The 57,671-nt window shown below is 34.4% G+C and carries 50 protein-coding genes, 1 pseudogene and 1 other annotated feature (2 of these 52 cut by a window edge); of the genes and pseudogenes, 42 read left to right on the top strand and 9 right to left on the bottom strand.

All coding sequences use genetic code 11. From position 1 onward, the window contains the following. The 3 genes and pseudogenes from COE53_RS15395 to COE53_RS15390 form a co-directional block, all read left to right on the top strand. On the top strand, positions 1-451 hold the 3' end of the coding sequence (locus COE53_RS15395) for an amino acid permease (RefSeq protein ID WP_091023074.1). 902 nt of this gene lie to the left of the window's left edge; only the last 451 of its 1,353 coding nucleotides appear in the window; its start codon lies beyond the left edge, outside the window; it ends in the stop codon at positions 449-451. Between the two features lie 15 nt (positions 452-466). After that, positions 467-640 (top strand): annotated as a pseudogene (locus tag COE53_RS24395) (ABC transporter permease); the annotation flags it as partial. A gap of 333 nt (positions 641-973) precedes the next feature. Further along, complete coding sequence (locus COE53_RS15390) at positions 974-1,414, top strand: hypothetical protein (protein ID WP_069035358.1); 441 nt, start codon at positions 974-976, stop codon at positions 1,412-1,414. A 166-nt stretch (positions 1,415-1,580) separates the two neighbouring features. Here COE53_RS15390 and COE53_RS15385 read toward each other — a convergent pair whose 3' ends face one another. Next, complete coding sequence (locus tag COE53_RS15385; RefSeq protein WP_069035357.1) at positions 1,581-2,021, bottom strand: cupredoxin domain-containing protein; 441 nt, start codon at positions 2,019-2,021, stop codon at positions 1,581-1,583. Between the two features lie 420 nt (positions 2,022-2,441). Between COE53_RS15385 and COE53_RS24035 the strand changes: the two genes are divergently transcribed. Beyond that, positions 2,442-2,615: a hypothetical protein gene (locus COE53_RS24035; protein WP_175403535.1), complete on the top strand. Its 174-nt coding sequence runs from the start codon at positions 2,442-2,444 to the stop codon at positions 2,613-2,615. Between the two features lie 235 nt (positions 2,616-2,850). Next, positions 2,851-3,051, top strand: coding sequence for a hypothetical protein (locus COE53_RS23725; RefSeq protein ID WP_139116382.1), 201 nt, complete (start codon positions 2,851-2,853; stop codon positions 3,049-3,051). 479 nt (positions 3,052-3,530) lie between these two features. On the opposite strand, the gene COE53_RS15380 is transcribed toward COE53_RS23725, so the two are convergent. Further along, a complete protein-coding gene (locus COE53_RS15380) occupies positions 3,531-4,244 on the bottom strand; it encodes a response regulator (RefSeq protein WP_091023076.1) in 714 nt (237 codons plus the stop codon). Continuing rightward, the gene (dcuS, locus tag COE53_RS15375; RefSeq protein ID WP_069035355.1) at positions 4,237-5,847 is read right to left on the bottom strand and encodes a DcuS/MalK family sensor histidine kinase; all 1,611 of its coding nucleotides are present in this window, start codon (positions 5,845-5,847) and stop codon (positions 4,237-4,239) included. Before dcuS ends, COE53_RS15380 begins: the two co-directional genes overlap by 8 nt. 239 nt (positions 5,848-6,086) lie before the next feature. Between dcuS and COE53_RS15370 the strand changes: the two genes are divergently transcribed. The 9 genes from COE53_RS15370 to COE53_RS15330 all read left to right on the top strand — a co-directional run bounded on the left by COE53_RS15370 (position 6,087) and on the right by COE53_RS15330 (position 17,942). Then, the gene (locus tag COE53_RS15370) at positions 6,087-7,337 is read left to right on the top strand and encodes a dicarboxylate/amino acid:cation symporter (RefSeq protein WP_069035354.1); all 1,251 of its coding nucleotides are present in this window, start codon (positions 6,087-6,089) and stop codon (positions 7,335-7,337) included. A 430-nt stretch (positions 7,338-7,767) separates the two neighbouring features. Then, a complete protein-coding gene (locus COE53_RS15365) occupies positions 7,768-8,760 on the top strand; it encodes a sugar-binding protein (protein WP_069035353.1) in 993 nt (330 codons plus the stop codon). After that, positions 8,750-10,171: a sensor histidine kinase gene (locus COE53_RS15360; protein ID WP_069035352.1), complete on the top strand. Its 1,422-nt coding sequence runs from the start codon at positions 8,750-8,752 to the stop codon at positions 10,169-10,171. Before COE53_RS15365 ends, COE53_RS15360 begins: the two co-directional genes overlap by 11 nt. 18 nt (positions 10,172-10,189) lie before the next feature. Further along, the gene (locus tag COE53_RS15355; protein ID WP_069035351.1) at positions 10,190-11,731 is read left to right on the top strand and encodes a response regulator; all 1,542 of its coding nucleotides are present in this window, start codon (positions 10,190-10,192) and stop codon (positions 11,729-11,731) included. A 374-nt stretch (positions 11,732-12,105) separates the two neighbouring features. Beyond that, on the top strand, positions 12,106-13,254 hold the full coding sequence (locus tag COE53_RS15350) for a sugar ABC transporter substrate-binding protein (RefSeq protein ID WP_254664640.1): 1,149 nt from the start codon (positions 12,106-12,108) through the stop codon (positions 13,252-13,254). A gap of 108 nt (positions 13,255-13,362) precedes the next feature. Continuing rightward, positions 13,363-14,877, top strand: a complete 1,515-nt coding sequence (locus tag COE53_RS15345) for a sugar ABC transporter ATP-binding protein (protein ID WP_098948368.1) — start codon at positions 13,363-13,365, stop codon at positions 14,875-14,877. Positions 14,878-14,892: 15 nt separating this feature from the next. Beyond that, positions 14,893-16,065, top strand: coding sequence for a sugar ABC transporter permease (locus COE53_RS15340; protein ID WP_091023082.1), 1,173 nt, complete (start codon positions 14,893-14,895; stop codon positions 16,063-16,065). Between the two features lie 166 nt (positions 16,066-16,231). After that, positions 16,232-17,179, top strand: a complete 948-nt coding sequence (locus COE53_RS15335; protein ID WP_091023084.1) for a helix-turn-helix transcriptional regulator — start codon at positions 16,232-16,234, stop codon at positions 17,177-17,179. 352 nt (positions 17,180-17,531) lie between these two features. After that, positions 17,532-17,942 (top strand): VOC family protein, encoded by a 411-nt coding sequence (locus COE53_RS15330; protein WP_069035347.1) that lies wholly within the window; start codon positions 17,532-17,534, stop codon positions 17,940-17,942. Between the two features lie 672 nt (positions 17,943-18,614). Here COE53_RS15330 and COE53_RS15325 read toward each other — a convergent pair. Then, the gene (locus COE53_RS15325; RefSeq protein WP_091023087.1) at positions 18,615-19,448 is read right to left on the bottom strand and encodes a carbonic anhydrase; all 834 of its coding nucleotides are present in this window, start codon (positions 19,446-19,448) and stop codon (positions 18,615-18,617) included. Positions 19,449-19,911: 463 nt separating this feature from the next. After that, positions 19,912-20,172: a binding site (T-box leader), on the top strand. A gap of 69 nt (positions 20,173-20,241) precedes the next feature. On the opposite strand from COE53_RS15325, the gene asnA reads away from it, so the two are divergent. The 4 genes from asnA (at position 20,242) to COE53_RS15300 (ending at position 25,660) form a co-directional block, all read left to right on the top strand. Then, positions 20,242-21,225 (top strand): aspartate--ammonia ligase, encoded by a 984-nt coding sequence (gene asnA, locus COE53_RS15315; RefSeq protein WP_091023089.1) that lies wholly within the window; start codon positions 20,242-20,244, stop codon positions 21,223-21,225. A gap of 435 nt (positions 21,226-21,660) precedes the next feature. After that, the gene (locus COE53_RS15310) at positions 21,661-23,001 is read left to right on the top strand and encodes an erythromycin esterase family protein (protein WP_069035344.1); all 1,341 of its coding nucleotides are present in this window, start codon (positions 21,661-21,663) and stop codon (positions 22,999-23,001) included. 197 nt (positions 23,002-23,198) lie between these two features. Further along, positions 23,199-23,777 (top strand): sensor domain-containing protein, encoded by a 579-nt coding sequence (locus tag COE53_RS15305; RefSeq protein WP_069035343.1) that lies wholly within the window; start codon positions 23,199-23,201, stop codon positions 23,775-23,777. Between the two features lie 95 nt (positions 23,778-23,872). Next, entirely contained in the window at positions 23,873-25,660 is a 1,788-nt protein-coding gene (locus COE53_RS15300; protein ID WP_069035342.1) for a helix-turn-helix transcriptional regulator, read from the top strand. Positions 25,661-25,792: 132 nt separating this feature from the next. On the opposite strand, the gene COE53_RS15295 is transcribed toward COE53_RS15300, so the two are convergent. Further along, positions 25,793-26,470, bottom strand: coding sequence for a M6 family metallopeptidase (locus tag COE53_RS15295; protein ID WP_098948367.1), 678 nt, complete (start codon positions 26,468-26,470; stop codon positions 25,793-25,795). A 487-nt stretch (positions 26,471-26,957) separates the two neighbouring features. Here COE53_RS15295 and COE53_RS15290 point away from each other — a divergent pair, with 487 nt between their 5' ends. Both COE53_RS15290 and COE53_RS15285 read left to right on the top strand, forming a co-directional pair. Further along, on the top strand, positions 26,958-28,289 hold the full coding sequence (locus COE53_RS15290) for a cytochrome P450 (protein WP_098948366.1): 1,332 nt from the start codon (positions 26,958-26,960) through the stop codon (positions 28,287-28,289). Positions 28,290-28,389: 100 nt separating this feature from the next. Beyond that, complete coding sequence (locus COE53_RS15285; protein ID WP_098948365.1) at positions 28,390-29,739, top strand: FAD-binding oxidoreductase; 1,350 nt, start codon at positions 28,390-28,392, stop codon at positions 29,737-29,739. Between the two features lie 95 nt (positions 29,740-29,834). On the opposite strand, the gene COE53_RS23720 is transcribed toward COE53_RS15285, so the two are convergent. Next, on the bottom strand, positions 29,835-30,032 hold the full coding sequence (locus tag COE53_RS23720; protein WP_069035338.1) for a hypothetical protein: 198 nt from the start codon (positions 30,030-30,032) through the stop codon (positions 29,835-29,837). A 169-nt stretch (positions 30,033-30,201) separates the two neighbouring features. Here COE53_RS23720 and rpiA point away from each other — a divergent pair, with 169 nt between their 5' ends. The 4 genes from rpiA to COE53_RS15265 all read left to right on the top strand — a co-directional run bounded on the left by rpiA (position 30,202) and on the right by COE53_RS15265 (position 33,237). Continuing rightward, entirely contained in the window at positions 30,202-30,876 is a 675-nt protein-coding gene (gene rpiA / locus COE53_RS15280) for a ribose-5-phosphate isomerase RpiA (protein WP_098948364.1), read from the top strand. A 113-nt stretch (positions 30,877-30,989) separates the two neighbouring features. Further along, positions 30,990-31,844 carry a carbon-nitrogen hydrolase family protein gene (locus COE53_RS15275; RefSeq protein WP_098948363.1) on the top strand — a complete coding sequence of 285 codons (855 nt, stop codon included), beginning with the start codon at positions 30,990-30,992 and terminating at the stop codon, positions 31,842-31,844. A 34-nt stretch (positions 31,845-31,878) separates the two neighbouring features. Beyond that, a complete protein-coding gene (locus tag COE53_RS15270; protein ID WP_098948362.1) occupies positions 31,879-32,550 on the top strand; it encodes a GNAT family N-acetyltransferase in 672 nt (223 codons plus the stop codon). A gap of 15 nt (positions 32,551-32,565) precedes the next feature. Continuing rightward, the gene (locus COE53_RS15265; RefSeq protein WP_098948361.1) at positions 32,566-33,237 is read left to right on the top strand and encodes a GNAT family acetyltransferase; all 672 of its coding nucleotides are present in this window, start codon (positions 32,566-32,568) and stop codon (positions 33,235-33,237) included. 125 nt (positions 33,238-33,362) lie between these two features. On the opposite strand, the gene COE53_RS15260 is transcribed toward COE53_RS15265, so the two are convergent. Then, positions 33,363-34,094 carry a hypothetical protein gene (locus tag COE53_RS15260; protein WP_091023099.1) on the bottom strand — a complete coding sequence of 244 codons (732 nt, stop codon included), beginning with the start codon at positions 34,092-34,094 and terminating at the stop codon, positions 33,363-33,365. 368 nt (positions 34,095-34,462) lie between these two features. On the opposite strand from COE53_RS15260, the gene COE53_RS15255 reads away from it, so the two are divergent. The 4 genes from COE53_RS15255 to COE53_RS15240 all read left to right on the top strand — a co-directional run bounded on the left by COE53_RS15255 (position 34,463) and on the right by COE53_RS15240 (position 38,704). Further along, complete coding sequence (locus tag COE53_RS15255) at positions 34,463-34,759, top strand: hypothetical protein (RefSeq protein ID WP_069035332.1); 297 nt, start codon at positions 34,463-34,465, stop codon at positions 34,757-34,759. Positions 34,760-34,971: 212 nt separating this feature from the next. Beyond that, a complete protein-coding gene (locus COE53_RS15250; RefSeq protein ID WP_084007030.1) occupies positions 34,972-36,699 on the top strand; it encodes an AAA family ATPase in 1,728 nt (575 codons plus the stop codon). A gap of 286 nt (positions 36,700-36,985) precedes the next feature. Beyond that, positions 36,986-37,801, top strand: a complete 816-nt coding sequence (locus COE53_RS15245) for a DUF5995 family protein (RefSeq protein WP_098948360.1) — start codon at positions 36,986-36,988, stop codon at positions 37,799-37,801. A gap of 195 nt (positions 37,802-37,996) precedes the next feature. After that, a complete protein-coding gene (locus tag COE53_RS15240; protein ID WP_098948359.1) occupies positions 37,997-38,704 on the top strand; it encodes a M48 family metallopeptidase in 708 nt (235 codons plus the stop codon). Positions 38,705-38,739: 35 nt separating this feature from the next. On the opposite strand, the gene COE53_RS15235 is transcribed toward COE53_RS15240, so the two are convergent. Continuing rightward, entirely contained in the window at positions 38,740-39,234 is a 495-nt protein-coding gene (locus COE53_RS15235; protein ID WP_069035329.1) for an acyl-CoA thioesterase, read from the bottom strand. A gap of 365 nt (positions 39,235-39,599) precedes the next feature. On the opposite strand from COE53_RS15235, the gene COE53_RS15230 reads away from it, so the two are divergent. Next, complete coding sequence (locus tag COE53_RS15230) at positions 39,600-42,131, top strand: vitamin B12-dependent ribonucleotide reductase (protein WP_098948358.1); 2,532 nt, start codon at positions 39,600-39,602, stop codon at positions 42,129-42,131. Positions 42,132-42,385: 254 nt separating this feature from the next. On the opposite strand, the gene COE53_RS15225 is transcribed toward COE53_RS15230, so the two are convergent. Then, on the bottom strand, positions 42,386-42,814 hold the full coding sequence (locus COE53_RS15225; RefSeq protein ID WP_069035328.1) for a MarR family winged helix-turn-helix transcriptional regulator: 429 nt from the start codon (positions 42,812-42,814) through the stop codon (positions 42,386-42,388). Positions 42,815-42,933: 119 nt separating this feature from the next. Here COE53_RS15225 and COE53_RS15220 point away from each other — a divergent pair, with 119 nt between their 5' ends. The 13 genes from COE53_RS15220 to COE53_RS15160 form a co-directional block, all read left to right on the top strand. Beyond that, positions 42,934-43,539 carry an NAD(P)H-dependent oxidoreductase gene (locus COE53_RS15220; protein WP_069035327.1) on the top strand — a complete coding sequence of 202 codons (606 nt, stop codon included), beginning with the start codon at positions 42,934-42,936 and terminating at the stop codon, positions 43,537-43,539. A 337-nt stretch (positions 43,540-43,876) separates the two neighbouring features. Further along, positions 43,877-44,575, top strand: a complete 699-nt coding sequence (gene vanR / locus COE53_RS15215) for a vancomycin resistance response regulator transcription factor, VanR-F/VanR-M family (protein ID WP_069035326.1) — start codon at positions 43,877-43,879, stop codon at positions 44,573-44,575. Beyond that, on the top strand, positions 44,568-45,680 hold the full coding sequence (locus COE53_RS15210) for a HAMP domain-containing sensor histidine kinase (protein WP_098948357.1): 1,113 nt from the start codon (positions 44,568-44,570) through the stop codon (positions 45,678-45,680). Before vanR ends, COE53_RS15210 begins: the two co-directional genes overlap by 8 nt. A gap of 102 nt (positions 45,681-45,782) precedes the next feature. After that, the gene (gene vanY, locus COE53_RS15205; protein WP_098948356.1) at positions 45,783-46,685 is read left to right on the top strand and encodes a VanY-A/VanY-F/VanY-M family D-Ala-D-Ala carboxypeptidase; all 903 of its coding nucleotides are present in this window, start codon (positions 45,783-45,785) and stop codon (positions 46,683-46,685) included. 8 nt (positions 46,686-46,693) lie between these two features. After that, the gene (locus COE53_RS15200) at positions 46,694-47,245 is read left to right on the top strand and encodes a VanZ family protein (RefSeq protein ID WP_098948355.1); all 552 of its coding nucleotides are present in this window, start codon (positions 46,694-46,696) and stop codon (positions 47,243-47,245) included. A gap of 233 nt (positions 47,246-47,478) precedes the next feature. Further along, a complete protein-coding gene (locus COE53_RS15195) occupies positions 47,479-48,957 on the top strand; it encodes a protein adenylyltransferase SelO (RefSeq protein WP_069035322.1) in 1,479 nt (492 codons plus the stop codon). 361 nt (positions 48,958-49,318) lie between these two features. After that, complete coding sequence (locus COE53_RS15190; RefSeq protein ID WP_091023120.1) at positions 49,319-50,239, top strand: DMT family transporter; 921 nt, start codon at positions 49,319-49,321, stop codon at positions 50,237-50,239. A gap of 156 nt (positions 50,240-50,395) precedes the next feature. Further along, positions 50,396-50,734 (top strand): hypothetical protein, encoded by a 339-nt coding sequence (locus COE53_RS15185; protein ID WP_091023122.1) that lies wholly within the window; start codon positions 50,396-50,398, stop codon positions 50,732-50,734. Between the two features lie 7 nt (positions 50,735-50,741). Next, positions 50,742-52,994 carry a glycosyltransferase gene (locus tag COE53_RS15180; protein ID WP_091023124.1) on the top strand — a complete coding sequence of 751 codons (2,253 nt, stop codon included), beginning with the start codon at positions 50,742-50,744 and terminating at the stop codon, positions 52,992-52,994. A 52-nt stretch (positions 52,995-53,046) separates the two neighbouring features. Continuing rightward, positions 53,047-54,813, top strand: coding sequence for an LTA synthase family protein (locus COE53_RS15175; protein ID WP_084007029.1), 1,767 nt, complete (start codon positions 53,047-53,049; stop codon positions 54,811-54,813). A gap of 129 nt (positions 54,814-54,942) precedes the next feature. After that, a complete protein-coding gene (sleB, locus tag COE53_RS15170) occupies positions 54,943-55,659 on the top strand; it encodes a spore cortex-lytic enzyme (protein WP_084007028.1) in 717 nt (238 codons plus the stop codon). Between the two features lie 16 nt (positions 55,660-55,675). After that, positions 55,676-57,016, top strand: coding sequence for a germination protein YpeB (gene ypeB / locus COE53_RS15165; protein ID WP_069035317.1), 1,341 nt, complete (start codon positions 55,676-55,678; stop codon positions 57,014-57,016). Positions 57,017-57,511: 495 nt separating this feature from the next. After that, positions 57,512-57,671, top strand: partial view of a PTS sugar transporter subunit IIB gene (locus COE53_RS15160; protein ID WP_069035316.1) — the 5' portion only. It continues 146 nt past the right edge of the window; only the first 160 of its 306 coding nucleotides appear in the window; it begins with the start codon at positions 57,512-57,514; its stop codon lies off the right edge, out of view.

Genomic DNA, 57,671 nt, shown 5'->3' with positions numbered 1-57,671 from the left:
TGGCTTATATGGTTCATCCCGCGTTCTGTATACGCAATCTGCGGACGGTCGCATTCCAAAGATCTTTTCAAGATTATCTAAAAGGAAAGTTCCAGTATACGCAATATTAATGTGTACTTCCACTTTACTTGGCGGTGTTCTAATTTCTTTATTTGCAGGAAGCAAGACCTTTGATTTCTTGATGGGATCGCTAGGATATACCGTATTATTCATCTGGTTAATCATTGCTATTGCCCATTTGAAATCACGTAAACAGTCACCTATTAAGTCAAGTGACTATGCAGTTAAATGGTTTCCATATACGACTTGGGCTGTGATCATCGCTTTAATGATGATTCTAATCGGAATCATCTTCACGACACCTATTATCGTAACGATTATTACACTTTGCATCTATCTCTTTATTACGATAACGTATTTATGGAAAAGTCGCCTTAATAAAAACTTGTAAATGAGATAGTATTCCTTTGGTCCAATAAACTTCGGGAATGCTGTTAATGTTTCGACGATACAGAAACTTAATGCTTTAGATAAGATTGAGATTTTTGCCGAGAGTAGTATTGCTGGTGTAATCGGAGCAAATGTAGATGGCGATGTTAGTACTCATTTTGAAGCTGCGAGATTTCAGTCTCCGTCCTAAAATAACAAAAAACTAGTATTGAAAAAGGCACTGACCATCAAAGTCAGTGCCTTTTTTATTTTTTTCTAATTTAATTTGCAGAAGTAATTCTTTTCTTTGGCTGAATTGCAGCCTCTGCTAGAGCTTTTGCCACTACTTTGGAGTATAGCTGTATTACTGCTTCTTTCAGGTTACTCTTCATTTCAACCTACCCCTTTTCAACGTTTTAAAATTAGGCTCTGTTAATGAAGATTGTTGATTTTCTTATTCATCTATCAGACAGTTTAGTTGAATAAGGAATTTGTAAATTTATAGTGTAAAATACATATAACATACACGAATTGGAGAAGAGAAATGGACATTGGGATTGAGCGAATTTATAGTAAGTCATTTTCTGAAAAGGGAATGAGCGACGTTATTAAATGGGAAGTACAACCAATAGTAGATCAACAATTAATAAAAATTAAATTTATTAATAAAGGATCATTACATAGGCAAGGTATTTGGTTAAGAACAGATAAGGGGATTGAAATACCAGCTCTTAATGAAGAAATCTACCCGAGTATTAATTTATGGGAAGACACTTCTCCCAAGGAGATTATTTGCAAATGTCATTCAAAAAATGGATATCTAAGTTTATACAATATCTGGGATGAAGGCGATGGAAGGGAATCACAGTCATACTCATCGGGTATGATAGTTGAAGAGAAAGACGGTATATTTATTTATTACTGCAATGACTTTGGTTTTGAAACGAATTTTGATGACTTGGTTTTTTCAATTGAAAAACTTTAAGTATCTTATTTAACTAAAGCATGCTTTAGTTGAAGAAAACACAAGTATATTATTACTAAAATATTGGCTCAGTTAAAGTAAAATGTTGATTTTTTAAATCAAAAACGACTGTCTATGATTGACAGTCGTTTAACATTCAATTTGAACTCTCTTTTTAGTTTATAGACTATTCTACGATTAATTTTCCTGTCATTTGAGTATGTCCTGATCCACAGAATATAGAACAGTGGTATTCAAAAGTGCCTGTTTTATTTGCTATAAATTCAGCACTCTTATTACCTTGAATGTTTACATTAAATGCTGGAAGAGTAAAACCATGTCCCCCATCATCACTATGAAGAGTGATTCTTACCTTATCTCCTTTTTTAACATGAATTTCTTTTTTATCATATGCAAAATCCTTCGCCATAACCTTAATATCAACTACATTTCCTGTTGTTGAATTTTTAGATGATGGATTTGCAGTTTTTGATGTTTGTACTGTGGTATCCGACTTTTTGTTAGATGTTGCATCTTTGGAAGTATTTTTAGAAGCACTTCCACAAGCACTTAACATTATTACCATCAAAGCTATTGCAGTAAATATTAATCCCATTCTCTTTTTCATAAGTAGATTACTCCTCCTAAATTTGATAACTACTAAAACTTACAATATAAAAATGAAATGAAAATCTAATGAAAATTTTCTTCTTCATCTAAATTCTACTTTAGTTCATTAAAGCGACTCGAGATCTAGTTCAAGATAATTTGAAATGAATTGGCTATTCTTTAAAATGGATAAGCAACTGAAACATCAGTCTAAATTGCGAGATATGAATTTACCATAACTATGATGTAGTTGAACAACATGATCGGCTTTATAGTCGATTTTTTTATCACGCTAAATGGCAGATTAGTAGAATAAGGAATGATAATGATGAGAATTTTATTTTGAATTAGAAGGTTATTTTTAGTCAAAGAGATAAATAGACTTTTGAGTAGAATTTATTAGATAATCAATGTTATGTAATTATATGGAGGACTTATAATGATTACCTTTTCTTTTGAAGAAATTCGGACTCAAGATAAGTTTTTATGGCTTGATTACAACCATCAATATCTAAAAGAACTTCGTGAGAGGTATAAATTAAGAAGCCTAATTAATGATGATATGGACGATTTGGCAAAAGTGAAAGCTGTAATGAATTGGGTAAATAGTTAATGGGAGCATAATGGTGAAAACGTACCCAATCACTCTGATCCTTTATATATTTTAGAGCAAGTTTGTGAATATGCAGTAGTTCTAAATGGGTGTTTAAATGCTTTGGGACTTCGCTCGAGAATATTATCATTAAAAACACAGGATTGTGAGACCAGACAATATGGTGCAGGTCACGTCGTCGTAGAAATATATATTTCTAAAATAAGAAAATGGATAATGGCAGATCCTCAGTTCAATGGTAGTTACCTATAAAAATAACCAACCATTAAATGCTGTTGAATTAGCCCTGAGCAGTAAGAGTACAGTAGTTATAAAAGAATCATTTAATGATGGCTTTTCTTACTACGATTGGATCTTACCATACCTTTTCTTTTTTACAATCAATTTCGATAACAGAGTAAACGCTGATCGTTCCTATAAAGATAAAAACAATTAATGTTAGTTCCGTTAGGTTCTCATTCTCCAAAAGTCTTTCAGCAGGTGCACTCAATTGGAGATGTTGAATACACAAATGCAGTGAGTAGAATTTATTATAATCCTACAAAATGACAGATTATCTTCATAAATATGAACCGATATTTTATGTAAAAAAGGTTAAATTCCTTCAAGTTATCTAAGTCGTATGAAGTATACAATTAATTAAGAATTATAAAATGGGTTTTTCTTGCTTCCATTGCCATCCTCATATAATTTTACTGCCTTTAGTTTTAGTTCAATTGAATAGTGTTTAAATTTTGTTCCTTTTAAAGCCATAATAGATCCCCCTATAGTAGACTGCCTATCCATTTTATCAGATAGGCTTTTTCACGTGTCTACTATAAGGGGATCATATCAGAAAATAGGCTTTTTTAGTACGCAAAAATCAACATTATAGTTTAACAGAGCCTAAAATTAAAAAAAGTGGCAAGGCCACTTTTAAAGTAATGTATTCACTTGATTGAGTTTATCTAATTTTAGAGTGTACAAATAGACTGGTCTTCCAATTCCATATGTTAATGACTCTTCAAGAGCACCAAGACTGGTTAGAAACTTCAAATATTTTCGTATCGACACTCGTGATATAAGGGTAGTCTCAGAGATATCATCAGTTGTAAACTGATTGTTTCCTTTTGACTTGATCACATTTAGGACTACCTGTAAAGTACTGCTAGTTAAGCCTTTAGGCAAATTACTCATTGCGTCTCCAATAGGTTTTTGATCGATACTAAAGAACTGTTCATCTAAATCTTCCTGACTAAACAAATTTTTAGTTGCAAAAAAATTATATTTATCTTTATATCTCATCAAGGCCTGATTAAATCTTTCAAACTCAAACGGTTTAATTAGATAATCTATTGCACCATATCTTATAGCTGTATGGATTTTTTCTTTGTCTGCAGCTGCAGTTATTAGAATGACATCTACTGCCATATTTTGTTCTCTAATAAAGCTAAGTAATTCAAGTCCAGTCGAACCAGGCATGTAAACATCTAGTAAAATAAGGTCTACCTGTTCATTTTTAAGGAATTTAATGGCATCTTTCACGGAATGAGTAATTCCTAATAAACTGAAACCTTTAATCTCTTTAAGATAACGTTTGTTGAATTCAGCAACCATCGGATCATCTTCTACAATTAAGACCTTAATCATGATCATACCTCTTTTCTTCATATGGAATTTGTATATGGAATTCAGTCCCTAACTGTAATTTTGAGTCGATAATTAATCCCCCATTTAGGTTTTGAATGCTATTTGCAACCAAATAAAGGCCATAGCCACGATTTTCTCCTTTTGTGGAAAAACCTTTTTCAAATACTTTCTTTTGTAGTTCATCAGACATTCCAGGTCCTGAATCTAAAACTTCGATTGTTAAAAATTTCTCAGTGTAATTAAAATTTACTTCCAATGTTTTTTCATCAGTATCAGACATTGCTTCTATCGAATTATCAATCAAATTCCCAAGAATGGTTATTAATTCTTGAGTGAACTGAGGGTCTTTTGGCTCTGGTATGACATTATTACATTCAAAAGATAGCTCTACATTTTCTTCCCTGGCATAACTTAATTTTCCCATAATAAATCCGGCCAGAGCAGGGTCTTTAATATGTTGAGTAATATTTCCAAATTCTTGATTTTGATAGTTTACTAAAGTCCGGATAAAATCTGATAATTCATCATAGGATTTCATTTGGACCATCCCAAGAATGACGTGAAGTCGGTTCATAAATTCATGGGACTGGGCGCGAAGGGATTCCGCATACATTTTTACCCCAGTTAATTGTTCGGCTAACTGATTTACTTCGGTCTTATCTCGGAAAGTGGAAATCGCCCCTACGACTTCACCATTTACTAGAAGAGGAACTCGGTTAACGAGGATGGAGATACCGTTTATGTTTTGTTCTTCATCTAATTCAGGTTTACCTGTTTCCAAAACATAATCCAATCTTGTTGATGGCATATATTCATCTATTTTCATGCCAACAGGTTTTTGAGAAAGCCCAGCCTTTTGAAAGATTTGTAATGCTGATTTATTTACCAAGGTAATGATTGATTGATTATCGACTGCGATAATTCCCTCATGAACGGATTGGAGCATTGTACTCCTCTCCTCAAGAATCCTTGCAATGGCAAAGGGTTCGAGTCCCAGCAATATCCTTTTAATATACCTTGCAAGTAAAATGGCACCAATAATGCCTATTATTAAACCAAGAACAGTAACGATCAGAATGTTCCAATGACTTTTGCCAAGTACGGACTCTACACTCTTAAGTGATATTCCGACTGCTACTACGCCGATTTGTTCATTTCTTCCATTGTATATAGGGGTAAAAGCACGAACTGATTCACCTAATGTACCATGTGAAATCGATATATATTCTTTACCCTTTAGTGCTGCTTTTTCATCACCACCAACAAAATGTTTGCCAATTTTTTCTGGGTTTGGATGGGATTTACGGATTCCGTTCATATCCATTACAACAATAAATAATACATTTGTGGCGGTTTGAATGTCCTTTGTATAATCTTGAATTGCAGTAGTGGGCTGTTTGTCACTTATTTCATCAATTACAAGTTGTGATTTAGCAACAGTTCTGGCTACAATTATGGCCTTTTCTTCTTGATTTTTTATAAGTTTATTACTGACATTGTTACTTATTAATAAATCAGTAATCATTAAAGAGAGTAGAACAACTAAACAAACAAAAAAAATGATAATTGTACTTAATTTAAATCTAAATCGCTGATCGCGCACATTTACCTCCGTAAAATTACTAGTAATTATTAAAAGTTAGCATGATTTTATTCATACTTTTCCAATTTACTATAAAATATAGCCCAATTGAACGAAACATCGTGATTTTGTTACTTACTTTAATTACAAAACAATTTAAAAAGTTAATTTAACTATTTATAATGTTCACAAAATTGTAACATGTAAATAATTCGAAAAAATGTAATCGTTTTCAAAAAAGTGATTGGAGGATAAGGGCATTGAGGATTAATTTTAAAAGTCTTACAACTCAAGTTATTCTTGGTATTTTTCTAGGTGTTTTGGTAGGGTTCGCATTTCCAGATTTCGGTTCACAGTTAAAGGTTATTGCTGATATTTTTATAAAACTAGTAAAAGTTGTAATTGCACCGATTATTTTCTTAACCATTGTGATTGGAATTGCGGGTATGGGGGATATAAAGAAAGTTGGCAAAATTGGTGGAAAGGCCTTACTTTATTTTGAAATCGTTTCGACAATCTCTTTAGTGATTGGTATCATTGTTGCAAATATATTAAAGCCGGGTAAAGGGATTGATGCAACTTCAGGAAAAGGAGATATTACGCAATTTACTAAGGCAGCTGCGGAAACAAGCCATGGTTTTATGGACTTTATCGCCTCAATTATACCTGATAGCTTTATTGGAGCATTTGCAAATGGTCAGCTTCTACCAGTGCTTCTACTAGCCATAATGTTTGGCATTTCTCTTGCCCATTTAGGCAATAAAGGCAAACCGGTTATAGAGCTTTTTGAAAAATTGACTGAAGTGTTCTTCGGAATTGTAAATATTATCATGAAAGTCTCTCCATTAGCCGCATTCGGTGCGATGGCATATACAATTGGAGAATTCGGTATCGGCTCTCTGTTATATCTTGGAAAACTAATGGGTTCTGTTTACTTAACAATGGCTTTATTCATTGTTCTAGTTCTTGGCGGAATTGCTAAAATGTTCGGTTTTAATATCTTTAAATTTATTGCTTATATAAAAGAAGAAATCCTCCTTGTTGTTGGAACTTCATCATCTGAGGCAGCGTTGCCGAAAATGATGGAAAAGCTTGAGAAATATGGATGTTCAAAATCAGTAGTAGGGCTAGTTATTCCAACAGGTTATTCTTTTAATCTTGATGGAACATCTATCTATCTCTCAATGGCAGCATTGTTTATAGCACAAGCTTATGGAGCTGATTTAAGCATTTTGCAGCAGATTACGTTACTAGGAGTATTAATGCTGACTTCTAAAGGCGCTGCGGGAGTTACTGGTTCCGGATTTGTGACATTAGCCGCAACATTAGCGGTATTTCCATCCATCCCAGTAGAGGGAATGGCACTCATTCTTGGTGTTGACCGTTTCATGTCGGAAGCACGCGCAGTTACTAATCTTATTGGAAACGGTGTTGCTACTGTTGTAGTATCAAAGTCTGAAGGGGAATATCATCCGATCTACGAGTTTGAGGAAACAAAAATGACAGTTTAAGTTAGAAAATGTGATCCAACATTTTTAATTCTGGACAAATTAAGTGAAAGAAAAAAATTATAGAAACCATATTGTAAAAGTGCACAGATATTTTGTGCACTTTTTTGAGTCAACCAATGGTTATTGAGATTGGTTAAAATTCTTGGGTTTGTAAGAGGAATAAAATACATAGATACAATAAAATTTATGAAAATGATCTCCTATTTATAGAAAGGAGATCATTTTTTTTTGAAAAAATTTCAATATATCGATTTAAAATTTTATGAGAGATGTTTGACTAACAAATAAAGTGTAGTAAAACGTCAAACTTATTTATAAAACAATTGGGAAAATTAGTAATTAACATAAAAGGGAAAAAATTGTAAAGTCTAATAGTCTTGTAAACTGTATAATCAAAATGTACTATTTTAATATAGGACTGGAGGGCGTTATGGAAGAGAAAAAATGGTCGATTATTTTAAGCGTGCTTTTTTTATTGTTTGTTTATGTACTTATTCATTTTGAAATAAATGCTAGAAATATTGAAAATTCAGTTCAAAAATTACAGGATCGGGAAGTAGAACCGAAGAAAAAACTCCATTTTGTCCTTATTTCGCAGGAGTTTGATAATCCTTATTGGAGGAAAGTACAAGAAGGGGCAGATGTTGCTGCAGAAAAATATGGAGTAAATGTTGAATATATTGGTCCTTTACGTACAAGTCCGGAAGAACAAATTAAGTTATTAGAAAAGGCAATTGCTTCTCAGGTGGATGGTATTATCGTACAAAGTCTTGATGAGAATACTTTTTCGCCCGTAATTAATAAAGCGGTTACACAACATATTCCTGTTATCACAATTGATACAGATGCGCCAAAAAGTAAGCGTATAGCTTATGTAGGTACAAATAATTTTAGCGCGGGAGAGCAGTTAGGTAGAGTTGTTGTAGAGGAAACGAATGGTGTTGGAAAAATTGGCGTTATTATAGGGAGTGAAAAATCAGAAAGTCAGCAGGCGAGATTAAATGGCTTTTTAAGTATTGTTAAAAAGCATCCGAAACTAGTAGTAAAGGATATCGAGTCCTCTAATATATCGATTATTCAAGCAAAACTTCAAACTGAAAGTATGCTACGTAATAATAAAGACATTTCAGTTATGGTTGGTACGAGTGCATTAGATGCAATTGGTATTTTGAATGCATCAAAAAATTTAAAGTTAAATCAAGTTGAGATATTTGGATTTGATAACATTGAAGGCACACTCCAAGCAGTTCAAGATGATTCCATCAAAGCAACTGTGATTCAAAAGCCATATGAAATGGGCTTTCAATCTGTAGGATTATTAATCGACTGGTTACATGGAAAAGTAATTAATAAAGAAAATTTTACACCAACCGAGGTGGTGACGAAAGAAACGTTGATCAGGAGGAGAAACGTTGAAAATTAGGACAAAGTTGTTTATTTTTATTCCTATTCTAGTTATTTTATTAAATCTAGTTTCATTTTTTATTTTTGAAAATGGTAAGAAAGTTCAAGAGAGTTATAATTTAATGATTAATAAAATATTTTTATATAAACAAATCTCTTCTGAAACTCAGGAGAATTTAAGCTTGGTGAGTAGTTATATTATTAATCCACAGCCAAAAAACTATCGGTCGATTTTGCAGCATAAAAGCAATTTACAAAAATTAAAAAAGGAATTGTTAACACATAATGCTACTAAAAATAATCAGCTTGTGTTAGAAAACTTTACCCATATGATTGATTCTTTTCTAGAGTTAGAAACATCGATTACAGATAATTTAGTCTCTCAAAATTTTTCAAGCTATACAGATCAATACCGAGATATAGAGAAAATCTCAGGGTTTATTAGAGAAGATAGTCAAAACTTAGTTGATTTAGAGCTTAGTAATTATCAGCCTATTTTTCGAAAGATTATTGCAAATACTCAGTCAATGAATCAATTAGGTGTCCAGTTGTTCGTTATAACGACTATCATTAGTATTGTTTTTGCAATATGGTTGTCTAGAAGTATTGTCATTCCAATCAATCGATTAGTTTATATGGCTAAACAAATTGGTAAAGGTAATTTTAATGTGGATCCTCCTACACTGTATCGAAATAATGAAATCGGTATTCTTGGTAAAATCCTCAATGAAATGTCCAAAAATTTAAGTAATTTAATGATGAAAAATATTGAAATAGTAGAGAAGGATCGCCTTGTTAAGGAACTTGAGTTAAAAGCTTTACAAAGTCAGATAAACCCGCATTTTCTGTTCAATACGTTAAACGTTATATCTAAGTTAGCTTATATTGAAGGGGCTGAGCAGACGAGTGATCTAACTGTATCGACCTCGAATTTGCTACGTTATAATTTACGAAAATTAGACGAGCCTGTAACGCTTTTGGAAGAAGTTAGAAATGCTGAGGAATATTTTTCGATTCAAAAGGCGAGGTTTAGAGATCGTGTACGCTTCGAATTGAATATAGAGGAGTCTTGTTTAGGAAATAAAGTTCCTTGTTTAACATTGCAACCACTTCTTGAAAACGCATTTATACACGGTATTGAAGGGATGGAACAAGGAGCTGTAATTGGGATTACGATAAAGAATCATGATAACTATATTTACATTGAAATTTATGATAATGGTGCTGGTATGAAAGAGGAGACTAGAGAGGCTCTTTTAACATCGTCTATGCCGATCATCTCTCAAAAAAGCTCAACTGGATTAGGTACAACAAATGTGTTTAAACGCTGGCGCCTCTTTTATGGAGAAGAAGATATTGTTGATATCAAAAGTGAAAGAAATAAAGGGACAACCATTATTTTAAAGCTTCCTGTCTCATCAAAATTTTAAAATTGAAGGAGGAAACCTATGTATCGTTTATTAATTGTTGATGATGAACCATTAGAGCGTGAGGGACTGGAATTGATGATTAACCGTTCAATGCCTAATCAATTTCAATTTGAACAAGCTGAAAATGGACGAGTTGCGATTGAAAAATCAATAGAATACCAGCCTCATATTATCTTTATGGATATAAAAATGCCTGGTATTCAAGGACTTGAAGCTGTTTCAGTTATAAAACAAAAACTACCTGATACGAAAATATTTATTGTCACGGCATATGACTATTTTACGTATGCACAAGAGGCTATTTCATTAGGTGTTAAAGATTATATATTAAAGCCAGCTAAAAAGGATCATATTATCTCTTTGCTTCAAAAAATGATCGATGAAATAGAAGAAGATCATAAGAAAAGATTACAAGAATTAGAGGCTATTGAAAATTTATCGATTATACGTCCTCTCACTGAAAATGAATATACGTTAATGTTAATGTTTAATACTGTTCAGGAACTAAATGTGTCTCAACTATCTAGTATTCTCGGTTTTGAAATCGAATTAGGTTATGCGAACGTCATTAAATTGCCAAAAGAAATTAGTCAAAATGACAAGGAGCAGAGGAGAATTTATGAATGCGTAAGGCATTTTATGAAATCTTGGAGGAATTGTTTAATCAGTCCTGTTGTAGATGGCCAATTAGCCATATTTATTCCAGTACAGCCAAACCGAGAAGCTGATCTACAATCGCTTGTACTCTATCAAGATGCTTTAAAAACCATTGAATATATAGAAAATCAAACTGGTTATCAAACAGTGATTGGTATTGGGTCTTTAAAGCAAGGGATTGAAGGATTACGACAATCTTATAATGAGGCATTTCATGCAAGTTTAGAATGTGATGAGTTAACACGTGTTAATCTGCATTCAGTAAATCTTTCTTTAAGTATACCGGACGAGGAAAAACAAGTTTTAATTGATACTTTTAGAAAAGCTGATTTAGAAGAGGTTATGAACCAATTTAATTATTTGTATGAAAGATTTGTTAATTATAATGTTAAGCAAGTTAGAAGGGAATTAAATTCATTATTTAATCAAGTTTTCCAATCTCTCCGTAGTTCATCGATTGAAGTTGAGAAATTTCATATTCCAGAAATTAACGAAATCAGTGAATTGAAGATGTTTGTGGAGCAACAAATCATTCATTTAATTACTAAGATCGATCGAGAAAAAGAAATCAAAACGAATCATCTCATGATATTGGCTAGGGAATATATCGCTCATCACTTCATAGAGGATCTCTCACTTGAGCAAGTGGCCAACTATTTAAAATTGAATCCGGTCTACTTTAGTAAACTATTTAAAAAACAAACAGGTGAGACTTTCAGTGATTATTTAATGAATTTAAGAATCAATAAAGCAAAACAATTAATGGAAAAAAGAGAATTGAATTTAAAAGAAATTTGTTACCAAGTGGGCTATAATGATCCAAATTACTTTAGTCGAGTATTTAAAAAATGTACGAATGAGTCTCCTAAGGAATATAGGAAGAAAGTTTTAATGAATATTTAAAGAGAATTAGAGGAAAATTTGGAAACTTAAATTTGAACTAATAAATGATTAATTACTTTATTTGAATAATTATTGTTAAAAGAGTCTAACGACGTACTTAATGATCGTATTTACGAATTGTTTTTAAATTTGTACATACTTTTATTGAGTTTCTGTTTGACTCTTTTTTGTATTAAATCGAAATTAACTGCACTAATATGTCTCAAAGTTAAGATAATGCTAGTTTTAATATTCTGAATGTAAACGTTTTCTGAGGTGGGGTAAATTAGTACAGGTAATAGACAAAAGAGTGAAGGAAATGGGTAAGCGTTTCCAATAAAAATCGTGATAACCTTATTTATGAAAGCGTAACCAGAAAAAAAGGGGGAAACACTTTGAAAAAGTTATCAAAGATTTTTGCAATAATTTCAGTATTTTTAGTAATGACTCTTGTCGCAGCTGGATGTGGATCATCAGCAACATCAAGTGATAGCACTTCTGCTGGTAAGAAAAGTAAGGATGGTAAAGTTGATATTGGTATCGTTTTACCTACGAAAGATGAGCCACGTTGGACTCAAGATGAAACTCGCTTTAAAAATGCTTTAAAAGATACAGATTATTCAGTTGAAATTTTATTCTCACAAGGTGACTCTGCTAAAGAAAAAGCAAACGTTGATTCTTTAATTGCAAAAGGCATTAAAGTTTTAATTATTTGTCCTCAAGACGGTGCTGCTGCTGCTGCTTCAGCTGAAGCTGCAAAAGCTGCTGGTGTTAAAGTAATTTCTTACGACCGTTTAATTACAGGTACTGACGCAGTTGATTACTATGTATCATTTGATAGCGTTGCTGTAGGTGCTGCACAAGCACAATATCTTGTAGACCATGCTTCAGGTAAAACAGGCCAACCTTTATACCTATACGCAGGTGCTGCATCTGATAACAATGCATTCTTATTCTTCCAAGGTGCTTGGAAAGTTCTTCAACCAAAAATTGCTGATGGAACATTCAAAGTTGAGAATTCAGCAGCTGCAAATAGCTTAAAAGCTAAAGCTGATTTAACTCGTGATGAGCAAGCAAAAATTATTGGTCAAGTTACAACTAACTGGGATTTCAATGTAGCTAAAAACTTAACTTCATCTAACTTAACAAAGGCTACTAAAGCTGACAAAGGTGATGTATTAGTTCTTGCTCCAAATGATGGAACAGCTCGTTCAATCGCTGATACATTTAAATCAGATAAAGACGTAACTTCATATGTAATTTCTGGTCAAGATGCTGAAAAAGCTTCTGTACAATACATTATCGATGGCAAACAATCTATGACTGTTTTCAAAGATGTTCGTACTTTAGTTAAAGATGCAATCGCTACTGCAACTTCAATCTTAAAAAATGAAACTCCTGATGCTTCAGGCGTTACAAACAACGGTAAAGCTGATATCAAAACAAAACAAACAGATATTATTGTTGTTGATCAAAGCACAGTGAAGAAAGACTTAGTTGATTCTGGATACTATAGTGCTTCAGACTTCACTGGATTGAAGTAATTAATAGAAGAAAAAACTTGCAAAATAGTGATGGTCTAACCGTCACTATTTTGTTAATTATTCAATTTTAATGACTCAAGTAGATGGCAAATTCGGGAGACGGATCATATGAGTGAATTTATTTTAGAAATGAGAAATATCACAAAAGAGTTTCCAGGGGTGAAAGCATTAAGCGATGTTAACTTCAAGGTTAGAAAAGGTGAAATTCATTGCTTAGTTGGTGAAAACGGTGCTGGAAAATCGACCTTAATGAAAGTATTAAGTGGTATTTATCCATTTGGAACTTATACAGGTGATATTGTTTTTGGAGATGAGGTTCAAAAGTTTTCAAAAATTAGTGATAGTGAAAAAAAGGGTATTGGAATTATCTATCAGGAATTATCACTTTTTCCTGAACTGTCCGTATATGAAAATATTTTTATCGGGCATGAAATTAAAAAGGGAATGACGGTTGATTTCAATGAAACGATTGTAAAAGCGATCGAAATGTTAAAAAAGGTAAAGTTGGATGTAAATCCGGACGTGCAAATTAAGGAATTAGGTGTTGGGAAACAGCAGCTTGTTGAAATTGCTAAAGCACTTAGTAAAGATGTTAAATTGCTTATTCTTGATGAGCCTACAGCTGCTTTAAATGAAGATGATAGTGAAAATCTACTATTCTTAATGGAAGAATTAAAGAACCAAGGCATTTCTTGTATTATGATTTCGCACAAACTTAAAGAAGTAATTGCTGTTGCAGATACGGTTACTGTACTTCGTGACGGGAAAACAATTTGCTCTTTAAATAAAGAAGAAATCACCGAAAACACAATTATCAAACATATGGTTGGGCGTGAAATTGATGATATTTATCCGAAGCGTCCAAATCAAAAGTTTGGTGAAGTTTCATTAGAATTAAAAGACTGGGATGTATACGATCCAAAATTAGGTCGAAAAATTCTTCATCATATCAATCTAAATGTTCGAAAAGGCGAAATTATCGGTATTGCTGGATTGATGGGATCGGGTCGAACAGAACTAGCAAAAAGTATTTTTGGTAATCCAACAAATTTTAAACTTGATGGTTCCGTTTTAGTGCATGGTGAACAAAAGCGTTTTAAACATCCAAAAGATGCAATAAAAGCTGGTATAGCCTATGTAACAGAGGATCGTAAAGGCGACGGATTAATCCTTGAACAAGATATTAAAAATAATATTTCGATTACGAACTTATTTGAAATTTCCAAGTCAAGTGTGATTAATCAACATGAAGAAATTGTCGTTGCAAATGATTATTTAAACAAGTTAAACATAAAAGCTCCTTCAATTACTTCAATTGTTGGGAAATTGAGTGGGGGAAATCAGCAAAAAGTATCGTTAAGTAAATGGTTATTTACAAATCCGAATGTACTTATTCTTGATGAACCTACACGTGGAATAGACGTAGGTGCAAAATTTGAAATCTATAGTTTTATGAATCTACTGGTTGAACAAGGCATGAGCATTATCATGATTTCCTCTGAACTTCCAGAAGTCCTTGGTATGAGTGACCGAATTTATGTAATGGCAGAAGGTAAAATAACCGGAGAATTATCAAGAGAAGAAGCAACTCAAGAGAGCGTTATGGCTCTAGCTACCGTTTAAGAGAGGTTGAATAAAATGAACTTTTTTCAAGAAGCAGGCATGTTATTAAGGAAAAACATCCGTGAATATGGAATGTATATAGCTCTTGCAGTAATAATGTTAGTATTTACTTTAAATACAGATGGATTATTTATGTCATCTCGTAACTTAAGTGATTTAATCAATATGACAGGTTATGTTGCAGTCCTTGCAGTTGGGATGACATTAGTAATTGTCATTAGACATATTGACCTATCAGTTGGTTTCGTTGCTGGTTTTCTAGGAGCAGTAGTTGCTCTATTTCTAACACACGGTTTGCCAGTCTGGATTTCTATCATTGCAGTTCTAGTATTTGGCGCTATTATTGGTCTAATTAATGGATTCTTTGTTGCTAATTTAGGAATCCCTTCATTCGTAGTTTCATTAGCAGGAATGTTAATATTCAAGGGATTACTACTAATGTCTCTTGTTAAAACTGGTACAATCATCGTTGCTAACGAAAGCTTTAAGGCAATTGGAAATGGCTATATTCCTAGTTTAGGAAATTTAAATGGTTTACACATATCAACACTATTAATCGGTGCGATCTCTATCATTCTTTTTATCTGGAGTGATTTTAAAAAGAGAAGCGTAAACATAAAATACGGTTTTGAAGTACTTTCAATGCCAATGCAAATTATTAAATTATTATTTATTTCTGGTATCATTGGTTACATTTGCTATATTCTAGCGGGCTATCAAGGAATTTCTTGGACTGCTGTGATCATGTTTATTGTAGTAGTAGTCTACCACTTCATTACAACAAGAACTCCTTTAGGGCGTCACATTTATGCAGTTGGTGGAAACCCTGAAGCAGCACAGTTAAGTGGTATTAGCGTAAAGAAAATCACTTACATTGTATTCGGTTCAATGAGTATGCTTGCAGCCCTTTCAGGCGTATTGTTTACAGCTCGACTTGCATCTGCTTCTCCCCAAGCAGGTACAATGTTTGAGTTAGATGCAATTGCTGCAGCTTATGTAGGTGGTGTTTCTGCTGCTGGTGGTGTTGGTAAAGTAACAGGTACAATTATCGGTGCATTCGTAATGGCTTCATTAACAAGTGGGATGAACTTAATGGGTATTGATATTTCATACCAATACATCATTCGAGGAGCAGTACTTGTTCTTGCGGTTGTGTTTGACGTAATGACACGTAATAAAGGGAAATAATATTTAAAAACAGAAACAGTCGATTGTGGTGGCTTGTTTCTGTTTTTTTATTTTTAAAATTTGAATTTGTTAAAGTGGATTGAGGTTATCTTATTCGATTAAATGGCAGGTTAGTTGAAGAACATGTGGTATATTATTTTGTAATAAACATTCAAGGGGGGAACCAATGAACAAAACAGACCGATTGTTAGCCGTTGTGCTGGAGTTGCAACGTAAAGAAGTTGTACGTGCCGAAGATTTGGCAACCCTATTTGAAACTAGCGTGCGAACCATCTACCGCGACATTCAGGCGCTGAGTGAAGCTGGTGTGCCAATCATAGGAGCCCCTGGGACAGGATATTCCTTAATGGAAGGCTATTTCCTTCCCCCTATCAGTTTTACGGTACCAGAAGCCGTGAGCCTACTGATTGGAACAGACTTTATCGAACAACAATTTGATGATGATTATCGTGTCAGGGCTCAAGCGGCTGGTGCCAAAATCGAGGCCATTCTTCCGTCGAGCGTTCGCAATGAAACTTCTCAAGTACTCAAAACTATGCGTTTGCTCATTTCCGATAAACAGGTTACGCCGTCAAAAGAAAAGAAATATCTAGAAAAGATCCGTCGAGCGATATTAGACGAGCGAAAGATAAACTTTCATTATGCAAAAAGACTTGCAGATTCCGAGGGGAAGCACCATAGTGTTCGTACCGTTGCTCCCTATGGATTGGTGCTCATTCAAGGATCGTGGATGCTCGTAGCTCGATGTGATCTGCGCCAAGAGATTCGCCACTTCCGCTTGTCCCGAATGACGGAACTTATCGATCTGGAAGAACGATTCGAACTGGCGTCGCATTTTAACTTAAGGGAGTATACCCCTCCGGATGATAGGAACTTGCGAGTACGCCTTCGATTTAACCATGACATCGTAGATAAAGTGAGGGAGTCGAACCATCAATATATGGAGGATATGGAAGAGCATCGAGATGGATTGCATGTGGTCTTACGCGTTCGTCAACTAGACGAATTGCTACAATGGGTGCTTGGCTGGGGAGCGGGAGTGATTGTATTGGAGCCTGAATCATTCCGAAATCGGATTCGTGAGGAAGTCAAAAAAATGTTAAAACACTACTGACATACTGTTGTCAGTAGTGTTTTTTTATAATGGGAGTAAGCAAACGTAAAGGAGTGGGAGATAAATGCGAAGTATGTCTTGCAAAGGATAATTCATATTACTATGGACCAATTGCACAGTAGGCAGACATGGAAGGATGGGTCCTAAAACCAAAAATGGAATAATTATTGATTAAATCTAGCCTTTACAGTTTTAAACCTGGGTAGAACCAACGAATGTCCGTTAAATCGCAAATTAGGTTACTTAAAATGGAAAAAACAGGACTTCGTAACCTTTTGCAATTTACGATAGCATCGCTGGTTCTGGCCAAAAATGATATGATACGATATTTTATTAGGAAGGGTGTTATCTAGTGAATTTTGCTTCTGTTCGCATTATTACCGACGACTTGGATCGTCTTGTCAAGTTTTATGAAAAAGTCTTGAGTGTTTCAGCGGAACGCCCCGCGCCTGTTTTTGCCGAACTTGTTTTGAAATCGTGCACCCTGGCAATCGGCCACTCGCAGACGGTACCACTGTTTGGCACTGGTTCCGCAATAGCGGCCAGTAATCACACTGTTATCATCGAATTTCAAATCCACAACATCGATGCTGAATACGAACGTTTAAAGCCTTTTATTGACGAGTGGGTGAAGGAACCGACCACGATGCCGTGGGGGAACCGTGCTATGTTGTTCCGTGATCCCGACGGCAACCTTGTAAACCTCTTCGAGCCGGTGACCGAGGAAGCGATCAAACGGTTCAGCGGTAGGGTTGACGGATAGTTGAAGCGAGTGTGGCCACAATTTTGAGAGTGGCCACGATTTGTAAAATATATGACCATTTTGGGCCGAATGTGCCGATATCATTTCTCTGGTGGCTACATCGTCTTCCAGGTTTGAAAATGAACCATTAAGAAAATGGACCTCTATATTCATCGAATAAAACAATTTGATGAAATTGTTGCCAATAAAATAAAAGATAGATTTCTATCGAGCTTTATTAATAAAAAAGAATAATGATTAGATGATGATGAAATCACTACTTTCTGGTTAACATTTGCGTGTATTCAATGGAAATTAGGTAGACTCCAAGACGAAGTAAAAGATATAGCCATTCAAATTATTGATAGTGGTGATGATCTTGAATATTGGGCAGATGACGAACAATTAAAAAAGAAGCGGCAAGCAGTATTACTAAAACTAAAAGAACAAATAAATTCCTAACAACCACAAGCTAAAAAAATACCAAAGAGGTTCATTGCTAATACTGATCTAAAAGATGGTGATGTAATTAGTTATCAATTATTGTCAGGAGACTACATTCTAATTTCCCTCATTTCAATCATGATAAGACTATTAATTATTCCCTATATAAGTAAGGTCAACAAAATAGAGTATTAATCTCTCTTTGATCAACGCTCCCGTTGGGTATAACAATCTATTAACGTGGATATTTTAGCTTTTTATGACTTTACGATTATTTAGAGATTGAACTGGACGATGATCATCGGGGAAAATCTTTCGAAATGCTTCAATTTGTTCTTTTGACATTTCAATCGGCATTTCAAAAATGGTCCATTTTACCTCTTCTGTACAAGGAGGGGTCGTTAATGAACCCTCATAATGAAATGCAGTTTGATCTTCAGGAAGCAAAGCCTTTAAATCAACTGTCTCATTCAAGGGAATATCTTTATCTGTTTCTTCTTTCGGTAGAATATCCCAGACCGCTGCCAGATTTTTATTTTCTTCACCTTCCTGAATCATCACTCCAAGGACAGCAATCTTTCCATTTGAATCTTTATGTACAAGGTGAAGCTCCATTACATAATTTTTGCCGTTGAATTGATGCTCACTTGGGGTATGGAAATGAAATTGTGCAAGCTTGTACTCCTTCCCCTCAATGAGTATGCTGTTACTACCACCCGCAGCATTTGCCTGTACAGTATGACCATTGTTCATGAGTGAAAATAACATCGGTTCATAATTAATTTGAAGGTCTTCTGCATCTTGTTCATTCTCAACTTGCGAAAATTCAATGTTAATTGGCGATTGTTCACTACCATTTACACAGGCTGAGTTAGCAGGATCTAATTCCCCCCAGTGCTCGGGGCTTGTTTCCCCTTTATAGGACCAATGGGAAGTATTTATTTTAGTTACTTCTGTTCCTGCATTCTTTTCAGTTGCCTGTTCTTCTTTTAGTTTGGGAGTTTGTGCATTTTGTGATGTACAAGCTCCTAATACAGAACTTAACATCACAGCTAAAATTGGATAAACGAGTATCTTCTTCATGTCAGTGTCTTTCCCCATTTCCTGTTTTTATATATGACTACTTTCCGTTTTATCATAATTTAAAATTCTCCTTATAAAAAATGATATCCAAATATATCCATTTCTATATAAAGGAAAATTTTTCCTTCTTTTGTAGATTATTTAACTAAATTTCTAATCCTTTCTTATTGCACTAACCTGCCATTTACTTGAATAAGAAAAAAGCTAAAAAAGCAGCTTTAAGGTTGTTGAATTGGGCTAGTTGAGCGTTAGCCATCCGTGAAAATAGTTGACAACAATGAATGAAACCTTCGAGTTCAAAAGATCTATTACTGGCTACAAAATAACGCAAAAGAGAACAGTTTAAAGATAGATCATTAACATGTTTATTTGTTTAGAATAAAATAAAAATTGAAAAAAACATTGACTTTCTCATTTTTATCTATAAAATAATCATTAATAAAATGTTTCAGAGATGTGACAACAAACGACTGTGAAAGGACGAGTAGTAGTAGGACGTAGACAAAGCGAGTCAGGGGTGGTGTGAGCCTGATACGAAGCCTGTTATGAAGAACCTCCTGGAGTCGCTAACCGAAATCCTTTTTTAGGAAAGTAGACTTAGCCGTGAACTTCGCCGTTAAAGAAGAACAGTATCGAGATCTCTCTAATCTCCGTACTGAATAAGTGAGCAACCTCTGTTGCTAATTTGGGTGGTACCGCGGAACCAAAGTCTTTCGTCCCAGTTTTTTGGGAAAGAAGGGCTTTTTTTGTTGGCTTCTTTTACTACATCCAAACATTTTAGGAGGAAATAGGCATGTATCAATCATTAATGACAGTAAGAGAGACACAAATCGCAATTAAGGAAGTTAAAACATTTTTTGAGGAACAATTAGCAAAACGTCTTGAACTGTTCCGCGTATCTGCACCATTATTCGTAACGAAAAAATCGGGTTTAAACGATCACTTAAACGGTGTAGAACGCCCCATTGAATTTGATATGCTACATTCAGGAGAAGAGTTAGAAATTGTTCACTCACTAGCTAAATGGAAACGATTTGCACTGCATGAATATGGTTATGAAGCTGGTGAAGGTTTATATACAAACATGAACGCGATTCGCCGTGATGAGGAACTTGATGCTACTCATTCAATTTATGTTGACCAATGGGATTGGGAAAAAATTATTCAAAATCAATGGCGTACAATAGATTATTTACAAGAAACCGTACAAACAATTTATGGAATCTTCAAAGATTTGGAAAATTATTTATTTGAAAAATATCCGTATCTTGGGAAGTATTTACCAGAAAATATTATATTTATTACAGCCCAAGAATTAGAAGATAAATACCCAGAATTAACACCGAAAGATCGTGAGCATGCAATTGCAAAAGAGCATGGTGCAGTTTTTATTATTGGAATTGGCGATGTACTTCGTTCTGGTGAAAAACATGATGGACGTGCAGCTGACTATGACGATTGGAAATTAAACGGAGACATCTTATTCTGGCATCCAGTATTACAATCCTCATTTGAATTATCATCAATGGGTATCCGTGTTGATCGTAAATCACTTGATGAGCAGTTAACGAAGACAGGTGAAGATTTCAAACGCGATTATGATTTTCATAAAGGTATTTTAGAGGAAGTACTTCCACTAACAATTGGTGGTGGTATTGGGCAATCAAGAATGTGCATGTTCTTCTTACGTAAAGCGCATATTGGTGAAGTTCAATCTTCTGTATGGCCTGATGAAATGCGAGAAGCATGTAAGAAAGAAAACATTCATTTGTTTTAGAAAAGACAGGACCTCTAAATAAGAATGCAATATACAAAACCAAAGGTTAAACAATTAGAATACATTATAAGACTATGAATCATTTTCTTGAAACTTAAGAAAATCGAAAACTAAAATATACCATGCATTAGTGGACAAAAAAATCGAATGTAAATTCGATTTTTTTTGTTGCTCTGAATGGCAGTGACTGTTTAGTCAAAGGTAATTGGAAAATAAAGTAGAGTTAGCTTAGAGTTAATATTGTAAAAATTACAGATAAAACTGAAAGTACGAAAGTGTAATGATTAGCATATGACCTGTGTCAATTAATCTTATGACAATATGTAACTAGAAAATGTGATATGAAATAGCTAACAATTGAATTCAGGCAATTGATTGATCCGTGCAAGTGTATCAATCAATCTTGCTTTTGAATAATTCAATTGAGGTGAGAAAATGAATAAGAAAAAGATGTATTGTGCAATGGTTAGTACAGCTATATTAGTTGCAGGATTTGGTGGAGAAGGAAAAGCTCAAGCGGTAGCAGTCGAAGATTCAGTTCAACCAATCCAACATAATATCGTTAATTCGATAGAATCACAGGCAAAGCGATTAAAAACGATAGAACCATCAAAACCATTTGACGATTTAAAACCACTTAAGAACATGATTGGGAGCGCTCAATATGTAGGATTAGGAGAGAATACTCATGGAAGCTCCGAAATTTTCACCATGAAGTTTCGCCTAGTGAAATACTTAGTTACTGAGATGGGTTTTACGAATTTCGGAATGGAAGAAGATTGGGGGAACGGCTTAAAGCTAAATGACTATATCCAAACAGGAAAAGGGAATCCTAGAGATTTCTTAAAATTGTTATATCCTACTGATGAAATTATAGCCATGATTGAGTGGATGAAAGATTATAATGCTGATCCATCCAATAAAAAGAAAATCCAATTTATCGGACTTGACTTAAAAACAATGGATCAAAGTGTCTTTCATAAAGTAACTGATTATGTAAAGCAGCATCGACCAGATATACGGGCAGAAGTAGAAGAAAACTATAAAGAGCTTTCTTCTTACACTGGAAGTATACAGGAATATATGCAGCTTGCTCCTGAAATGAAAGAAAAATTCAAGGCAAATGCTGAGAAAGTAGTCCAATTGCTAAATAATGAAAATGAACAAGCAAACACAGAGAGAGTTTCATCCGAGTTTATCTGGGTGAAAGAGACGGCGAATGTAATAGAGGAATTTACCACAATGATGCTTCCTAATGATTATCCAAGTATGGTGAAGCTACATGATCAATATTTGGCTGATCATGCAATGTGGGCACAAGAGACATTTGGCGGTAAAACTATGGTATGGGCACACAATATCCACATAGCCAAAGGTATTATCGATGAGAAATTATACCCTAATGTTGCGGGACAGTTTTTGAAAGAACGTTTAGACAATAATTATGTTTCAATTGGCAGTACAACTACCGAGGGAAAATTCACCTTATACAGCGAATATAATCCTACCACTGGAGGTAAGATTGCAACTGATACGATTCCACAAGATGTGAATAGTTTCAATTATATCCTTGGAAAAGTCCCATATAATATGTTTTTGTTAGATAATCGTCACCTTAATGGTCAAGCAAAGAAATGGGTTAGAGAAAAGAGGCCATTACTGAGTATAGGGGGACAGATCCTCCCAAACGGTTCATTATATAATGATACTTCATTGCTTGAGCAGTTCGATATAATTTTTCATATCCGAAAAACAAGTCCATCTCATATTAATTAAGAGTACAAAACAATCCCTTCTTGCAGAGCCAAGAACGGGATTGTTTTATGATGGAAATCATCTTTTTTTAAACAGGAGTAGGCTAATTCGCCCTTTTTAGCATTATGTAAAAATGTCATATGACATTTTTACACTAGTGAGTTTGACAAAGAAAGCAGTATGATGCTGGTATTAAATAGAGAGGAGTGATGAACCTTATGAAACTAAGATTCATCCAGAATGGTTATTTTTTATTGCTAACTTTTGTTACAGGACTGTTTTATTTTTGTTTTTACCTGGTTGCTCTGCTATTGAGTTTCACCCTTTCATTTACTGTAGTCGGGATTCCACTAGTTATACGCGTACTTCAGACGACCACATCCTTTATCCAATTCGAACGTATACAAACGAAAATTTACACTGATATTTCGACAGACTCTTATAATAGTAGTGTAACAACGGATACATCGGACTGGGCACAAGTGAAATTAGGGCTTACGAATCGTCGCACCTGGTCTGCAGTCTTTTGGTTAATGCAGAAATTTGTGATTGGAATTTTCAGTCTCATAAGTGCAGTCGTTTTATATGTAATGCCACTTATGTTTCTATTGGCACCAATACTGTATCGATACATCGACATGAATATTTTTTTCATGCAGATTGATACTTTTGTCAAGGCACTCATTGTAATGTCTATGGGTATAGTGATTACCGCTATAAGTATTAGATTAGTAGATGGTTTGGCAAAAAAAATTGGAGGTTATACACGCAATATGATTCGGCAGCTAAATCGATAGAAGTTTGCAGTCTAAACTTAAAAGTATAAAAATGCGATAAAGATTATTCTATAATATAGGTAATAAGAAGGAAGGCTACTTAGGGGGTAAATGACTTGTTGAATATGGTTAAGTATTGGTTTTGGTATGATTGGATTATGTTAGGAATCCGTCTACTTGTTAGTGTCTCGATCATCCTAACTACATTAAATTTTCAGGATGGTTTAACACTATCACTTTGGGTTATTATTCCTTGGGAGATTGTTGCCTTCTCTATTCCATGGGTAGCCTTACTGTTCAATTACAAATATTACTTGTTCACAGAAATATTGCTATATGGCGGACTATGTATCTATTTAACTTCTTTATTTCCAGAAGCTTACAGCACATTTCTTATATCGGTGTTTCTTATCGCAGCAAATAGTAAGTATTTGTCCTATTATTGGACAGCTCCAACAACAATTTTTATTATAACTGGAATTTTCGATGCGGTTGCGCCAAGTAATAGCTATTGGATTATGGTCACATACTACGGATTCGCTTATGTAATGGGGTTCGCTTTTCATTTATTAATCGTCAATCATAAGCAAAATGAAGCGATTTGTAAACAAAACGCGGTACTTGAGCAATATATGTCTCAGATCGAACGCATTACACTTGCAGAGGAACGAAGCAGGCTGTCTAGTGAGCTTCATGATACAGTTGGCCACACTTATACATCCATTATTTTGGGGATGGAAACGTTACGTACCGAGCTTGTTACCGAAAAGGGTATTCAGAGGTTAGATTCTCTGCTTGAAATGGGGCGTAGAAGCATTGAGGACGTGAGAGGTTACCTACATCAAATGGATTCACCGTGTCAATCGCTTTCCTTAACTCAATCTCTACAAAATCTTGGAGCCGAATTTCAAGAGTACGCTCGGGTGAATGTAAGCTTTCGAGCATTCGGAGAGGAATACGAACTGTCTCGGCAGGCGAGAATGGCATTCATCCGTTGCTTACAAGAGTCCCTTACAAATGCAGTACGTCATGGTCAGGGGAATGAAATTATAGTTTCATTGCAGTTTGAACAACAATTTACTAGGTTAGAAGTGCAAGATAATGGTAAGGGAAATGTAGAATGGCAGGAAGGCTTTGGTATTAGAGCGATGAAAGAGCGGGCAATGAATTTGCAAGGTCAATTGTCTGTATATACAAAACCAGATGAAGGAATGCTTGTTACTTGTACTATACCGCGACAAACTGAAATAAAAGATGGACTTATTCGATTGTTAATTGTCGACGATCAACCGTTTGTTCGGGAAAGTTTGAGGACACTACTCGAAAGATATGAAGATTTAAATGTAGTCGGTTTGGCTGAAGATGGCAATCAAGCCATCGAGATGTGCGGGAGCCTTCAACCCGATATTGTACTAATGGATTTAGATATGCGCCACATGGATGGAGTCGAAGCAACCAAAAGGATTAAACAACAATGGCCACATATCCGCGTATTGATTTTTACAACGTTTCAGGATACAGAACAGGCGCTGGACTCCCTTCGTTGCGGTGCGGATGGTTTTTTACTTAAATCTATTGAAACGTTGGAGCTAGCTAATGCAATCCGACTTATACACAGAGGTGGGACCCTGATAGATCAGGAAATGTCTCACAAAATATTTGAGAAGTTTGATGCGCAAAATGAGACACCACAATCTAAAGCAACTGCTTATGAGCTAACAGCTAGAGAGATAGAAATATTGCAGCTAGTAGCAAAGGGACTACGATACAACACGATAGCTTCAAGGTTATATTTGTCAAATGGTACGGTCAGAAACTATGCTTCCACGGCTTACACAAAGTTAGGCGTGCGTAACAAGGAAGAAGCGGTTCAGATGGCTCAAGAAATAGGAATAATTGAATGAGAAAAATGTTTATTTTTTCTTTAGAGCTAAGCGGAAGACGACTTTAGACAAAATTAAGAGGATTGAGTCCTGTACAATACAGGATTCAATCCTCGCTATTAATTTTATAAACTTTTTGAGTTCACTTCATTTTTATTTAAAGACAACAATTTTCCCAACTGAACCGTCAGCACTTTGACCCACTACACGAACTTTCAATCCGTATTTAGGAACATTTCGGCCAACATCTGGATCTTGAGGGTTGCTATAATCTTGAGAATCATCGAATAGGGCATTACTTTGTGTAAAGTTATCTTTCATGTAGAAAGATGAATCACCAATAGTGACATCGCTGCCTTTATTTAAGCTAAATGCCTCATCATGCATTTGGTAGCTGTTTGAACCTAGAACTTTATTTAGACCGTAGCTATCAGTAGGATCTGTCCAATTTTTATTATGCCAGATATTGTTGTGCTGATCGGCATCGACAACTCCTAAGAAGCCATCACCAGGGTGGTAACCTTGACCTGTCCAGTTGTTGTCAAAACTATTATCAACATACCAAACCACTAGCCCTTGATCATAAGATAACATTGTGCCTCTGCGGTTTACATTTGCTAAACCTAAATCAGAGCCGTTGTGAGAACGCCATTCTAATAAATAGTAGTGACTTGTTTCTTTCTTATCAGAATCTTTTGTGAATCCACTAAGGTTAAACTTCGAAGTTCCTTCTGCATCGTCTGATAGGATTTCCTTATTGTTAGTCGTCACTTTGACATCATCAACATAGAAACCTGGAAGGGCAACACTCCATTCCTCCTCATTTTTCATTCGACATTTCCCCTAAAAAAATAAGCCTTTCCTCCTTATCCTGTCGAAAAGATAAGACAATTAAATTATATAATAAATCTGAATCATTTGAATGTTTATATTGTTAAGAAATAATTAAAAGCTTCGACAAACTTTGATAAGAATTAGGCATATGGACTAGAAATAAAAAAACACTATGTCGAGAAACACGATTTGGAATGGTAAAAAGAACCTTCTATTTCTTATGTCGTTTCAGAATGGATTGTACACAGTCGAGAAGAAGATTAACTTTTCAAGATTTGTACCATATTCTTTATCAGAACGTATCATCTCTGAAAGATTGTCTAAATTAGGCAGTCTTTTTTTAGTTCTAAAAATAAATCCTAGAATACAAGTCTACTAAATTTAAGTACACGTAGATCTAAATATAAAAAGCATTAGCCGTCTCTTCTTCTTAATATAATAAGAGTATCCTATGATTAAAATTTCCTGAAATGGAGTGATTTTAATGCTTGAAGTAAAAGGACTGGCTTCTTATTCACCTTTAGGGCATTTGAATGAGTTTCGGAAAGATCCAATATATTTTTTAAGTGAACTTTATAGAAATCATGATACGATTGTCTCATTTCGATTTGCTCATCGTAAAATGAACTTGCTATTAGAGCCCGATTTAATAAAAGAGGTATTAGTAACGAAGCAGTATTCATTCCATAAATCAAAGCCATTTCAAGAGATGAAAACGTTGCTCGGTGAGGGATTGTTAACGAGTGAAGATGAAGTACATATGAGGCAGCGGCGTTTGATTCAGCCATCATTTACGAAGCAGCATATCCAATCCTATGCAAAGGATATGACATTGCTCACTGAAGAGTTTATTAGTTCATGGAAAGATGGTGAAGAGCGTCTCATTAGTAGAGATATGATGGAGCTTACATTAGCTATTATTGCTAAAACTATGTTTAGTATGGATCTGAGTCAAGGACATGATCGTGTTGGGAAGCATTTTGACATTATTATGGATATTGCAACGAAGCGAATTCGATCCGTTTTAAAAGCTCCACTCAAACTGAATACACCAAAAAATAAATCTTTATCGGAGGCTATTAAGGCTATCGATAAGGTGTTATATGAAATGATTGAAAAAAGAAATAGCTCAGAAACAAAGGAAGATTTACTAGGACTATTAATGCAAGCAAGGGATGAAGAGTCTAATGAAGGCATGACGAATCAACAATTAAGGGATGAAGCAATGACAATCTTTCTTGCGGGTCATGAAACGACTGCAAATGCATTATCTTGGTGCTTATATCTTTTATCTCAGCATCCGGATAAAGCTAAATTATTATATGAAGAAGTAGATCGTGTTCTAGGTAAAAAACGAGCAGATTATCAATCAATGAAAGATTTAATTTATACTCAGCAAATTATTTGGGAAAGTTTACGTCTCTATCCTCCTGCATGGCTTATTAGCAGAAAAGCAATAGAAGATGTCAGCATTGGTGACTACAGAATTCAAAAAGGTGAGACAGTCATGATGAGTTCCTATATCATGCAGCGTTCTGAAAGGTATTTCTCACATGCGGAAGAATTTCTTCCAGAGCGTTTTAAAAATGGAAAGGTAGAAGGGGTTCCTGAATATGCGTATTTTCCTTTTGGTGGTGGGCCACGTGTTTGTATCGGAAATCATTTCGCAATTATGGAGGCTGCTTTAGTATTAGCAACAGTCGTTCAGCATTATACGATTGAACTAGCTCCTAATCATCATAAAGTGGAGACAGAACCACTTATCACACTTCGTCCGAAAGATGGATTGCGTATGATTGTAAAAGAGAGAAAATGAACGGTATTTAGTGTACACACATAGGCAAGTGTCTTTTCCAGGTGATCTTTCATAGAATATAGCATTCTCTTTACTGTATGTTTGAAAGGGGTTATATTTTTTGGAAAAGACAAAACTGACTGGACGGATTGTTACACCAGGTGATGTGGATTATGAACAAGCTAGAACAAATAATACTTTAAACAATCCTAAATTCCCTAAAATAATTGTATTTTGCCAAAAGAAACGAGATGTATTAAATGCTTTGAATTGGGTGAAGGAAAATAATATGCCATTTAGAGTTAGAAGTGGCAGGCATAACTATGAAAATTATTCGCTCGTAGATGGTGGTCTTGTTATCGATGTTAGTGAGATGAATACAGTTAGTGTAGATTGCAAAAACATGACCGCAAAAATACAAGCCGGGGCTGATTTAGGGAAAGTATATAATATTCTATGGGAAAATGGTACGACAATCCCAGCAGGTACTGAAAGTAGTGTTGGCCTTGTTGGTCTTACACTTGGTGGAGGTATCGGGATGCTGTCGCGATTGTATGGTCTTACATGTGATAATCTACTTGAAATAGAAATAGTAGTATCGAATGGGCATGGGAGAGCTAAACTGATTAAAGCAAATAAGAACCAGAATAGTGATCTTTTTTGGGCTTGCTGTGGCGGTGGAGGCGGAAATTTTGGCATTGTCACGTCGCTTAAATTTAAAGTACACCCAATTTCAACTGTTTCGATTTTCTCGATTATTTGGGAGTGGGAAGACTTTGAAGCCGCTTTTGATGCTTGGCAAAATTGGGCAATTAACACGGATATCAAGCTAACTTCAGAAATTGAACTAAAATCTAGGGAAGTAAATCCAATTATTGCTCAAGGTGAATTTGTAGGTCCAGTAACAAAATTGAATGAACTGTTACGGCCACTAACAGAAACTGGTTCACCTATAAAAGTAATGGTAAGGGAAGTACCTTATATAGAAGCTGTTCATTTTTTTGATGAACCAAGTGGGAATGTCCCAGCTTATAAAAAAAGATCAGGGTCTTTTCTAAATAAAACTTTTCCAAAGAGAGCAATCTTGATCATGAAAAGTTTTCTAGAAAATACACCAAATGGAAAGTCAAGTATTTGGCACCAATCTCTTGGAGGAGCAGTAAGGCGGATTAGACCAGATGAAACTGCCTATTATTACAGGGATGCCATTATTGCTCAAGAGTATCTTGCTAATTGGAGTACACCTGACGAAGAGCGAAAAAACAATCAATGGGTTGAAGAGCTAAGGAATGCCTTATCAAGATACACTACTGGTGACTACGTAAATTGGCCTGATCGGTTTATTAGAAATTGGCCAACCGCATATTATGGTGGGAATTTAAATCGTCTAAGAGTTGTGAAACGAGAATATGACCCATTCAATCTATTTAAATTCCCTCAAAGTATTCCGCCTTTTATTAGTTGGTTTTAAAGTGGAAAATTCAAAAAATACTAGTGAAAAACCGGGTCGATTGAATTTCCAAATTGGTCGGTTTTTCCATGACTGTAGTTACTAACAAAAAGTTCTTATTGCTCCGAATTACTATTTTTATTGCCTCTTGTAAAGACAAAGTAATTACCGAGTATTGAAAATAATAGCAGTGCAAAACCGAAAATAACGATTTGGTAGTTTTTATCTAAGTAACCAAAATAACAACACACAATCGTCACAGGTAAAATCATTAAAATGATGCAAAACTTAAGTACAAAATTAGGGACATCCATATCATCTTCACCTTACTTAGTATTTTTCATTTAGTTTTTCATAGTTAAAATTCTTTATTCAAATTATTTTTATATAGTACGATTAAATTGATCATCTTATGGAAAAATGAAATTTGGATTTATTACTTATACTAGTTAAGAAATAGAACAAAAAATAGAAGGTGTAAACATGAATGAGAATGATAAGCAAATTGTAGGAGAAAAGGCAGCAGAATTTGTAAAAGATGGTATGGTTGTTGGATTAGGTACGGGTTCTACAGTTTTATATACAATAAAAAGGCTTGGGCAATTAGTTCAGGAAGGACTGAATATAAAGGGTATTCCAACTTCCATACAAACTGAAAAGCTTGCTAAAGAGGTGGGTATCCAACTCGTAAACTTTAGTAAAATTGAACAGATTGATTTAGCAATTGATGGTGCAGATGAGATTAATCCAAACTTTGAGCTAATTAAAGGTGGGGGAGGCGCTCTATTAAGAGAGAAAATCATTGCGAAAGCAGCTAAAACATTTATAGTAGTTGCTGATCCAACTAAGATGGTAGAGAGATTAGGGAAGTTCCGACTTCCAGTAGAAGTTATTCCATTTGGCATGGAAATGACGATGAAACATATTAAAGCAATCGGTTTAAGCCCTGAACTTCGTTTAAATGGAGCGACTCCATTTATTACGGATAACGGAAACTACATTTTTGACTGCAGTATACCTAATCATATTCAAACTGAAATAATAGAAAGAGAACTCAATTTAATTCCAGGAGTGGTAGAAAACGGATTATTTGTTGGAATGACTGATCTAGTTATCACGCTGGATAAAAATGGGGATGTTGAAATATTAAGTAAATAGTGCATAGTTAAGTCATTTACTAAATGTAATGCAGAGTACATACTTGCCCGTTCCTTCTATTTATTCAATAATAATAGTAAGAGATAAAGAGTTAATGGGAAGAGGGGGATAATATGCAAATAAGAGTTTCAGCCGTTCAATATCATCTTCACACAATAAACTCCTTTGAAGAGTTTGAAAAACAAGTAGAGCATTATATTAAGACAGCAGAGGAATTTGAAGCGGAATTTATCATTTTTCCTGAGTTTTTTACAACTCAGCTTATGTCAATTGGGAATGAAAAAAGTGAGGCATTAACAATCCAAGATTTACCTAACTTTACTGAGCAATATCGTTCTTTATTTTTAAAGTTGGCAAAACAATACAATATGCACATTATTGGAGGAACGCATGTTATTAAAAAAGGCGATCGACTATATAATGTTGCACATTTATTCTATCCAGATGGCCGAATTGGTGAGCAGGCAAAGCTACATATTACACCAACAGAGGTAAATGAGTGGAATATGAGTGCAGGTGACGGTTTAGAGGTTTTTGAAACAGAAAAAGGAACAATTGCAATGTTGACTTGCTATGACATTGAATTCCCAGAAATCGTTCGCATGGCAAAAGCAAAAGGAGCAGATGTCATTTTCTGCCCATCATGCACAGACGATCGCCATGGGTTCCACCGAGTACGTTATACATGTCATGCAAGAGCAATTGAAAATCAAGTTTATGTAGTAAATACAGGTACGATTGGTTCACTTCCAACGGTTGATTTTATGCGTGCAAATTTCGGTCAAGCAGTTGTAATCACTCCTAACGACATCCCATTTCCTCCAAAAGGAATTATGGTAGAAGGTGAAATGAACCAGGATATGATTGTTACAGCAGATCTTAATTTAGATTTATTATACAAAGTTCGGGAAAAAGGATCCGTTACAACATGGCGTGACAGACGTACAGACCTTTATCCAGATTGGTAAACTTATTCTTAAATAGAAAAGAGAGTTTTAGCACATGTATCGAAAGGAATTTTTTGTTTTCGACCAGGACAAACCAGTCCCAGTGGTAATTCGTAATTATAATGAGTATGACTTTACTGATTTAATCCGTATTCAACAAGAAAGCTTTCCGCCACCATTCCCATCGGAACTATGGTGGAATGAGGAGCAACTTAAAAATCATATAACTCTTTTTCCAGAGGGAGCGTTATGTATAGAAGTAAATGGTCAAATGGCGGGTTCTATGACAGGTCTACTAGTTCATTTTGATCCTAGCCATCCTGACCATTCATGGGAAGAGGTTACTGATCATGGTTATATTCGTAACCATAACCCAAACGGAAATACACTTTATGTCGTTGATATTGGTGTCAGACCCAGCTATCGAAAATTAGGTTTAGGTAAATGGTTAATGTTTTCTATGTATGATGTTGTTGTACATCTTGGTTTGGAAAGATTGCTTGGTGGAGGCAGGATGCCAGGATATCATAAAGAGGCGGATAACTTGTCACCCGATCAATACTTAGATGCTGTAATAAAAGGGGAGCTAAAGGATCCAGTTATTAGTTTTCTACTTCGATGTGGTCGTACCCCGGTTAAGGTAGTAGCTAATTATTTAGAGGATGAAGAATCATGCAATTATGGGACTCTAATGGAATGGAAAAATCCATTTAAACATTCTAATTAAAGGGAGAGAAAGAAAATGGACTATAAAAGAATTACAAATATTAATGACCCATTATTTAAACAAATGCATCAATTAATGCAAGATGTATTTCCTCCAGAAGAAGTATTAGAATTCGATCTTTGGAAAGAGCCTTTGGAGGATCCAGGAATTCGTGTTTTTGTTGCTGTCCATGAAGAGAAAGTAGTAGGTGCTACAGAATACCGCTATTATGACGATTTTAATGTTGCCATGACTGACTTTACAATAATTGGCCAAGCTGGATTGGGAATCGGCCCATATTTGGCACAAAATAGATTAGTAGATTTACAGACATTAGCAACTGAAAATAATAAAAAGTTATCAGGGATGTTTGCTGAAATTTATGACCCGTATCAAGTAGAACACCATGAGTTTGGCGGGGTTAAACCAATGAATCCATATGTGCGTAGGGAAGTATTAGCTCACCTAGGTTATAAGCGTCTGGATTTTGAATATATCCATCCTTCATGGAATAATGACGGTGAAGCAGTAACAGGTCTAGATCTTTGTTTCCTTCCAATGGATGGGGAAATGAATGAGCTTCAATCAGACTTGATTGTAAAGTTTCTAAAGCGTTATTATACAGTGTTATCTAATAAGCCAAAGTCTTGGTATTCAATGATTGAAAATTTAGAAGAGAAAGAAAAAGTTACATTAGTCTATTTTTAAGTGAACATAAAAAAAGCTTTTCGATTAAGCCTAAGTGCAGACTTCGAGAAGCTTTTTTTATATTCGATCGAATGAAACTTAAAAAGGATTTCGAACAATTCTCCAATTGAGCATTTGCCATATAGTTAGTCTGCTTGTTTTTGTTTTTCCTCTTTTTTTGTGCTCACCGTAGTAGTATAGGATTTGGGCTTATCTGTACCATTTATTAGTTTATAAATATAGTCAGTTGTTAGTTTATAACTGTCTTCAAGTTTTGTCGTGATATAGCTTGCTCGTTCAAAAATAATCGAGCGTAAGTTGTTGAGCTGGTGAGAGATTCTATCCATCATTGCTTCTTGCGTATCAAGGCGATCTAAAACCCCATGTTGAAATTCCTCTTGCTGTAATAATCCATGAGCTACTTCATTTTGTTTTTCAATTAGCTTATCAAGTTGTAATGAGAGAGCTTGATTATCAGATTCACTTTTTTCCAATCGCTTTGCCAATTCTGTGTAAGCTTCATTTAAACTAATCATTTTATCAATCAACGATTTTTTTTCCAGACTTTCATTTGCGTCTGATGTATTTAACCGCTGGATCATGATTCTTTCAAATTGTTCACGCTCATGGTTACTACCTATGAGACTATTTATTTGATTTTTAACATGATTCCACTGATTTGTTTGCAATTCTTCTAATTGCTCATATCGTGGCTTCAATTCAGAGATTGATTTTTCCAGGCTCATGTTATTTTTTTGTTGTTCTTCCATTAGTTCAGCTAAGTAATTATGCCGAACAAGCCCTTGATTCGGTGTTTGTATTGTTTCATTATTTTTAAAGACATCAGGGTGTTCATTCTTATTTATAAATAATCCCACTACTATTTCTCCCTTTCTATATTTTTTTACTAATATTTTATGTTCAAGTACAGATGGGGGAACTTGGGTATGCTTAGTTGGGCTATAGTGTAGCTGGAAAACGACGGTTGGTTAGGCAATTTTAAGTGTGGAATGTTCTGTCTTTTCCATATAATAAATTTTAGTAAAAGAGTATTTTTAGTAAATATGAAGTGGGAACTTAGACTCATTTTAGCAATTAATCTCTTATTAAATTAATATGATAAACACGAGGATAAAGAACAGAACAATGCTCATTAAAAGGTTTAAAAAATATTATCTGAAAATTAAGTGAATTCATATCACCAGCCTATTTTCTTTGAATAGTATGATGTAAGGTGGTGATAACTATGGATTTAGGCTTCGGACTTGCGGATTGGATGCTATATACTATTTGGGCAGTTACTGGATTAATGATTCTTGATTTTGTAATAGCATTTATCCGTTCATTCTGGAAAGGTTCATTCGATACATCTTTTATACTAGGATATTTAAAGGATATTCTATACTTCATTTTTCCACTGAAGTTTTTAATAACAATGTTTGGACTTGATCCTACAGGATGGATTTTAATAACATTTTATTTCATTGCTGGAATCGCAATCGTTATTAAGTATTTGAAAGACATATTTAGTAAATTTCAATAAGTATTGAAGCCCTCATCAAATGGGGGCTTTTTAGTTTGAAATCAAGTTTTTTGGACTTTGTAAACAAACTAAAATGCCTATGACAAAGTGGTTTTTTTATTTTATTTAAATACACAAATTTATTTAGTTTTTGCATACATATATTTCTAGGCACCAATGGGCTAATTTTTTCATAGAATATTCAAAAAATTCCCTAGAAGGAAGTAATGTTTATGACAAAATATCAATGGGTTAAATGGCGAAGAGTATTAATTTGGTTAGCTGTTATTATTTTTATTGGTGTTGTGCTTACTAAAGGGGGGCCAACATACTGGAGTGTAGCAATATCTATTGTTAGTCTTTTATTTCAGTTCGCCGTTATGATTTTCATGGCGATCATCCAATTTGTAGCAATTTTCTGGTTTCTAGCTAGAGGTCGTACTTATTGGATTTTACCTGGTGAGACTGGATCGACGTGGGATGATTATCGTGGAAACCCTGAGATTGTTGAAAATGCAAAACGAATCGTAACATTACTAAAAGGTGTTAAAACGTTTAAAGAGATGGGTGGAGAGGCTATTCGTGGATTGCTACTTTGTGGTCCTCCAGGTACAGGGAAATCTTATCTTGCACAGGTTATTGCGAATGAGGCCCAAGTACCTTTTGCTTATGCCTCGGCTCCAAGTTTTCAAAACATGTTCTTTGGTGTAGGGAATTTGAAAGTAATGGGAATTTACAAAAAGGCTAGAAAGTTAGCTAATATTTACGGAGCGTGTATCATTTTTATCGATGAAGTCGACGCAATTGGTATGTCTCGTCAAGGAGGAGGAGCAGGTGGCGGAGGAATGTTCGGTATGGGAATGGGTACTGGACTATTGAATGAACTTTTACTACAAATGGATCCTCCAAATATTGATACTTCTAAAATAGCAAAATTTCTTCGATCACTCGGTTTACGTAAAAAGAAAGCTGAGCGTCCAGCAGTTCTGACGATTGCAGCTACCAATTTACCAGATGTACTTGATCAAGCATTACTTCGACCAGGTCGTTTTGACCGAAAACTTTGGGTAGATTCTCCTGATTATGATGGACGTATTGATGTTTTCCAATATTATCTAAAAAAGGTGAAAATCGATTCATCTTTAACACCAGAGCGAGCAGCTCTTGATACGATTGGATATAGTCCAGCACAAATTAAACATATAGTGAATGAGTCTGTCGTAATTGCTCATCAGCGAGGTGCTGAGGTTGCAAATTACACTGATTTCCGAGATGCAATGGAAACGTATGAGTGGGGACTGAAGCAGCCACTTAGATCTATGAGTGAAGATGAGAAGAGAAATGTAGCGTACCATGAAGCAGGTCACGCCGTAGCTCAATATTTGTTAAAGCCACACGATCGAGTATGGAAGGTAACAATTATTCGTAGGGGTGACGCACTTGGGCTTGCCGCGACTAAGCCAACAACAGAAAGATATAATCGAAGCGACAGCGAAATACTTGCAGCAATCCAAGTTTGTTTGGCGGCTAGAGCAGTAGAAGAAGAGTTTCTCCACAAGAAATTAAACGGTGTCACATCTGATCTACAACAAGCAACCCTACTTGCTGGTGCATATTTAGGTTTAGTTGGAATGGGCGATGAGTTATTCAGTTGGAATGCACTAGGCTCACAAGCAGAAGGACTTAGAGCGCTACGACCAAAAATTAACCTTCTTCTAAAGGACCAAATGAGCCAAGTAAAAAAACTTGTTACCGAACACGCAGATTTTGTACACTCAATTGCACAAGAGCTGCTAAAAAGAGGTGACTTAACAGGCGAAGAAATAGAAGATATTTACGAAAGCATTTATGCACGTACCCGTCCTGAACCACCTATTGTAAAGATTGGTACTGTTTATGAGAAAAATATTCAAGGATTGCTTAAGGATTTTGATAAATTACCTGAAAGCGATCAGAGTTAGTAAAAGAACTATAATGGAAATTCACAAGGTATTCGATGTTCCTTGTGGATTTTATTGATTCTAAAATATTGGTCAAAAATAAATAAAAAGAGCACTCGCGATGAGTTGCTCTTTTTTATTATTTAAGGAAAGTTTATGAAGTGTTCGCCATACGAAGGAATTCTCAATAGACGCACTGAATATCAAAAGATATCTCCACCATTAGAAGTATCTTTTTAAAACAAATAGCATATTGATTAACAAATCTAATACAACGTACTTGTCACAACAGTTAGGAGAGTGAGTAATGAATAGTCTATTAAATCATATAGGAAACGCAAATACAATTGATGATGTAATTGAGCAGTTAGATGAGATTATTTCAATGAGCAATAAAACAAAAAGCAAACTAGGATATTTTGCTTCTTTATATCGATTGGTAACGATTAAAGTGAAAGATGGAATTTTAACTAATCAGTTCGAAGATGGGACAAGAATGGAAAGGCTGGATGTAAATTTTGCAAATTTCTATTTAAAAGCACTTAAAAACTATTTAAATGGAGAAGCTTTAAGTCTCAGTTGGCAATTAGCGTTTCGACACGCAGAAAACCGTCAATCTATATTGTTACAGCATTTGTTGCTTGGTATTAATGCACATATTAATTTAGATCTAGGAGTAGCTGCTTCGAAGGTATACCAAGGCACAGATATTTTATCGCTTTACAATGACTTTATGAAAATAAATAGTATTATGGCCTCATTAGTTGATGAGGTGAGGGATGACATGGATCGAATTTCACCTTGGATTGGTTTTTTAGATCATGTTGACCCAAAAGCTTCAAAGGCAATCATAAACTTTAGTCTAGAGAAGTCTCGAAATTATGCATGGGATTTTGCAAAAAAGCTGGCTGCAGCTAATGATAGTGAGTGGGAAGCGCTGATAAAAGTGCATGATAATGAGGTTGCATCAATTGGAAATATGGTCGCACGTCCAAGTAGTTGGATGCTGAAGGTTGGTTTATGGGCAATTCGTTTTCGTGAATCCAAAAATATTGAACGAAACTTAGATCTTTTAAATCATACTCGCTTTGAAACAATTTCAACTGATGGTATTCAATTGTAAATTCAAAGTGAGTAAGCAGATTGGATAATTGAAGGCAACACTTGTTTAGTAGAGTGTTGCAGACTGCCCGCTAAACGCTTGCAATCAGTCTGAGAATCAAGTTTTTAGTACTTTGTCTACACACTGCTTCTACTGTAGTATATTATATAATTGAAAAGATTCAGGATTAGAAGGTTAACGATAGGTGATAAATAAATGATACATACATATTTAAATGAAACAATCAGTTTTAATATAAAATATAAAAAGCAAAAATCGATCGGTATTTATATAGATGCTTATGGAAACGTTGAGGTTCAGGCTCCTAAAGATACACCTGATAAAAGTGTCATCGAAGTTTTAGAGGCTAATTGGGAGTTGATTCTTCAAAAATCAAATGAAATGAAGGAGCGACTTCGTGGTCCAAAAGAACGGACTTATGAATTCGGTGAGACATTTCTTTATTTAGGGAATTCATATCCTATACAAATTTCACACGATGAAAGTATTCAGCAAGATCAAGTAGTTTTTGAAGGGAATAGGCTAAATATTATTGTAAAACAACTAGAGGATGAACGAATAAAACAGGCACTTAAAAGGTTTTATTACCAACAAATTAAAGCAATAGTTGAAAAGAGTATTCAGAAGTATCAAAGTAATTTTAAAGTAAGGCCATCTTCAATTCGTATTACTGATAGTAAAACAAACTGGGGGACTTGTGATTCAAAAAGGCAACTAACATTTAATTGGAAACTAGCAATGGCACCTCAAAAGGTGATTGACTATGTTGTTGTCCATGAAATGTGCCATATGGTTCATATGAATCACGACAGGTCTTTTTGGCGACTTGTCGGTAAAATTATTCCAGAATATAAGGAAAGAGAAAATTGGTTAGCGTTATCTAGTTGGAAAATGACCGTATAAATAAAAAATGGGAACGACAATAGTCGGCCCATTTTTTATTTTTTGTAAAAAAAGTCTGCTAATTCCTTACTTTTAAGTCTTCTATTTTTACGGATTTTAGCTCGTTCTTCTCCGCCTTGATATAAGAATTTTTCTTCCTCAGTTTCGGGAACAATTTGTGGAACTTTAATTAATTTACCTTCCTCGTCCAGTGCAACAAAAGTTAAAAAAGCAGTAGCAGCGATTTTCTCTTCTCCAGTTCTTAAGTTTTCTGCAGTTACTTTCACGAAAACTTCAAATGATGAGGTACCAGTCCAAGTTACATAACTTTCGAATGCCACCGAATCTTTCATTGTAATTGGGTGAAGAAAGTCAACTGAATCAGTTGAAGCAGTTACGATTGAAGATCGGCAGAATTTCATTGCTGATATACTTCCGATAATATCTAAGTCATTCATTAATTTTCCACCAAACAAAGTGTTATGACTATTTACATCATTGGGAAGAACTAAATTTGTTCTAATGACTCTTGTTTCACTACAAGTTACCATGTGATTTCTCCATTCTTTAATATCTATAAATTGTACACTATTTAAAAGAGAAATTAGCATACTTAATAAAAAAAATTATATGAACAAACTTTCCATTGAAGTATATTTATGAATTAGGAATTCTTGTAGTTGTTTTTTAACATCACATAGTAAAATTTATATTTGTCAATGAAATTTGTAGGAAATAGTGCAAATTTAAATAAGTTTATTTCAGTCGTTTACATTGACTTTTACTTCTTAAGTCGGTATATTTATATCTTGTTGAGACGGGATGAATACTACATATGGGTGTTAAAAAGAAAGAGAACACCTATATATCGATATATGGTAAAATCGATATAATCTTTTGCGAGGAGGAACAGGTGATGATAAATACAATAATTGATGCTGAATTACCTGCGAATATACAGAAATTAAATCAAGACATAATGCATTTTCCAATGATTACACCTATTAATCCAAAGATGCATAAAACAACATTTAAAGGTGTATCTAGAACGGTTATGTTAGATCGATACGCATTTAAAGATATTAAACTTGTTACATTAGGTGTAGGTGACCTAGTTGTACTAACATATAAGGATGATCCAAAGTTTCCTCGTCGTGGTTATGGTGAAGTAATTGCTATTGACAATAGTCAGGAAGAAGTAACTGTTCAATTAGATTCTCAGTTTGAAGACGGAGCAATCATTACAGTTGCATTTAATAAAGTAGACAAACCACTTGAAATCTTCTACGAACAAATTGCAGACCGTGTTGCACGTGGGCTTGCATCTGCAGAAACTCCAGAAAAATTCTCCGAAGTAAAAGAGATGTTTTATGAAATTTTAGCTAACAAAACTTTTGTACCAGCGGGACGTGTTTTGGCTGGTGCCGGTACAGGAGCTTCAACAACATTCTTTAACTGTTATGTAATGCCTCATATTCACGATTCTCGTGATGGGATTGGTGAACACCGTAAGAAGGTAATGGAAATTATGTCACGTGGTGGTGGCGTTGGAACAAACGGTTCAACTTTACGTCCTCGCGATGCGATTGTTTATAGTGTGAATGGACGTTCAAGTGGATCAGTTTCTTGGTTACATGATTTATCTGAATTAACCAATTTAGTTATTCAAGGTGGTTCAAGACGTGGTGCGCAAATGATTATGATGAACGTCAATCATCCTGATATTGTAGAGTTCATCGTATCAAAGAACCAAAATCCAAAGGTTTTACGCTATATTGCGCAAACTACAAAATCGAAATTAATTCGTGAAGAAGTAGAGCGTAAATTAAAGTTCGAGCCAATTAATGCAACTGAAAAAGCAGCTTATGAAGCTTTAATTCATATTGCAACAATTGAAGGGAATTTAAATACACCTGAAATAGAACAGGCAAAAGAACTGCTGAATGACGGTGGTAAGTATTCAGTTCATAACCCTGAGTTTTTAACAGGTGCAAATATATCTGTTTGTTTAACTGATGATTTTATGGAAGCAGTTGAAAATGATGGAGAGTACAAGCTTCAATTCCCTGATTTAGAAAACTATGACGATGAAATGCGTTTAATTTATGATCAAGAATGGCAGGAATGTGGAGATGTACGTGAATGGGCTGCACGTGGATATGGTGTACGAACGTACCACACAATAAAAGCAAAAGAACTTTGGGATTTAATCAATGTTTGTGCAACTTATTCTGCTGAGCCAGGAATCTTCTTCTTAGATAATGCAAACAAAATGACAAACGCTGTTTCTTATGGTCAAAAAGTAGTTGCAACAAACCCGTGTGGAGAGCAGCCACTTGCTCCATTCTCTGTTTGTAATTTAGCAGCTGTTAACTTAGCTGAAATGACGGGAAATGGTAAAGTTGACTGGGAAAAGTTAAAGCGAACTGTTCAAATCGGAACGAGAATGCAAGATAACGTAATCGATGCAACTCCGTATTTCCTAGAAGAGAATACAAAGCAAGCAAAAGGTGAACGTCGTATCGGATTAGGTGTGATGGGGTTACATGATTTACTAATCCGTTGTGGCCTAGTATATGGATCGGAAGCTGGCAACAAACTAGTTGATCAAATTTTTGAAGTGATTGCAACTACTGCTTATAAAACTTCAATTGAATTAGCGGAAGAAAAGGGAGAATTCCCATTCTTATCGACTTTTGAAGATGGACGCGAACGTTTTATTAACTCGGGATATATGAAGAAAATGCCTGAAGAAATTCGTGAAGCTGTTTTAGAAAGCGGCATTCGTAATTCGCACTTATTAACAATTGCTCCTACAGGAAGTACTGGAACGATGATGAATGTCAGCACTGGACTTGAGCCTTATTTTAACTTCGTATACTTCCGTTCAGGACGATTAGGTAAATTCATTCCAGTTGTAGCTGATATCGCACTAGAATGGTTAGAAGCAAATGGATATGAAGTAAATGAAGAAAATGTTTATGAGATGATTGAACATCTTCCTGAACAATTTGTTGGAACAATGGACCTTTCTCCAGAGGCGCATGCTGATGTTCAATGTATTATCCAAAGATGGATTGATTCTTCAATTAGTAAAACAGTTAATGCTCCTAAAGGTTATTCTGTTGAACAAGTAGCAAAAGTGTATGAAAGATTACACAAAGGTGGAGCAAAAGGCGGGACTGTATATGTAGACGGTTCACGTGATGCCCAAGTACTATCGCTAACTAATGAAGAAAATGATTTTACAAATGTAGAATTAGAAACAGTTGAAACGATAAAAGATGAAACGAATAACGATCCTGATGAAACTTCACAAGTTAAAACAGGTAACGTTGGTGTAGAAAACGGAGACACTTGTCCAATCTGCCTAGCAGGTACTGTAGTTGAACATGGTGGTTGTAATACATGCGATAATTGTCAAGTTCAGTTGAAGTGTGGAATATAAAAGTAAATTTTAAATAGCTTTGAAGAAAGACCTCTTTAGATGTGATGATCTAAAGGGGTTTTTTTATGTCTAAAAGTACAATTAAAATCGACAAATGGATTAAAGAAGGGCGTGGTTCTGGGTAGAGTTACATCTATTTTTGATAAAGAGGTAGACCCTCCATTAGGTAGCAGTTTGAAGTCTTTTTTTTGTTTACCTCAAAGAAACATAGAATAGCACTCAATTGAGTGCTATTGTTACATGATTCTTTATTATTAATAAAACACTTTTGTTTGCAGGATTTCCATTGCATGCTCAATATCACGTAAATCTTCCTTCGAAGCATTTTGTATACGAGAGAGTAAAAGAGATTCTAAGCTCTTAAAGGATTCACTCATCATGGCTTCTCCTTCCACTGTAAGACGAATGAATTGTTTTCGTCGGTCTGCAGGATCACTCATCTTTTCAATTAAATTTTTTTCGCTTAACTTTTTCAATTCACGACTGGTATTTGGCATCGATATATTCTGACAATCACTAATTTCACTTGGAGTTACGGGCTGACTAACCGTTATATATTCAAGAATTTTATATTGAATTGGTGTGATTGAACCGGATTTTGAGTTTTTTGTTAATTCATGCGTTACTCGGTGCACCGAAGTTATGAATGATACACATTTAGAAAAAAGTACTGAATTGTCCATAAAATTCACCTCTTTTGATAAGATATCAAAAAAGTTGTCAAAATACAATTATCAATTGACAAGTAAAAAGAGCAAGTGTTATGATTTAGTTATCAATTGATAACTAAAAGAGGTGGCCTATGAAGACCCTAATAATTTACACACACCCTAATCACCAAAGTTTATGTTATTCTTTTTTACAAAACGTTATCAAAGGATGTAATGAAAACACAAACATAAAGGAGTTGCAGGTGCTGGATTTATATGAAGAGGGCTTTAATCCTCTCCTGGTATTTAATGAGAATAAAAGAAGACGTGATATGCATCGTGATCCTGACCTAGAAAAGTACAGGAAACAAATATTATGGGCTGATCAACTAGTCCTTGTCTATCCAATTTGGTGGGGGCGACCCCCAGCAATGCTGCTGGGTTACATTGATCAGATGTTTGCATCAAACTTTGCTTATAAAGATAAGAAGGGACTTTTGCCCATGGGGCTGTTAAAAGGAAAGTCAGTAGTATGTATCTCTACCATGAAGGGGCCTGCGAAATATCCTCTTCTTTGGTTAAATAATGCTCATAAAATATTAATGAAAAGAGCTTTATTTCAATTTGTAGGGATTAACAAAGTGAAGTTTTTTGAATTCGGTAAAATGGAGAGCCCTAATGGAAAACAGAAGAAAAAACTAGAAAAGGTTTACCAGTATTTTAAAAAAATAGAGTCAAAACAGGTTCTTTTAAGTTAACGTAAGATGTGGGTTTGTAAGATATTTATGATCAAACTTTATTTTAAAGCTACAATCGTGAAGAAATACCTCTTTAGAAGTTATAATCTAAAGAGGTGTTTTTTTATGTGTATAAGATCAAGGACATTAGTTAGAAGAAATTTTTAAAAGTTTAGCTTTATTCTCAAAATGTTCCATATTCTTGAAGAATAAGAGGAAATAATAGAAAATAAAACAGAGTCCCAATTTATTGGACAACTCAGCAAATGTTAATTTAAGTCTTTGGGAGAAATCATCGTTAGGATATTTAATTGGATAATCATCCACTGAATGTAACGATAAATAGGAGGAAAAATTGTTGAAACCTATATCTATTTTAATAGCGGATGATGAACAGGAGATTGCTGATCTCATAGCCTTACATCTAGAAAAAGAAGGGTATCATGTTATTAAAGTTTCGGATGGACAGGAGGCTGTCCGTGTAGTCGAGACCGGGTCAATTGATTTGTTGATATTGGATATAATGATGCCAAAAATGGATGGATATGAAGTAACTCGGCTCATTCGCGAGCGGCATAATATGCCAATAATATTTTTGAGTGCTAAAACATCTGATTTCGATAAAGTACATGGATTAGTTATTGGAGCAGATGATTATATAACAAAACCATTTACCCCCATTGAATTGGTTGCACGTGTGAATGCTCAATTGCGACGCTTTATGAAGTTGAATCAACCGAAAGTAGATGATCATAAAGTTCTTTTGGAGTTTGGTGAAATAATGATTTCCCCTGATCAACGGACAGTTTTGCATTATGGTGAAAACATCGAGCTAACGCCGAAAGAGTTTGATATTTTGTATTTATTAGCGAGTCATCCAAAGAAAGTTTTTAGTGTAGAAAATATTTTTCAGCAGGTTTGGGGTGATGCATACTTTGAAGGTGGTAATACAGTAATGGTACATATTCGCACCTTGCGGAAAAAACTCGGAGAAGATAAGCGGAAAAATAAGTTAATCAAAACGGTTTGGGGAGTGGGGTATTCATTTAATGGATAAAATTATACGCAGTTTTCGCTCCAAAATCATCGTATTATTTGCTTTAAGTATGACGCTGGCTAGTATGATAACTTACATAATTTTTAAAGGATTACAGCTTTATTATCACACGATGGTTCGTTATGGTGATCCCTTAGCCCAGCTTCGTCGATTCATACAGAGTATTGGAGACGTTAACTTCTTTTTATTTCTATTTATCCCACTTTCGATATTGTTTTTCTATTTACTAACTAAACCCTATTCTACTTATTTTAATGAAATATCAAACGGGATTCATTATCTTGCTAGTGGGAACTTTAAACATCGGGTTTCGATCCAGTCAAATGATGAGTTCGAAGATATTGCTAAAGCAATTAATCTAGCAAGTGAAAAATTAGAAGAAGCTGTACAAAGAGGCGATTTTTCAGAAAACAGTAAAGAACAATTAGTTGTAAATTTGGCACATGATTTGCGTACTCCGCTAACTTCTGTGTTAGGTTATTTAGATTTAATCCTTAAGGATGAGAAGTTAACTAAGGAACAAGTCAAACATTTTTTAACGATTGCCTTTACTAAATCTCAGCGTTTAGAAAAACTGATTGATGAATTATTTGAAATAACTAGAATGAACTATGGCATGTTACCTCTTGAAAAAAGGCAAATTAATTTAAGTGATCTACTTTTTCAACTAAAAGAAGAATTGTACCCTGTTTTTGAGAAAAATAATTTGATCGCTCGAATGAATCTTCTGCCTAATTTACCTATTTTGGGTGATGGTGAGATGTTAGCTCGTGTGTTTGAAAATCTATTAACCAATGCAAATCGATATGGATATGATGGTCAGTTTGTAGATATTAATGGGTTTGTTGATGGGCAAGAAGTGATTGTACAGGTTGTTAATTATGGGGATTGTATTCCTAAGGAGGAACTTCCATATCTTTTTGATATGTTTTATACAGGTGACAAAGCACGAACTCATCAAGAAGATAGCACAGGTCTTGGTTTATTTATTGCAAAGAATATCGTGGAGCAACATAATGGAACAATTACAGCCGAAAGTAGTATAATCCGAACTGTATTTGAAGTTCGATTATCGCAGGAAAGTATCCCAATTGACAAAATTTAAACGTTTCATAAAGAATTTAAGAAAAATTTAAAGTTTACCCTACTTTTTATTTAAAAAGTTTTTCCTATTCTAGAATCAATCAGAATTAGGAGGAACGTGAAAATGAAGAAGTGGGGATTTTTAGTTGCTTTAATAATTTGCCTGATTTTTACATTCGTTAATAAAGAAACGTCGCTTCAAGATAAAGTAGAGATTCAAACATATAAAAAAATTAACAATGACCAATTAGTTAATGGAGAGACTTCTGAAAGTTTTCAAAAGAAGAGCATTACTAAAGAATCGGTCTATAAAGGAAATTTACTCTTAATAAACAAAAAATATCCTGTACACCAGGAAAGTATAAAATCAGATGTTGTAAACTTATTTACTCACAAAGAATTGAAAAATGGATACGAATTGCTTGATACGAAAATTGAATTGTCAGAGGATGTTGCCCGTAAATTTTCGAAGATGATCGTTACTGCTCAAAAAGAAGGGGTTCGTCATTTTACAATTAATAGTGGTTTTCGAGATTTTGATGAGCAAAATGCACTTTATCATGAAATGGGCTCAGACTATGCTTTGCCTGCAGGACGTAGTGAACATAATTTGGGTTTATCACTTGATGTAGGATCTACCGAAATGAAAATGAACGAGGCACCTGAAGGTAAGTGGCTAGAAAAAAATGCTTGGAAATATGGCTTTATCATACGCTATCCAAAGGATAAAACGGCAATTACAGGCATTCAGTATGAACCTTGGCATATTCGCTATGTTGGATTGCCACATAGTGTGATTATGAAGAATAAGAATTTTTCTTTAGAAGAGTATTTGGATTTCTTAAAAAAACAAAAGTCTATTTCTACTACTATAAATGGCCAAAAATTCGAGATATCTTATTACCCTGTTACTAGAAATACGACCATTCATGTGCCTACCAATCTTCGTTATGAAATATCAGGCAACAATATGGATGGTGTGATTGTGACGGTATTTAATAGCTCAACACATACTAAGGAGGATTGATTAGTAGAATGAAAATAATAAAATTAATGAACAAAATTTTTGTTTCAGCACTATTCGTCTTTTATATGTATGCATTAATTAGAGTCATTCTATTTAAATTCAGCTGGAGAGATCTGTCCTTTCTTTGGTATCAACTTCAGACTAATCTCAGGAATCCTGTTAATCTTATAAACGAATTGAAAATGGGAAATCTTATCCCATTTAAAACAATATCCATTAATATTCAGAGTCTATCATCATGGCCTGATTTTAGTAATTTGGTTGGGAATATCGTAGCATTCATCCCATTTGGAATGTTTCTTGTATTTTTATCTAAAAATAGAGGGATATCATTCATTGGCGTATTCATTAGTTCTTTGAGTTTTAGTTTATGCATAGAAAGCTTACAGGTTATTTTTTCGATAGGGATATTTGATGTAGATGATTTAATACTAAATACCTCTGGAGGATTGCTTGGCTATTGTGCGATCAAGCTTTGTGATAATGTTTATAATAAACTTATCGTAAATACTTCAAGCAGTGTCCAAGATAGAGAAATTGTTGATAAACAGGAATTTTAAAATCCTCGATTTAAACAGAAAACGATACTAGAAACGGCAGCTGTATAGTAGCCGTTTTTTTGTTATAAGAACTAATTGCTTTTTTCCTTCAATGTTAGAATATATTGAAGTTGAGGAGTAGACACTAACCTGGGAAATGGATGGAGAAATCAAAATCATAGAAAAACGATTTCTTTTTTGTTATATGTAGAGAGTAAATAATAAAAAAGAAAAAAGTGGAAAAGGGGGATAAGATGACACAGGGAAATGTAAAAAGTGATGCAGGATGGAATTTTGATAATAGTTATTCAAAATTACCGGAATTCTTCTTTGCTACTCAAGACTTAAATCCAGTAAGTTCACCGAAATTAGTTGTTTTAAATAAACCAGTGGCATTATCACTTGGTCTAGATGTTCAATCTCTTCAAAGCGAAGAAAGTGTAAATGTTTTTGCCGGGAATCAAGTGCCAGAAGGTGGATTGCCACTTGCCCAAGCATATGCAGGACATCAGTTTGCACACTTTAATATGCTAGGGGATGGAAGAGCATTATTACTCGGTGAACAAATCACTCCAAAAAACGAGCGATTTGATGTACAACTGAAAGGTTCAGGTAGAACACCTTATTCAAGGGGTGGTGATGGTCGTGCAGCACTTGGCCCGATGCTTCGCGAATACATTATTAGTGAGGCGATGCATGCACTAAAGATACCAACTACACGAAGTCTTGCTGTTGTAACGACAGGTGAACAAATCCAGCGTGAAACTCGATTACCTGGGGCAGTTATGACTCGAATTGCTGCTAGTCATATACGTGTTGGTACGTTTCAGTATGTTTCAAGATGGGGTAGCGTGAATGAACTTCAAGAACTAGCTGATTATACAATCCAAAGGCATTATCCGGAAATTGAACTAAATGATCCAAATCGATATCTTTCATTACTTCAAGGGGTCATTAAGCGCCAAGCTTCCTTAATTATCAAATGGCAATTAGTTGGTTTTATACATGGTGTAATGAACACTGACAATATGACTATTAGCGGTGAAACAATTGACTATGGTCCATGTGCATTCATGGATGCGTACGATCCAGCAACTGTATTTAGCTCTATTGATCTCCGAGGTCGTTATGCATATGGAAATCAACCCAAAATGGCTGGCTGGAATCTTGCTCGATTTGCTGAAACCTTATTACCTTTATTGCATGATGATCAGGAAAAAGCCTTAGAAATAGCACAAGATGCAATATCTGAGTACCCTATAATTTATGTAGATAATTGGATCGCAGGCATGAGGAGAAAATTAGGAATATTTAATGAAGAAGAACAGGATAAGTCATTAATTGATGAGTTACTTGAAATAATGGAAAAGTATAAAGCAGACTATACGAATACGTTTAGAGCATTATCATATGGCAATCAAGATGAACTGCCTTTGTTTACATCAACTGAATTTAAACAGTGGGAGAAGCAGTGGCAGGAGAGATTAAGTAGACAACCAGAATCAAAAGAAGCATCACTTCAATTAATGCGAGACAACAATCCGATTGTAATTCCAAGAAATCATCGCGTAGAAGAAGCTTTAGAAGCAGCGGTAGAGAACGGAGATTATAGCGTGATGGAGAAATTGCTTAAAGCACTTTCTAATCCTTTTATTGAAACGAATGAACAGATAAATTATTGTACACTACCTCCTGATCCCGATCGTCCATATCAGACTTTCTGTGGCACATGATTATATTTTTATATACTTTATAGTACGGATACTACCTTTTTCAAGGGTAGTATTTTATTTTTAAGTAAAACGAGGAACATATTTTTAGTGAATCCGAGCATACACTTTGAATAAATCTCAAAAATTTACTATATTAGAAAAAGTAAATTAAACGTTTTCTGAATTAAAATAAAGAGGGGAACTAAAAACTATTTTCAGACGGATTGCAAGAGCTTGTCTTTCGAGGCGCGGAGTTACCCTATACGGTAATGAGCACCGCTCAACAGGCGAAGTAACGAAGAAAGCGAGCGTTTGGCGGGCAGTCTGAAGAGGGGAAATTTCCCTCTTTTTATATTTAGGCCAGTAGAAAGAAGTGGGGAAGTTGAAGAAGCAACAAATTTATATCATTTTATTTTGTATTATGGTGGTATGGGGATTTAATGTAATTGCGACAAAAGTTCTAGTAGAGAACTTTATGCCAGTTACGATGACAGCTATCCGTGTTTTCACTGCTGGAGTAAGTGTTTTTATTATTTTATTTTTAATAAAAAAAGTTCGTTTGCTTACTAGGAGAGAGTTTGGGTATGTATTTTTTGCGATGCTATTGAATGTAGTTGCACATCATTATTTTTTATCAATCGGTCTTTCCCAAACTTCAGCATCAAACGGGGGCCTAATTCTCGGTATGGGGCCGCTTTTAACAGCTTTATTGTCGGTTTTCTTTTTAGGAAGTGTATTGAATTTTGTTAGAATTTTAGGCGTTTTATTTGGTTTTGCAGGTGTTGCTTTTATTGTTTTCCAGAGCGGTGGAGGTTTTCATGGCGTTTCGCATGGAGATTTTTATGTGTTTTTAGCAATCTTAGCTCAGGCATCTAGCTTTGTTTTAATTAAAAAAGTTTCGAAAACATTAGACCCAAGATTAATGACTGGATATATGCTAGTTATGGGTTCGATTATTTTATTTGGAATTAGTCAAATACTTGAGCCAGGTGGTATGGCTAGTATGGTGCATCATTCAGTAGGAATTTGGGCAGTATTTTTTGCATCAGCAGTTGTTGCAACAGCTATGGGGCATATGCTATATAATTTTGCTCTTGGAAAGGTTGGCACAACAGAGGCGGCAATCTTTTTAAATTTAAATCCATTCTTTTCACTTATTGGTGCGGTATTATTTTTAGGTGAAAAAATTGTTTTAACTCAAGTAGTCGGATTTATTTTAATTTTAATAGGTGTATTATTTGGTTCAGGAGTATATGAAGATGTATCTCGCAAATTTAAAAGGGATAATCAAATCCAAATCTAATTACAAAATAGTATACGGATCATAAGACAATTTACCGATAAGGTGATTGTCTTTTTTTATTTTAAGAAATGATTCTAATTCATCATTTTATGAAAAAAAACTGCCTATTTAGGGCATATTATAAAGTATTCAAGCTATTAGGAAGGACTCATCAAGATGACAATCGACCCAAGAACTCATTCATTAAATGCAGAAACAATGGAGAATGAATTAGAAATACCAAGTTGGTTTATAAAATTAAACAAGTTTAAATCTAATTTAAATAATTTGGACATAGAGTCTCAGTTTTATGAACAATTTTTAACCTTATTAATTAATGAAGAAACAGCGTTAGAGCTGCATTATAAAAATATAAAGTATATTGAAAAGCTAGAGAATGAAATTCAAATAATGGAAGAACGTTATCGAAAAGTAATGCACTCAAAGCTAGGCAGATTAATTCAGTTTTATTGGAAAGCTAAAAGATGGCTTTTTAGAAAGTTAAGAGGTTGGTGAGTCAGTTTTGAACAAATTTGAAATTCAGCAAAGATTAGAAGAAATTGAAAAAATTAAGATCGAAATTTACCAACGAATGAATAAGGAAATCCCGGAAGACTTAATATTTTCTAAATATCATTTTAAAAAATTAATAAACGGTATTAGCGTAATCATCCCGACATACAAGGGTGAAAAAGTAATAAAAAAATGTATTGAATCACTAAAAAATCAAACTTTATCACCAAAATATTTTGAAGTGTTCTTTATTATCAATGGAGAAAAAGATCTAACTGAAGAGATATTGATGAATTTCATTAAGGAACATAATATTAATCATTTCAATATTCTTCATTCAGAAGAAGCTAGTGTTTCTGCTGCAAGAAATATGGGAATTCAACAAGCATCAAAAAAATACATTACATTCTTGGATGACGATGATTATCTTTCACCTAACTTTCTTGAAAAACTATTTGATCATGCTGATGAAGAATCTGTTGTCATTTCACAAGTTGTGGACGTAGATCTAGAAGGTAATAGTAATTCTAACAATCCTGTTAACTCCCAAATTAAAAAAGCATTAGATACTAAAATTTATACTTATACTGATTTAAATAGTGTTTTAACAATGAATGCATGTAAATTAATACCAACAAAAAAAGTAAAAACCCAACGATACGAACTTGGTTTAAAAAGTGGAGAAGATGTAGTGTTTTTTACTAAATTATTTGCTTTGCATCATTTTCACTTGAAGATTGTTCCATTAGAAGAGCAGGCAATTTATTATCGAGTTTTAAGAGATAATTCAGTTTCTAGACGTAAAAATTCATTTGAGTTTAATGTAAAAGAACGTTTGGAAGTCATGAAACATCTTGATGTTTTACTAGGGGAAACGAATAGTCCTACAATTCAACAATTTATTAAAGGAAAAATACACGCTCAATATGGATTTATAGACAGGTATATTAACAATAGCAATGAATTGAGAGAAAAAGTAATTGAAGAAGTAAATAAACACAGTTTCGTCTATTTTCCTTATTTTAAGCTATACAATGGAGAGACGCGTTCTTTAATTATTTCTTATTGTTTCCCACCATATGTTGATACAAGCGGAACTGTAATGGCTAAGCGCATTATTGAGAATAATGAAGTGGTGGACGTAATTTATAATAACATGTCGAAGGTAAGAGAAACCGATTATCGACAAAATGCAATGGTTGATGGTTTTATTAATAATCGAATGGAAATATCATCTGCCAGTAGTTTTAAACAATGGAAATCAATGAAAGACTTTATTAAAAAATCTCTTAAGGAAATTAAATTGAAAGAAAGAAAAAATGGTACATACCATAAAATTTATAGCCGAGCACTATGGCCTGCTTCACACTTTTTAGCATTTGAATATAAAATGAAAAATCCAAAGGCAAAATGGGTTGCAGAATTCTCAGATCCGATCCTATTAGATATTCATGGAAATGAACGGAAGTCCGCAATTATTGATTTAGGGTTTTATAAAAAAGTAAATGCACTTTTAAAGAAAAAAAACTTGCCACTAGCATTAAATAACAATATGTTTTTTTGGTGTGAATACATTGCTTATGCATTTGCAGATGAAATTGTTTTTACAAATGAAAATCAGTTGAAATACATGTCAGAGATGTTCCCGATAAAAGAATTGAAAGAAGTCATTTTAAAGAAAGCTAGAATTTGTAATCAACCGACATTACCGAAACAATATTATCACGTTAAAGCAAGTAAATATCGAATTGATGAGAACAAAGTAAACCTAGGGTACTTTGGAACGTTTTATCAAACGAGGAAATTAAATGAAATAATTGAAGGGCTTAAATTAACGAAACCAGAATTAAGAGATAAAATTAAACTTCATGTTTTCACTTCAGATCCCAAGTCACTTGCAAATGAACTTTCGGGAGAAGTAATTGAAAAACATGTAAAAGTAAACCCATATGTTAACTTTTTAGAGTTTTTAAATTTTACAACAAAATTCGATTGTCTAATTGTGAATGATGCGTTTACGAAGGATTATAAAAATATTAATCCATACTTACCTTCTAAGTTGAGCGATTACAAAGGTAGTGGGAATAATATATGGGGAATTTTTGAAGAAGGTAGTATTCTTAGTAAATTTGAAACAAAATACAAATCAGAGATCGGCGATATTGAAGGTGCTACTAAAGTGTTTGAATCATTAGTTACGGAGAAATTAATTCAAAAATTCAACCAGCTTGATGAAGCATTACCGAATGAGAAATTAATGTAAAAACAAAATAAGCAAAGTTAGTGTTAATAATTTTGTAAAGGGTAGATTCTTCATGATGAAAAAGAGTTTTAATTTGTTAGGACCAATTCTAATCGGATTGGTCTGTAGCTATTTACTGGTTATTTGGTCTCATAATTATTTGTGGAAGAACAATGTAAATCTTTATCAGAATTGGATCATTACGGATTTTTTTAAGTGGAACTTTATGATTGTGGCAGTTGTAGTTTCAATACTAGTAATTGGACTTTCTGTTCTAGGCTTTAATGTTTGGTGGATTTTAATTACGATTGTAGGTTCAATTGGAATTTTCTCATATGCACTATCGGAAAAAATAAAATATACTGGTGAGCCTTTTCATCCAAGTGACTTATTTTTCCTGCGTGACCCAATTGTTTTTTTACAATTTTCAAAGCTTCCATTTCTTCTCAAATGGGGAGGTTTAATTGGAATCATAACATTTCTTTTTTTAGGGACTTTCTTTGCCTATAAAAAATGGAGAAATGCTTCTGCAAGGAAAAATAGTCTGCGTTTTTTACTAATCGTATTACTTGGGGTCTTTTTTACATTTAGTTCAAAAGAAGGCTATGCTTATTTTGTAAAAAACTCAAATGTAAAATATATACCTTGGAATTACGAGACTAGTGTCGAAAGATATGGTATGTATCCAGCATTTTTAGTAACTTATGTAAATAGCAAACGTGAAGAACCTAAAGTATCTAATAAAGTAAAGAATGAGGTTATTAAAGAAATCAAATCTTTCAAACCACTTTCTATACCTAAACAATTACCAGATATTTTAGTGATTCAAAGTGAGGCATACAGTATTCTAGATGACATGAAATTAAAATGGGAGACTGATCCAAATGCACCTCTTCGCTCTATAAATGAAGGGATTCATGGAACGTTAATTAGTAATACATTTGGAGGACGGACGGCTAACGAGGAGTTTGAAGTATTAACTAGTCTAAAATTAAAACGTAAATTTGAAGATCGGACACCATACCAAGAAGGAAAAATGGGGAATAGACTTTCACCTAGTTTCATTCAAGATGTTAGACACTTTGGTATGGATACGATAGCCCTTCATCCATTTAAAACATCATTTTTCAAACGAAAAGAAGTATATCCTAACATAGGATTTAATCAGTTCTTGTCAGAAACAGATTTAACTTCTTGTGAAAAATTCGGTTCCTATCTATCAGACGATTGTAGCTCGAAAAAAGCATTGTCATTAATTAATAAAAAAGGGAGTCAATTTGTATTTTTTGTGACAATGCAAAATCATTTTGATTGGCATAAAGGCCGTTTTCCTGTAGAAAACATGAGAGTTAGTGGAGTACCTATGGATGAGGATTTAAAAGGAAAAGTGGAAAGTTATGCAAGTGGTATTTATAAAAGCGGCAATTCTCTTGTTTCAGTATGGCAGGAAATAAAAAAACGTAAGAATCCTACAATCGTCCTTTTTTATGGTGATCATCGTCCAACATTTGGTGATAAAAAGGCAACATACGAGCAGTGGGGAGCACCAGTGGAGAAGAGTGAAGGAGAAGATTGGTATAATGAAACACCGATGTGGATTTGGAGTAATGACAAAAATACAATGGACAAGATTAGAAACTATTCAAAGCCATTTTTAGAAAAAGGAAATCTTAAATTAGAATCATACGAAATTGCACCTCTTCTAATGAAAGTTCTAACAAACGGTCAGATTGAACATTCATGGTATGAATGGGTACTTCAAAATCATTCAAATGATATATGGGATTGGGTAATCTATGATCGAGTATATGGTGATGGTATTACCTTTAATAGAAAGTAAAAATGGGGCCAAAAGGTCCCTTTTTTATTGGGTAAAAAACTGACTTGTTTTTAACTATTTTTAAAGTATTTACATAAATTGGTCATTCTTGAAAAAAATACAAAAAGAGATAATTATACTAGGAGGTTTGTGATGAGGAAACTAGTTTTCTTAAAAGGTCCTTTAATATTACTAATCGTATTTTTTAGTTTCTTTTGTAATGTTCAACCTAAAAATGTAAATGCGTTTACAAGCCAAGTCCTGCAAATGGGTGCTACAGGAGAAGATGTTATTGAATTACAATCTCGGTTAAAATATAACGGTTATTACACTAGCAAGGTCGATGGGGTGTTTGGCTACAACACATATTGGGCGGTTCGGAATTTCCAAAATAATTTCGGGATGCCTGTCGATGGGGTTGTTGGAGCTAAGACAAAAGCGATGCTCGTAAAAGCTACAAAATATGAAAAAGGTGAAAATGCAGGTGCTGGATCGAATGTTCCGAATGGTTATTCGCAAAATGATATTCAGCTAATGGCTAATGCAGTTTATGGTGAATCGCGTGGAGAACCGTATATCGGACAAGTAGCAGTTGCTGCAGTAATTCTGAATCGCGTTAGCAATCCATCGTTTCCAAATACAGTGTCAGGAGTTATTTTTGAGCCGGGTGCATTTACGGCTGTGTCTGATGGACAAATTTATTTAACACCAAATGAGACGGCCAAAAAAGCTGTTTTAGACGCTGTAAATGGTTGGGATCCGAGTGAAAGTGCACTTTATTATTTTAATCCAGACACAGCGACAAGTGCTTGGATTTGGAGCAGACCACAAATAAAACAAATTGGTAGACATATATTTTGCCGATAAGAAAGGAGTGTTTTAAGTGATTAAGGAAGCTGCTATAGGCGTGTTAGCAATTGGACTTATCGGAACATCATATTGGGGTTATACAGAGCATAAGGCTAAAAACGAAATCAATATCCAAGCAGAAAACAACTATCAACGAGCATTTCATGAACTAACTTATGAATTAGATTTATTACATGATAAAATTGGCGATACTTTAGCAATGAAATCAAAGTCATCCCTCTCTCCAGCACTTGTAGAAGTTTGGGGATTAACTTCTCAAGCTAGATCTAACGTAGGCCAACTTCCTTTGAGGCTATTACCAGTTAATAAAACGGAAGAATTTCTAACAAATATTGGTGATTTTAGTTATCGAACTGCCGTAAGAGATTTAGATAAAGAACCATTGACCCAAAATGAATACGCAACACTGCAAAAGTTATATGATAACTCTGCTGAAATTCAAGGAGAGATTAGAAAAGTTCAGCATATGGTATTTGAGAATAAATTACGTTGGATGGATGTAGAGCTAGCTTATGCAAAAGATCAAAATCCGAAAAATAACGTAATTATTGACGGATTTAAGACAGTGGAAAGGAATGTAATGACCTATTCCGATGCAAATGCAGATCCTTCACTGACAAATTATAAAGTAAATCGTGCTAACCTTTCGAATGTAAAAGGCGAAAAAATAACGACAGAGCAAGCGAAGGACATTGCGAAAAAGTTTCTTGAATTAAATAGTACAGCACAAATAAAAGTTGATCTTACAGGTGAAAAATTAGCAGATCGGTACTATAGCTTAGAAATTAAGGAACCAAAAACAAATAGTGAAATTTATATGGATATTACCGAAAAAGGAGGGTATCCAGTTTGGGTGATTGATAGTCGAAATATTAAGGCGCAAAAAATCGATTTAAATCAGGCTTCTATTAATGGGCTTAAATTTTTAGAACGTAATAAATTCTCTAATATGGAACTAACAGAAAGCTCACAATATGATACGATTGGTGTGTTTACATATGTAACAAAACAGGACGGCGTAAGAATCTATCCTGAATCTGTTACGATGAAAATTGCACTTGATGACGGAAGTACTGTAGGATTTTCATCAAAAAATTACTTAGCAGCATATACAAAACGAACGATTCCAAAGCCGAAAATATCGGTTGAGGAAGCGAGAAATAGTATTAGTTCAAACTTAAAAATAATGGAAGAACGCCAAGCGATCATTTTAAATAAATTGAATCAAGAAGTACTTTGCTATGAATTTGTAGGAACACGTGGTAATGACACATATCAAATATTCGTGAATGCGGATACTGGTGTAGAAGAACAGATTAAAAAATTGAATGTCTTAGTCGAAAACTACGACTGAAGCTCATACTTTTTTAATGATGAGGACTTAAGTATGTAACTTAAGTCCTCTATAGAATTTCAAAGATTTTCCTAATAGTAATGAAGATAAAAAAAGGAAATGGTTTGAGTTAGAACCATTTCCTTTTTCTTGTTACTAGATTTAAAGATGATCGGTTTTCCAAACTAGTATTTCAGTTCAAAATACATGCATTATATAGTACAAATACGAGACTTTTTTCAGATCTTTTAATTGTAAAACCCTGTCAGTTAAGTTTGATTAGTTATCATACTTTAGGCTTGTACAAAGCTTTATTTTAAGCGACTTTAGGAGTAGTAATTTATAGCGTTCAATTAGAAAAAAATATTTTTTAGATTTGTCCTATTGTCCAAAATGGTGAATATATATTTCTTGAGATTAAAATTCTAGAGGGAGAGAGGTTAGGGGTAGATTCTGCTTGTTAGTAGAAGTTTAATTGTATTGTAAGCGTTTCCTTTAGAGAGAAAGGGGGATTAAATGAACATATTATTATGTTGTGCTGCCGGTATGTCTACAAGTTTATTAGTTACAAAAATGGAAGCTGCTGCAAAATCTGAAGGAATCGATGCAAGGATTTGGGCAGTGAGTGCTAATGATGTTAAAAATCATCTTGATCAAGCAGATGTATTACTTGTAG

This window comes from Bacillus sp. AFS029533, assembly GCF_002585125.1.
GTDB lineage: Bacteria > Bacillota > Bacilli > Bacillales > Bacillaceae_G > Gottfriedia > Gottfriedia luciferensis_B.
This window is presented reverse-complemented; position numbering and strand designations above follow the sequence as displayed.

Excerpts from the sequence above, each read along its gene's own strand:
- COE53_RS15390 (WP_069035358.1), top strand. The coding sequence starts at position 974 with ATGGACATTGGGATTGAGCGAATTTATAGTAAGTCATTTTCTGAAAAG.
- COE53_RS15385 (WP_069035357.1), bottom strand. The coding sequence starts at position 2,021 with ATGAAAAAGAGAATGGGATTAATATTTACTGCAATAGCTTTGATGGTA.
- COE53_RS24035 (WP_175403535.1), top strand. The coding sequence starts at position 2,442 with ATGATTACCTTTTCTTTTGAAGAAATTCGGACTCAAGATAAGTTTTTA.
- COE53_RS23725 (WP_139116382.1), top strand. The coding sequence starts at position 2,851 with ATGGTAGTTACCTATAAAAATAACCAACCATTAAATGCTGTTGAATTA.
- COE53_RS15380 (WP_091023076.1), bottom strand. The coding sequence starts at position 4,244 with ATGATTAAGGTCTTAATTGTAGAAGATGATCCGATGGTTGCTGAATTC.
- COE53_RS15365 (WP_069035353.1), top strand. The coding sequence starts at position 7,768 with ATGGAAGAGAAAAAATGGTCGATTATTTTAAGCGTGCTTTTTTTATTG.
- COE53_RS15355 (WP_069035351.1), top strand. The coding sequence starts at position 10,190 with ATGTATCGTTTATTAATTGTTGATGATGAACCATTAGAGCGTGAGGGA.
- COE53_RS15345 (WP_098948368.1), top strand. The coding sequence starts at position 13,363 with ATGAGTGAATTTATTTTAGAAATGAGAAATATCACAAAAGAGTTTCCA.
- COE53_RS15340 (WP_091023082.1), top strand. The coding sequence starts at position 14,893 with ATGAACTTTTTTCAAGAAGCAGGCATGTTATTAAGGAAAAACATCCGT.
- COE53_RS15335 (WP_091023084.1), top strand. The coding sequence starts at position 16,232 with ATGAACAAAACAGACCGATTGTTAGCCGTTGTGCTGGAGTTGCAACGT.
- COE53_RS15325 (WP_091023087.1), bottom strand. The coding sequence starts at position 19,448 with ATGAAGAAGATACTCGTTTATCCAATTTTAGCTGTGATGTTAAGTTCT.
- asnA (WP_091023089.1), top strand. The coding sequence starts at position 20,242 with ATGTATCAATCATTAATGACAGTAAGAGAGACACAAATCGCAATTAAG.
- COE53_RS15310 (WP_069035344.1), top strand. The coding sequence starts at position 21,661 with ATGAATAAGAAAAAGATGTATTGTGCAATGGTTAGTACAGCTATATTA.
- COE53_RS15305 (WP_069035343.1), top strand. The coding sequence starts at position 23,199 with ATGAAACTAAGATTCATCCAGAATGGTTATTTTTTATTGCTAACTTTT.
- COE53_RS15295 (WP_098948367.1), bottom strand. The coding sequence starts at position 26,470 with ATGAAAAATGAGGAGGAATGGAGTGTTGCCCTTCCAGGTTTCTATGTT.
- COE53_RS15290 (WP_098948366.1), top strand. The coding sequence starts at position 26,958 with ATGCTTGAAGTAAAAGGACTGGCTTCTTATTCACCTTTAGGGCATTTG.
- COE53_RS23720 (WP_069035338.1), bottom strand. The coding sequence starts at position 30,032 with ATGGATGTCCCTAATTTTGTACTTAAGTTTTGCATCATTTTAATGATT.
- rpiA (WP_098948364.1), top strand. The coding sequence starts at position 30,202 with ATGAATGAGAATGATAAGCAAATTGTAGGAGAAAAGGCAGCAGAATTT.
- COE53_RS15275 (WP_098948363.1), top strand. The coding sequence starts at position 30,990 with ATGCAAATAAGAGTTTCAGCCGTTCAATATCATCTTCACACAATAAAC.
- COE53_RS15270 (WP_098948362.1), top strand. The coding sequence starts at position 31,879 with ATGTATCGAAAGGAATTTTTTGTTTTCGACCAGGACAAACCAGTCCCA.
- COE53_RS15265 (WP_098948361.1), top strand. The coding sequence starts at position 32,566 with ATGGACTATAAAAGAATTACAAATATTAATGACCCATTATTTAAACAA.
- COE53_RS15255 (WP_069035332.1), top strand. The coding sequence starts at position 34,463 with ATGGATTTAGGCTTCGGACTTGCGGATTGGATGCTATATACTATTTGG.
- COE53_RS15250 (WP_084007030.1), top strand. The coding sequence starts at position 34,972 with ATGACAAAATATCAATGGGTTAAATGGCGAAGAGTATTAATTTGGTTA.
- COE53_RS15245 (WP_098948360.1), top strand. The coding sequence starts at position 36,986 with ATGAATAGTCTATTAAATCATATAGGAAACGCAAATACAATTGATGAT.
- COE53_RS15240 (WP_098948359.1), top strand. The coding sequence starts at position 37,997 with ATGATACATACATATTTAAATGAAACAATCAGTTTTAATATAAAATAT.
- COE53_RS15235 (WP_069035329.1), bottom strand. The coding sequence starts at position 39,234 with ATGGTAACTTGTAGTGAAACAAGAGTCATTAGAACAAATTTAGTTCTT.
- COE53_RS15230 (WP_098948358.1), top strand. The coding sequence starts at position 39,600 with ATGATAAATACAATAATTGATGCTGAATTACCTGCGAATATACAGAAA.
- COE53_RS15225 (WP_069035328.1), bottom strand. The coding sequence starts at position 42,814 with ATGGACAATTCAGTACTTTTTTCTAAATGTGTATCATTCATAACTTCG.
- COE53_RS15220 (WP_069035327.1), top strand. The coding sequence starts at position 42,934 with ATGAAGACCCTAATAATTTACACACACCCTAATCACCAAAGTTTATGT.
- COE53_RS15210 (WP_098948357.1), top strand. The coding sequence starts at position 44,568 with ATGGATAAAATTATACGCAGTTTTCGCTCCAAAATCATCGTATTATTT.
- vanY (WP_098948356.1), top strand. The coding sequence starts at position 45,783 with ATGAAGAAGTGGGGATTTTTAGTTGCTTTAATAATTTGCCTGATTTTT.
- COE53_RS15200 (WP_098948355.1), top strand. The coding sequence starts at position 46,694 with ATGAAAATAATAAAATTAATGAACAAAATTTTTGTTTCAGCACTATTC.
- COE53_RS15195 (WP_069035322.1), top strand. The coding sequence starts at position 47,479 with ATGACACAGGGAAATGTAAAAAGTGATGCAGGATGGAATTTTGATAAT.
- COE53_RS15185 (WP_091023122.1), top strand. The coding sequence starts at position 50,396 with ATGACAATCGACCCAAGAACTCATTCATTAAATGCAGAAACAATGGAG.
- COE53_RS15175 (WP_084007029.1), top strand. The coding sequence starts at position 53,047 with ATGATGAAAAAGAGTTTTAATTTGTTAGGACCAATTCTAATCGGATTG.